We start from the raw sequence: 55,967 nt of genomic DNA, 5'->3' as shown, positions 1-55,967 counted from the left end.
GCAGGCTGGTAGCGGCAAAGACCGCGATCACCACGAACAAGGCGAACGGCAGCCCGAGCAAGTAGCCGCTACCCAGGAAGAAGAAGGGCTGGTAGTAGACGGTAACGATCTGGCCGTCGGTGAGCAGCTGAGCCAGGCCGCGCCCGGCCACCATCAGGATCAGGGTCGCGACGATCGGCTGCAGGCCCAGGCCCGCCACCAGGGCGCCGTTCCACAAGCCACACAGCACGGCGGCGCCCATGGCTGCCAGCAGGGCCAGTCCCATCGGCGTCTGCGCCACGTACTCGGGCACGCCGTTGTTGATCACCATGGTGCCGCCGATGAGCATCGAGGCCACGGTGCCGGACAGGGCCACCACCGCCCCCACCGAGATGTCGATGCCGCGCGTGGCGATCACCAGGGTCATGCCGATCGCGGCCAGCATCAAGGGAGCGGCGCGGTTGACGATGTCGACCAGGCTGCCGTACAGGTGGCCGTCCTTGATCTCGAGGTGGAAGAAGCCCGGAATCAGGAGGAAGTCGATCAGGAGCAGCAAGGCCAGCGCCGCCAGGGGGCGGAACAGCGCATGCTGGAACACCGAGGGTTTTACGGCCTGCGCGGGCGCCAGCACGGTTTCCTTGACAGCGACGTTCATGCGCTGCCCTCCCCGGCGATCACGTGCAGCACCGAACTGTCGTCCAGCTCACCGCGGCCGTACTCGCCGCAGGCCTTGCGGTCGCGCATGACGACGATGCGGTCGCTCACGCGCAGCACCTCGGGCAGCTCGGACGAAATGAACAGAATCGACATGCCCTTGCGGCACAGGGTGGTAACGTAATCCATGATTTCCTGCTTGGCGCGCACGTCGATGCCGCGCGTCGGTTCGTCGAGGATCATCAGCTTCGGCTCGGTGGCCAGCCAGCGGGCCAGCAGGACCTTCTGCTGGTTGCCGCCGGAGAGCGTGCCGATCGGCGTTTCGATGCTCGCCGTCTTGATCCCCAGTTGTTTCACATAGTGGGCCGCCAGTTCCTGCTGGCGGCGCATCGGAATCGCGCGCAGCAGTCCCTGGCGCGCCTGCAGCGCCAGGATCAGGTTCTCGCGCACCGACAGGGCCAGGATCGCGCCCTCGTGCTTGCGGTCTTCCGAGCAGAAGCCGATGCCCTGTTGAATGGCGTCGCGCGGCGTGGAGAACACGCGGCTGCGGCCATCGATCTCGATCGCGCCGCCGTCGGCCTTGTCGGCCCCGAACAGCAGGCGCGCGGTCTCGGTGCGGCCGGAACCGAGCAGGCCGGCCAGGCCGAGCAATTCTCCCTTGCGGATCTCGAGGTCGATCGGATTGAGCACGCCCTTGCGCGCCAGCGCCTTGGTGCGCAGGAAGGTCTCGGTGGCTTCGCCGGCTGCGGCGCACGCACTGCCGGTTTCTTCTTGCGCCTCGGCCGGTGCGCCGATCATCTTGTTGACCAGGGCCAGGCGCGACAGCTCGCTGCACAGGTACTCGCCTTCGCGCTCGCCGTTGCGCATCACGGTGATGCGGTCGGAGATCGCGTAGGTCTGGTCGAGGAAGTGGGTGACGAACAGGATCGCCATGCCCTGATCGCGCAAGCCGCGCAGCACCGAGAACAGCAGCTGGACTTCGTTCTCGTCCAGGCTGGAGGTGGGTTCATCGAGGATCAGGACCTTGCTCGAAATGTTCAGCGCCCGCGCGATCGCGACCATCTGCTGGATGGCGAGCGGATAGCTCGACAGGGGCTGGGAGACGTCGACATCGATCTGCAGGCGTTTTAATAGTTCGGCAGCCTGGCGGCGCATGCCGCGCCAATCGATCATGCCGAAGCGGCGCGGATAGCGTCCAATGAAGATGTTTTCCGCGACCGACAGGTTCGGGCACAGGTTCACTTCCTGGTAGACCGTGCTGATGCCGAGCTGCTGGGCGTCCTGAGTGGACGTCGGCGCGATCGTCAGGCCATCCAGTTGGATGCTGCCGCGCTCGGGCTGGTAGACGCCGGTGAGGACCTTGATGAGGGTCGACTTGCCGGCGCCGTTCTGGCCCATCAGCGTGTGGACTTCGCCGGGGAACAGGCGCAGGCCCGCGTCCGACAGCGCCTTCACGCCCGGGAATTGCTTGTGGATGCCGGTCACTTCCAGGACCGGCGCCACGGTGGTCGAGGCGAGCATGGCCGCCTCAGTATTTACGGTTCGGGAATTCCTTGGCCGCGACTTCAGCTGGGAACACACCCTCGTTCACGGTAATCCGCTTCGGCACCGGCTTGCCCGCCTTGACCATCTGGGCGGTCTGGATCAGCTGCGGGCCGAGCAGCGGGTTGCACTCGACGGTGACGTTGAGCTTACCCTGCAACATGGCTTCGAACGCGCCGCGCACGCCGTCGATCGACACCACCAGGATGTCCTTGCCCGGCTTCAGGCCCGCTTCCTCAATGGCCTGGATCGCGCCGATCGCCATGTCGTCGTTGTGCGCATAGAGCACGTTGATGTTCTTGCGGTCGGACTTGAGGAAGGCTTCCATCACTTCCTTGCCCTTGGCGCGGGTGAAGTCGCCGGTCTGCGAGCGGATGATCTTCAGCTTCGGATGGTCCTTGATGACTTCCGCGAAGCCGGCCTTGCGGTCGATCGCCGGCGCCGAGCCGACGGTGCCCTGCAGCTCGACGATGTTGTAGCTGCGGTTCGGGTTCTTCTTCTGGTGCTCGACCAGCCAGCGCGCGGCGCGGCGGCCCTCTTCCACGAAGTCGGAACCGATGAAGCTCACGTACAGCGAGGGATCGCTCACCTTGACGGCGCGGTCGGTGAGGATGACCGGGATCTTGGCGGCCTTGGCTTCGCGCAGCACGGTGTCCCAGCCGCTTTCCACGACCGGCGAGAAGGCGATCACGTCGACGCGCTGGGCGATGAAGGAGCGGATCGCCTTCACCTGGTTTTCCTGGCGCTGCTGGGCGTCGGCGAACTTGAGGTTGACGCCGGCCGCCTTGGCGGCGCTCTTGATCGAGGCGGTGTTGGCGGTGCGCCATTCGCTTTCGGCGCCGACCTGGGAGAAGCCGATGGTGAGGGGTTTGGCGGCGTAGGCCGGCATCGCGAGGGCGACAGCGCAGGCGGCGGCGCTACCCAGGAGGGTTCTGCGGGTGAGGGTCATTACCTTAGTCTCCGGTATTGTTGTTTCGCAATCGTAAGACAAAGTGTGATGCTGATCCAATCATATTTGTGCTTGAGTAGATACCGGATTCGATATCACTACCTTCGAACCATTCGTTCCTTGCATGCAAGATGCATCAAAACGGGGTTGAGACTGATTCAGCAGGGACAACTTCTGCATACTCGACTACTATTATTTCCATACGACAACATGGAATGGATATGGGTAGCCGCAGAAACAAGGGTTTGGTCAACGATCTGGTCGCGCTGCCCTGGCAGTTCAGCGCCGCGCTCGCAGTCAGCGCCTTCTTCGGCGTCCGCTGGATACTGCCGGGTTTTCTGCCCGAGCGCGGGCCGCTGTCGGCACTGAAACCGGATCTCGACGCGCTGTCCTGGATCGTTTTCGTCGCCCTGGCCTTCATGGCAGTGCTGGCGGCGCTGCGTACCGGGTTTCGAGGGTCAGACCATCGATCCGGATCCAGCCGGGAGCGTGCGCGCATGCGTGTCGTACCCGATGCGGTGCCAGCCCAGAAGCCGGGACCGACGCGCCTCCCCGCTGCACCAACGCTGTGGTCGAGCGAGGCGCTGCGCATGCTGGAATGGAAGCGCTTCGAGCTGCTCTGCGCCAGGTACTACGAAGCCGTCGGCTTTACCACGGCGACCCTGGCCGCGGGGCCGGACGGTGGCATCGACGTCAAGCTGTTCAAGGTCGATCCGGCGAAACCGCTGGCGATCGTTCAGTGCAAGGCCTGGAATACCCATCCGGTCGGGGTCAAGGAAGTTCGCGAGCTGCTCGGCGTGATGGTGCACGAAGGCGTCGGGAGAGGCATCTTCGTCACCACCGGGAGCTATACGCCGGACGCGCTGCAGTTCGGCGCGGCGAACCCGCTCCAGCTGCTCGACGGCGACGCGTTCGTCAAGAAAATCCTCGACCTCCCGCTCGACAAGCAGAAGGCGCTGCTCGACGTCGCCTTCGAAGGCGACTACCGCACACCGACCTGTGCCTCCTGCGGCACCAACATGGTCGCGCGCGACAGCAAGCGCGGCGCATTCTGGGGCTGCATCTACTACCCGCGCTGCAAGACGACGCTGGCGATGCGCGCCTGAAGCGCCGCTAGCGCAGCAGGCGCAGCCCGTACAGCCCGCCGGCCACCGATCCCGGCTTGGCCACGAAGCGCACCGACAACGCGTTCGGCTTGGCCTGCAGGATGGCCGCCGGCAGCGCGTAGTCGACGGTGTAGAACTCCTGGGCGGCATCCTTGGCAAGCGTCACTTCGGCCAGCAGCACGCCATTGACTTCGATATCGAAGCGCCGTCCCGCATCGGCCCGAGCAAAGCTCAGCCGCAGCAGCTTCGCCTCCCCTTTCGGATCCTTCAGCTCATAGCTGAACCACTTGCTTGCATGGCGCCAGTGGCGTCCGCCGTTCACGCCCGCATCGATGCCCTCGCCCTTGAAGAAATGGTCCGACTCCGGCTGCTGCTCGCCCGGCGCCACCTGGTCGATGGTACGGGCGTCCAGCGCCAGCCGGTCCGCTTCGCGCGCGGCATTCTCGGCCCGCATGCGCTCGAAATCAGCCGGCGTCGAATGCTGCCAGTACATCGTGTAGCGCGACTCGTGCAGGCGGAAGAAGGGAATGAATTCGGTCGCGCTGCCCGCGGCGCCCTGCACCAGCCCCGGGGCCGTGAAGGTCAACGGCTTGCCTTTCACTGGCTTGAAGCGGCGCAGGAACTCGAGCGAGTCGCTCACCAGCATCGGCGCCGCCTCCAGCGGACACACCGGCCCGCCCGCGATGTGGCCCATGCGCGACTCGTCGGCCAGGAAATTCAGCCCCTCGTCGCCGAACATGCGCGTCTTCGCGGCCAGCACGATCGGGCCGTGCAGCACGGCGTAGTAGTTCGACTTGTCCGGCATCTGCTCCAGGCGCGTGCTCATCGGCAGCTGCACGTCGACCCGGTCGCCCTTCTTCCACGCGCGCGCGACGCTCACGTAGCCGCCCGGCGCCGCATCGAGCTTCACCGCCTTGCCGTTCACCTTCACCACCAGCTTGCCGGCCGCGACCCAGCCCGGATAGCGGATCTTCATGGTGAAGCTGCCCGGCTCGTCCACCGTCAGCCGGGTGCTGCCCTCGTCCGGGAAGCGCGTCGACTGGGTAATGCGCACGCCCTTCTCGCGCCAGTGCAGCGTCGAGGGGATGAACAGGTTCACGAACAGCGCGTCGCCCTCGTGCGCGTAGATGAATTCGCCGTACTTGGCGTGGCTCTCGATGCCTGAGCCGACGCAGCACCACATGCCCTTGTCGACCTGCGAATACACACGGTAGTGATTCGGCCGCATCGGCGTGAAATAGACGAAGCCGCCCTCCGGGCGCTGCGAGGACAGGATGTGGTTGTACAGCGCGCGCTCGTAGTAGTCGCCATAGCTGCCCTTCTGCTCCGACTGAAACAGCATGCCCGTCAGCTTGAGCATGTTGTAGGTGTTGCAGGTCTCGGGCCCTTCGACCTCGCCAATCATGGAACCGAAGTCTCCAGTGTCGTGGAAGTGCTCCTTGACGCTGTTGCCGCCGATGGCCACCGAGCGGCGCTCGACCACCGTCTGCCAGAAGAATTGCGCGGCCCGGTCCAGGTCCTGGCGCCCAGTCATGTCGGCGATGCGCTTGAAGCCGATTACTTTCGGAATCTGGGTGTTGGCATGCAGGCCGGTCAGCTTGTCCTGCCCTTGCGCCAGCGGCTGCAACACAGCCTGGTGCGAAAAGCGCAGCGCCAGCGCAAGGTATTTATCGTCGCCGGTCATCTGCGCCACGTCGGCGAGAATCTCGTTCATGCCGCCATGCTCGGCGCGCAGCATCTGCTGCATCTGCTCTTCGCTCAAATGCGCGCTCAGACGCAGCGCCCAGTCAGACAGGGAGATCAGCATCGCGCGGGCATCCTCGTTGCCGGCGTAGCGGTGGGCATCGCGCAGGCCCGCGTAGACCTTGTGCAGGTTGTACCAGGGGACCCACTTGCCGTTGACCGAGAAGTTGCTGGCCTCCAGCTTGCCCGCCGCGATGTCGCGCCAGGCCTGGCGTCCGCCGGGAATGCCGCCGACATAGCCGTCGCCGTTCGCTCCCTGCGCGCGCTTGAGTTCCGCCACGAAGTAGTTCAGGCGGCGCAGCACCTCGGTGTCACCCGTCGCGGCATACATCAGCGCCAGCGCCGACAGGTAGTGGCCGCCCATGTGGCCGTCGAGCCCCGTCGATTCCCAGTTGCCGTAGCTCGGCTGGCGCGGGTTCAAGCCGGCCTCGCGCAGGAAGGGCGCCAGCAGGCGGTCCGGCTCCATCGCCATCATGTAGTTCAGGTCGGTGGCCTGGGCGTCGAGGAAGGGGCCGGGCTTCAGGCACACGTCGGCCAGGGGGAACAACTCGGCCGCCTGGGCCCAGGCGGTCGATACGAGCAAGGCAAGTGCGGCGAGACGGAGCTTCATGGCAGGCGGACGCTCTGGTAACGGTTGAGTTCAGACTGGTCGACGAGCGGCCAGCCGTCGCCGTCCCACTTCATCTCCAGCACTTTCAATTTTTGCTTGTAGCGGTCGGCGCTTTCATAGGCGTGCAGCACCATGACATCCTTGCCGTCGAAGGTATAGGCGCTGTTGTGGCCCAGCCCCTTCCAATCGCGGTCGCCCTGGATGACGAGCGTACCGCCGCCCTTGGCCATGTCCACGCCCTGGCGGTCGAGGTAGGGGCCGGTGATGGCTTTGGCGCGGCCGACCACGACCTTGTAGGTGCTGTCCTTGCCCTTGCAGCACAGGTCCCAGGAAGCGAACAGGTAGTACCAGCCGTTCTTCCTGAAGATGAAAGGCGCCTCGATCTGGGCCGGACCGGCCTCTTCGTCCGGTACGAAAGCCGGACGGTCGCGGCGGGCGATGGTGTGCCATTCCTGCGGTTCGGCCAGCTCCGTGCGGCTGGCGTCGAGCTTGACGAGCTTGAGGCCGGTCCAGAAGGAGCCGAAGGACATCCAGGGCGTGCCGTTCTCGTCGTCGATCACGTGCGAATCGATCGCGTTCCACAGGTCGCGGCCCGGGATGGACTGCAGCACCATGCCCTGGTCTTCCCACTTGTAGTTCGGCGAGCGCGGGTCGAGCGTGGTGTTGACCGTCACGCCGATGCCGGAGGTGTTCTTGCCGAAGCCCGACACCGAGTAGTACAGGTAGTAATTCCCGTTGTAGTGGTAGATGTCCGGTGCCCAGATGTGGTCGTTGAAGGTCGGCGCCGCCGTCCTGGCCCAGGTGGGCTGGCCGGCGAAGATGCGGCCTTCCGGCTTCCACGACTTCATGTCGGCCGAGCTGTAGAGGGTGATGCCGGGGCCGGTGCTGAAGAGGTAGTACTTGCCGCCCTCTTTCGCCATCACGGGGTCGTGGACTTCGAGTTGGGCGGCGGAGGCAGGGAGCGCGGTGGCGAGCGCCAGCACGCCCGCGCTGAGGCGTGAGAGTAAAGACATTGCAAACTCCTGAATTGTCGCGACCCGTAGGGTGGACGGGTCTTTGTGATCTGGTCCACTGGACCAGATCACTCCGCGCGTTCAACCACCCTATGCGGGACCAAACATGCGCGTGGCCCGCAACCGTGATTTGAACGCGCGGACGGCGGAGCCGTCCACCCTACGGAAAGCCTTACGCGTCTACCGACACGACCACCACCGACTTGGCCGGCACCTTCAGCGTCAGCTTGCCATTGACCGCCTTAGCGCTGTACGGGGCCGGCTTGATGGCCTGCGGCTTGTCGAAGGTGTTGTGCGCATCCATCGCCTCGGCAGTCAGCACCTGCCCCGTGGCGCCGGTCGCGGCCTGGCCCTTCAGGTCGATGTTCACGTCGCTGGCCTGGTTCGGATTGGTGTTCACCAGGGCCACGTAGACCTTGCCATCCTTGCCGCGCGCGCTCGATGCGCTGATGCCCGGGAGGCTCGCGTTGTCCACCGAGTAGGCCACGTCATTGTTCACGGCCGTCGGCAGCGAGGTCGCGTCCTGGAACGGGATGTACATCTTGTAGGCGTGGTAGGTCGGGGTCAGCAGCATCTTGTCCTTGTCGGTGATGATCATCGCCTGCAGCACGTTGACCATCTGCGCGATCATCGTCATGCGGACGCGCTCGGCGTGGGCATGGAAGATGTTGAAGTTCAGCGCCGCCACGACCGCATCGCGCAGGGTGTTGCGCTGGAACAGGAAGCCAGGGTTGGTGCCCGGCTCGACGTCGTACCAGGTGCCCCATTCGTCGACGTAGAAGCCGAGCTTCTTCTGCGGATCGTTCTTGTCGAGGACGGCGACGTTGCGGCGGATGAAGCCATCCATGCGCATGGTCTGCTGCAGGGTCTTGAACCATTCCGATTCGGTGAAGCCGGTCGCGGCGCCCTTCTTGTCCCACTCGCCGGTCGGCAGCGTGTAGAAGTGGAAGCTGATGCCGTCGGTGAACTTGGCGCTCTCGCGGCTGAGGACGTCGGTCCAGGTGGTGTCGTCGCTGTGGCCGCCGCTGGCGACCATCTTCGGACGCGCATTCGGCGGGGTCTTGAGGAAGGTGGCGTAGTGGTTGTACAGGTTCGCGTAGTATTCCGGCTTCATGTTGCCGCCGCAGCCCCAGGCTTCGTTGCCGACGCCGAAGAAGGCGACCTTGTACGGTTCCTTGCGGCCGTTCTTGCGGCGCTGCTCGGCCAGGGTCGACTTGCTGTCCGAGGTCATGTACTCGAGCCACTCGGCCATCTCCTGCGGGGTGCCGGAGCCGAGGTTGCCGTTGACGTAGGCTTCGGTGCCGAGGATGTCAACCAGGTCGAAGAACTCGTGAGTGCCGACCGCGTTGTCCTCGGCCACGCCGCCCCAGTGGGTGTTGACCTTCACCGGACGCTTGTTGCGCGGGCCGATGCCGTCGCGCCAGTGGTATTCGTCGGCGAAGCAGCCGCCCGGCCAGCGCACCAGCGGGACCTTCAGTTCCTTCAGGGCGCCGACCACGTCGTTGCGCCAGCCGCGGGTGTTCGGGATCTTCGAGTCCGGACCCACCCACAGGCCTTCATAGATGCCGGTGCCGAGGTGTTCGGCGAACTGGCCGTAGACGTTCTTGTTGATCACCGGGCCAGGCTTGGTGGCGTCGATGCTCACGTTCACCTGGGCGAAGGCCGAGGCCGATGCAAGGACGCTGAGCGCGAGGATGGTCGGTTTGAATACGTTCACTACTGTCTCCTGTTCTGTCGAACTCTTATTGGAATACGGCGACGAAGCCGCCGTGCGCTTTGATACTGATCTTGTGCTTGCCGCCCTTGCTGCCAGTGAAGCGCGACTGGCTGAAGGCGCGCTCGCCCTCGCCGTCGGTGATGAGGGTGCCGCCCGCTTTCCCGACGAAGGACAGGTCCAGCTCGAGCGATTTGTCGGCTGCGTCGGCATTCAGGCCGGCCACGTACCAGGTCTTCCCTGCCCTGCGTGCGATCACGACATGGCGCCCCGGGTAGCCATCGACGAAGCGGGTCTCGTCCCAGCTGCGCGGCAGGTCCTGCAGGAAGCCCTTCACGTAGGCCGGGGCGGTGGCCATGCCTTCCGGCGTGTCGGCGAAATGCTGGATCCCGGACAGGAACAGCACCGACTCGGCCAGCTCGAAGCCGTTGCGGGTCTTGCGCTGGATCTTCGGGATGTCGCCGAACACGGTGGGGGTGAAGTCCATCGGGTCGAACAGGTTGCGCGTGAACGGCAGCATCGCGGCATGGGGAGCAACCGCGTCCTGGTCGCTTTGTTCGAAAGTGGTGAATTCGAAGCCGCGCACCGCCTCCACGGTCATCAGGTTCGGGTAGGTGCGCGACCAGCCGCGCGGCAGCGTGGCGCCGTGGAAGTTCACCAGGAGGCCCGCCTTGGCGGCATCCTCCAGGATGTCGACGTAGTAGGCGATCATCGACCGGCCGTCGCCGGCGAAGAAATCGATCTTGACGCCCTTGACGCCCATCTCGACCAGCTTCGCGAATTCGCGGCTGCGCGCTTCGCGGGTGAGCAAGGCGCTTTTCGGGGTGAACGGGGTCTTGTTCCAGTCGCCCGACGAGTTGTACCAGACCAGGATGCCGATGTTCTTCCTGGCGCCGTACTGCACCAGCTCGCGCATCTTGGCGTCGCCGATACTGCGGTCCCAGCCGGCGTCCACCAGGGTGTACTCCCAGCGCATGTCTGCTGCGTAGTCGATGAACTTCTTCTGGACCTCGAAGACGGTGCCCTCATCCTTCAGCAGCGCCCAGCTCCACGAGGCATGGCCGGGCTGGACGCGCGCCTTGTCGAAAGCAATGGCTGGAGCGGCCAGGTCGGTGCCGAGCGTCGATTCGACCAGGGTCTTCATCGAACCGAGCGCGATCACCCGCCAGGGCGTCACCAGCTCGCCACGGCTTTCCGCGAGCAGCGCGCCGTTGGTGAACACTTCGGCGGCCATGGGAGGGGCTAACCGGTAGCGGCCTTCCGGCGATTCGGCGTCGAGGCGCGAGGCGTGGAAGCTGCCGTCCATGTTGGCCTCGGTCAGCGCCACCCAGGTGTCGCCGCTGCGGAACAGGGCCGGGAACACCCAGCCGGCGGGCATCGGGGACCGGGTGCCGACCGCGATCTCGCGCTGGTAGTGCTCTTCGTAGGACGGGTTGGTGTTCGACCAGCCGGTTTGCGCCACCGCCATTGGTTGCAGCCACGCCTTGGCGGACTTGTCGAAGCTGAAGCCGGTGGCCTCGGAGATGAACTTCTTGTGCGGCAGCGCCGGCTCGGCTACCCGATAGCGGAAGGCGACGCCGTCGTTCGAGACGCGGAAAGCCAGGTCCATGGCCTGACCCCGGGCGTTGCGCACGGTGTAGACCTGCTCGTTCGCGGCGTAGCTGATGTGGCGCTTCTTGCCGGTGGCAAGCTCATAGCTGTCGCGGACCGGCTTGATCGCGGAGGTGGCGGCGATCTTGAGCCCGGTCGCAAGGTCGGCGCCTTCCAGGCGCAAGCCGAGCGGCGACGGGAGGATGACGGGTTTGCCGTGGCGGGCGACGGCGTAGCTGAGCGTGCCGTTTGATGCGGCGCTGACGGTCACGGAAATGTGGCCGTCCGGGCTGGTCAGGGCGGCGGCGTGCGCCTGGGTGCTGAAGATGGCGACGAGCGCCAGGGTGGTGCGGGTCAGAGCGGTCATAGGCGTTCCTGGTACGTCGCTCCCGCGCAGGCGGGAGCCCAATTTCGTGGCGTGCAGAGAAACTTGGATTCCCGCCTTCGCGGGAAGTCATGGGCGCCAGTGGCGCGCATGACAGTTCGAAGTGAGAAGGTCGACGGAAGCGTAGCGGCACTCAGCCGCTACACATCACGTCCAGCCCGCGTCGACGACGAAATCCTGCGCCGTGCACATCTTGCTGTCGTCGGCGCCGAGGAACAGCACCATGGCGGCGATATCGTCCGGCATCAGCTTGCCCGGCAGGCACTGGGCCTTCTTGATCTCGAGTTCCGCCGCCTCGTCGACCCACAGGTCGATCTGGCGCTGGGTCATCACCCAGCCCGGCGTGACGGTGTTGACGCGCACGCCGAAGGGACCGAGGTCGCGCGCCAGGCTGCGGGTCAGGCCGATCACGGCCGCCTTGGTGGTGGCGTACACCGGATAGCCCGCGCCCTTGGCATGCCAGGACATGGAAGAGAAATTGATAATGGAGCCGCCGCCCATCTTCTTCATGCCCGGCAGGACTGCCTGCGCGGTGAAGAACATGGGGCGCTGGTTGATGGCGATGCGCTCGTTCCAGTAGTCGAGCGAGACCTTCTCGACGTCGTGGCGCTGGTCGTTGGCGGCGTTATTGACCAGCACCTCGAAGTCGCCCAGCTGTTCGGCCAGCTCGGCCATCGTGCGCTGCAGCGCGGGGATGTCGGTGATGTCGCAATGGCGGAACACCGGCGCGCGGTGGCCGGCATCGGCGAGCTTCGCGCACAGCGTTTCGCTCGCGTCTTTGGCAATGTCGACGAAGGCGACCACCGCGCCCTGCTCAACGAACGCCTTCACGATCGCTTCGCCGATGCCGGTGCCGCCTCCTGTCACGAATACCCGCCTGCCCTGCAGGCTGGGGTAGCTAGCCAACTTTGTCATGCATGTCTCCGTCCGTTCTTATTGTGAGGCGGCCTTGCTCTTCGGTCAATGTGCCGCCGATGCTTACAGTGGCTTCACCTTCGCGAAGCCGGTATCAACCACTGCCAGGCGGTTGCGCAGGGCCGGGCCGAACTGCGGCGACTCCACTTCGAAGGTCTCGCCGGCTTGTACCGAGATGTTGTCGGCGAAGCTCAGGGTGGCGGTGCCGAAGAAGTGGATGTGCACGTCGCCCGGACGCTTGAACAGGCCGTACTTGAAGTGGTGGTACTCGAGGTTCTCGATGGTGTGCGACATGTTCTGCTCGCCGCTGACAAAAGCCTTTTCCCAGCGCACCTGGCCGTCCTTGCCGAGGATGCGCGACGTGCCCGACACGTGGCCCGGCATCTCGCCCACCAGCAGCGCCGGTCCGACGCCGCAGTTGCGCAGTTTCGAGTGGGCCAGGTAGAGGTAGTTCTGGCGCTCGGTGACGTGGTCCGAGAACTCGTTGCCGATGGCGAAACCGAGGCGATAAGGCTGGCCATCGTCGCCGATCAGGTACAGGCCCGCGATCTCCGGCTCTTCGCCGCCGTCGAGCGCGAAGTCAGGCATCTCGATGTCCTGGCCGGTTGCACGCACGATCGAGCCGTCGCCCTTGTAGAACCATTCGGGCTGCACGCCCGGCGTGCCCGATGCCGGCTTGCCGCCTTCGACGCCCATGCGGAACATCTTCATCGAGTCGCTCAGGGACTCGACGTCGCCGCCGATCTTCTTGTGCATGGCGTCGCGGGTGTCGGCGCTGCCCAGGTGGGTCAGGCCGGTGCCGGTGACGTAGCAGTGGGCGGCGTCCGGGTGGTCGAGCGGCGCCAGGATACGTCCGGCCTGGGCGACGTCGTCGTAGTGATAGTGCTCGCTGGTGGCGGCGCTGTCGGCCAGCTGCGCCAGGCCGGCGCCGGCGGCGATGGCGGCGCGCGCGAGCTCGAGGGTCGTGGCATAGCCGCCGACGACGCGGATGGTGTTGTCGTGCAGGATGCCGATGCGGCGCTCCTGGGATTCGGTGATGAACTGTACGAGCAGCATGGCCCGGTCTCCGATGTCGTTATAAAAGAGAATGCGCGGCCGCCGCGGCGGCCGCGCTAGGCAGCGTCAGTGCGAGTGCTTCGGCACCGCCGACCCGCGACAACCGATCAGGAAGTCGAAGTCGCAGCCCTCGTCCGCCTGCAGCACGTGATCCAGGTAGAGCCGCTGGTAGCCGCTGTGCTGGACCGGCTTGTTCTGCTCGGCGCGCTCGGCCAGGCGGCTGCGGATCTCGTCGTCCGACAGCTCGATGTTCAGGCCGCCGCCGGCGCAATCCAGCTCGATCCAGTCGCCGTCGCGCACGATGCCGAGCGGGCCGCCGGCCATGGCTTCCGGCGCCACGTGCAGCACGACGGTGCCGTAGGCGGTGCCGCTCATGCGCGCATCCGAGATGCGCACCATATCGGTGATGCCCTGGGCCAGCAGCTTGGGCGGCAGGCCCATGTTGCCGACTTCCGCCATGCCCGGGTAGCCTTTCGGGCCGCAGTTCTTCATCACCAGGATCGAATTCGCGTCGACGTCCAGGTCGGGATCATTGATTCGCTGCTTGTAATGATCAAAATCCTCGAACACGACGGCGCGGCCGCGGTGCTGCATCAGGTGCGGCGAAGCAGCCGAGGGTTTCAGCACGGCGCCGCGTGGCGCCAGATTGCCGCGCAGGATGCGGATGCCGCCATCCTCGATCAGCGGGGTTTCCAGCTTGCGGATCACTTCATCGTTGTAGATCGGCGCGTCCTGGCAGTTCTCCCACAGGGTCTTGCCGTTGACGGTGAGCGCGTCCCGGTTCTTGAGCAGGCCGCCCTCGCCCAGGCGCCGGATCACGCCCGGCAGGCCGCCGGCGTAGTAGAACTCCTCCATCAGGTATTTACCCGACGGGAGCAGGTCGACGATGGTCGGGGTGCCCTTGCCGATCGCGGTCCAGTCTTCCAGTTCGAGCGGCACGCCGACGCGGCCGGCGATCGCCTTCAGGTGGATCACGGCGTTGGTCGAACCGCCGATCGCCGCGTTCACGCGGATCGCATTCTCGAAATTCTCGCGCTTGAGGATTTTCGACAGGCGCAGGTCTTCGTGCACCATCTCGACGATGCGGATGCCCGACATGTGGGCCAGCACGTAGCGGCGCGCGTCCACCGCCGGAATGGCGGCGTTGTGCGGCAGCGAGGTGCCGAGCGACTCGGCCATGCAGGCCATGGTCGAGGCGGTGCCCATGGTGTTGCAGGTGCCGGCCGAGCGCGAGTGGCCGGCTTCGGCGGACAGGAAGTCGTGCATGGTGATCTGGCCGGCCTTGGCCTGCTCGTGCAGCTGCCAGACGGCGGTGCCGGAACCGATGTCCTTGCCGTTGAGCTTACCGTTGAGCATGGGGCCGCCGGTCACGACGATGGTCGGCAGGTCGACGCTCGCCGCGCCCATCAAGAGCGCCGGGGTGGTCTTGTCGCAGCCCACCAGCAGCACCACGGCGTCCATCGGATTGCCGCGGATGGATTCCTCGACGTCCATGCTGGCCAGGTTACGGGTCAGCATGGCGGTGGGACGCAGGTTCGATTCGCCGTTCGAGAACACCGGGAACTCGACCGGGAAGCCGCCGGCTTCCAGGATGCCGCGCTTGACGTGTTCGGCCAGTTTGCGGAAGTGGGCGTTGCAGGGGGTGAGTTCGGACCAGGTGTTGCAGATGCCGATGATCGGCTTGCCCTGGAATTCATGGTCGGGGATGCCCTGGTTCTTCATCCAGCTCCGGTACATGAAGCCGTTCTTGTCCTGGGTCCCGAACCACGCCGCCGAGCGCAGCGTGGTCTTTTTCTTCGTCTCGGACATGCCTTCTCCTCGTTGTTTCCGCCACGGGAGGCTGGTTACCCCCTCTCATGTCGTGTTGTTCAGCAATGAGGCAAGTCTAAAAGCTGACCAGATAACTTTCCAATCAAATATTTCGCAATATTGATACTAAATTCGTTATCTGAAAGCGCCGAGAAAGCGCGATTCGGGAAGGCCTCGGACCTCCAGCGCGTGGTGGAACATAGCGCCCGACAGGGGCGCGGCGGCGCGGTCGCCCCCTGTCATGCCGAGCCAGGCGCTGGTGACATACAGGGTCGAGAAGTCCGGCCCGCCGAAGGCCGGGCAGCTCGGCTGCGGCGCGGCCAGCGTCAATACCCGGTCCAGCCGGCCGTCGGGGGCGAAGCGCATCACCTGCCCCGCTCCCCAGCGCGTGGTCCACAGGCAGCCTTCGGCATCGATGCAGGAGCCGTCCGGCTCCCCCGGCGCCGCGTCGGCCGGCACCAACACCTGCGTGGCGCCGATCGCGCCGCTGCCCGGGTCGTATTGACAATAGCGGATCTCGCGCGTGACGGAGTCGGCGTAGTACATACGCTGCCCGTCCGGGCTGAAGCAGATGCTGTTGGCAATGGCGGCATTCCCGAGCGGCAGGCGCTCGAGGCTCAGGTCCGTATTCAGGCGGTAGAAGCCGCCCAGCGCGCGCTTTGGACCGTCTTCCTGGTTGAACATGCCGAACACGAAGCGGCCCTGGCGGTCGCAACGCCCGTCGTTGATGCGGGTGGCCGGGATGTCGGCTTCGACATCCACGATGCGCACTACCTCGCCGGTCGAGAAGCGGAAAAAAGCCAGGCCGGAGGCCAGCGCCAGCAGCAGGCAATCGTCGCTGCCGGTCAGCGCGAAGGAACACAGGCGCTCCGGCATCGGCCACTTTACGCTCCTGCCGCTGGCCGGCGAATACGACCACAGGGTCGCCTGCGGAATATCGGTCCACAGCAGGCGCCCGGTGCGCTCGCACCACAGCACGCATTCGCCCAGCTCATGGCGATTGTCGAGGAAGTGCTCCATCATGCCTCGGCTCCCTGCACCGAGAAGCGGAAGCGCGACTCGGTCCGGTACACCTGGCCCGGGCGCAGGATCACGTTCGGGAAGCGCGGGCGGTTCGGCGAATCCGGAAAATGCTGGGGTTCCAGGCAGAAGCCGCTGCGGTGTCCGTAGCTGCGGCCCTTGCCGGATAGCGAGCCGTCCAGGAAGTTCCCGCTGTAGAACTGCACGCCCGGCTCCTCGGTGAACAGCTCCAGCACCCTGCCCGACACCGGTTCGAGCACGTGGGCGGCGCGCGTCATTTCGGGGCCGTTCGGCTTGTTGAGCACGAAGTTGTGGTCGTAGCCCTGGCCATGGCGCAGCTGCTTGTCCGGCTGGCCGACGCGCTCGCCGATCGGGCGCGGCGTGCGGAAATCGAAGGGCGTGCCGGTGACCGGCGACAAGGTCCCCAGGGGGATCGATGCGGCATCGATCCCTACGAAGGTATCGGCGTCGATGGTAAGCAGGTGCTCGAGGATGTCGCCTTCGCCGGCCAGGTTGAAGTAGCTGTGCTGGGTGAGGTTGACCGGCGTCGGCCGGTCGGTCGTGGCCTCGAAGCGCACCACCAGCTCGTTGTCGTCGTTCAGCTGGTAGTGGACGACGGTATCCAGGTTCCCGGGATAGCCCTGCTCGCCGTCGACGCTGCGGTAGGCCAGGCGCAGGCTGTCGCCCTCCACGCTGGCCTGCCACTTGACCTTGTGGAAGCCCTTGGGGCCGCCGTGCAGGTGGTTCTCGCCGTCGTTCGCCGGCAGCACGACGTCGCGGCCGTCGAGCGTGAAGCGGCCATGGGCGATGCGGTTGCCATAGCGTCCGATCAGGGCGCCGAAGTAGGGATTCTCGCCTTCATAATCGGCCAGCGTGTCGAGGCCCAGCACCACGTCGGCCAAGCGCCCCTCGCGGTCGGGCGCGTGCAGCGCGGTGATGATGCCGCCGAAATCGATGATCTTGGCCACCAGGCCGTTCGCGTTGGCCAGTGTGAATTCGGTGATGGCCTGGCCGTTTGCCAGCCGTCCATAGGGCGCCTGGGTGATGCCGCGGTTGCTCAGGTCTCGCAAGACGTTCTTCCTCGGTTGGTGGCTCAGTTGGTCGATGGCCGGCCGAATACCGGCATGCCGTCTGCGTCCCAGCGCAGGGCTTTCACGAAGGTGTGACGGTCCGGGTTCCACAGCGGATCGCCGACGATCTCGGTGTAGGTGCGGGCGTGGTAGACCAGCATCACGGTCTCGCCGTCTTCGGCATAGGTGAAGCTGTTGTGGCCCGGACCGTAGATGCCGTGCTCGTAGCAGGTGCGCAGCACCGGCTCGGGCGACTTGGTCCAGGAGCCGGGGTCGAGCAGGTCGGCGTCCTGGTCCGCCCACAGCAGGCCCATCGCGTAGTTCTCGTCGGTGGCGCTGGCCGAGTAGCTGATGAAGATCCTGCCGTAGCGGCGCACCACCGACGGGCCTTCGTTGACCCAGAAGCCGCGCGTCTCCCAGTCGAACTCGGGTTTGCTGAGCATGACCGGCTTGCCCTCGATCTGCCACGGCGTCTTCATCGGCGCGATGTAGAGGTTGGAGTTGCCCTCGATCTCATGGTCCTTCTGCGCCCACAGGTAGTACAACTGGCCCTTGTGGGTGAAGGTGGTGGCGTCCAGGCAGAAGCTGTCGATGCCGGTGTCGACCTGGCCCATGAACTCCCATTCGCCCTCGAGCGGATTGGCATTCTGGTTGCGGATCGCGTACATGCGGTGCTGGAACAGCTTGTGCTTGATCTCGCGGCTCGGGGCCGCGGCGAAATAGATGTACCAGGCCCCCTGGTTGAAATGGATCTCCGGCGCCCACACCAGTTCGCAGTACGGGCCGGTGTCGGGCTTGGTCCAGACGTCCACGGTCCGGGCCTGCGCCAGGCCGGCGATGGTGCCGGCGCTGCGCAGCTCGATGCGGTCGTATTGCGGCACCGAGGCGGTGAAGTAGTAGTAGCCGTCAGTGTGCTTGTAGATATAGGGGTCGGCGCGCTGTTCGATCAGGGGTTTCAGAATGGTTTCTTGCATCGTCAATCTCGTTTCAAAGTTTGTTTATCACCGCGTGGGGTAATTCGGGCCAGTGGCCCGAATTACGACCCGCCCACCCTACGGGTATACGCCGTTGTAGGGTGGGCGGCTTTGCCGCCCACGCGGTCGACATACGTCAGCCGGCGACGTACCCGGCCGTGCGCATGTCGGCCTTGACCGTGTCGTAATAGCTGTCGCTGATGCGGTACTTGAACATCAGCACGCCCATCAGGAAGTGGAAGAAGCCCGGGATCACCGACAGCATCAGGGCGATGCCCTGCAGCGCCAGCGCCGACTGCTCCTGGTTCGGCTGGTACTGGAAGTAATCCAGCAGGATGCCGACCATGCCGCCCGCGACCGCCATGCCCGCTTTCTGGCACACCGAGATGCCGCCGAAAGCAAAGCCCGACACACGCTTGCCGGTCTTGACCTGGCCGTAGTCGATGGTCTCGGCGATCGCCGACCAGAACACCGGGGCGTGCAGGTCCACCACCAGCGACAGGATGAAGTACAGGACGAAGGCCAGCACGATGTCGCCCGGCTTGACCAGGAAGTAGATCAGGAGGCTGATCACGGCGACCAGGATCTGCGTGTTGCGGAACAGCTTGACCTTGCAATAGAACTTGGTGGTCCAGGTGGACACCACCATGGCCAGGATCGCCGCCGCCACGCCCGTGGACAGGAAGGCCGAGACGGTAGCCGTGTCGCCGCCCAGGTAATACTTGGCGTAGTAGATCGCCACCGAGCCGCGGATCACGTAGCCGATGGTGCCGGTCACACACACCGCGCACAGGATCAGCCACTGGTCGTTCTGCATCAGCACGCGCACTTGGTCCATCAAGGGCTGCTTCTCGACCTTGTGGACGACGCGCTCGGTGGTGGTGAAGAAGCACAGCAGGAACAGCAGCACGCCCATTGCCGCCATCACCGCCATCGCGGCCTGGTAGCCGGCGGCCTGGTTGCCGGGGTCCCACCAGCTGGCCAGCATCGGCACGATGATGGTCACCATGAAGGCGCCGATCTTGGCGAAGAACAGGCGGTAGCCATTGGCCGACAGGCGTTCCTGCGGGTCCGAGGTAAGGCCGCTGATCAGCGAGATGTAGGGAATGCCGACGCCCGCCGTCATCAGGGTCATCAGGATGTAGGTCGAGTAGGCCCAGACCAGCTTGGCGTCATAGCCCCAGTCGGGCGTGGAGAACACCAGGAACACGCTCAGGCCGTAGGGCACGGCGAGCAGCAGCAACCAGGGCCGGTAGCGCCCCCAGCGCGTCAGCACCGAGTCGGTCACCTGCCCCATCGCCAGGTCGGCCACGGCGCCCACCACCTTGACGGCCACGAACAGGGCCGCCAGGTCGGCGGTGTGGATGCCGTAGATGTCGGTATAGAAGAAGGTAATGATCAGCATCATCGACGAGATCACCACGTTGAGCGCCATGTCGCCGGCGCCGAAACCCGCTTTTTCGAGGGTGGAGAGTTTTTGTGTGTGCATGTGCATTCCCTTCCGAACGACCCGGGGGCACTGCCGGATCCAATCCTGCAGTGCCCCTGCTTTTACTTCAGCGGCTGCGGCTTACATCTTCCAGCGCAAGGCGACCGAGACCGAACGTCCGACCTGGACCGTACCGAAATTGGTCAACTGCTCGTTACCCGCATTGCCGAAGTGGTAGTACTGCCGCTGCATTTCGTTGGTCAGGTTGATGGCGCCGACATCGACCGACATCCTGTCGTTGACCTTGTAGGAGACCTGCATGTCCACGCTCTTCTCGGGCTGGCGCCAGATGCCGATCGGGTTGGCAAACAGGGCGGCTTCGTTGGTGGCCAGGAAGGCGGAGCGCCAGACATAGGACAGGCGCGCGCTGACCGGGCCCTTTTCGTAAGCCAGGGTGGCGTTGTACGAGCGGTCGGACACCCCGAAGAACGGCGTCTCGAGCTGGGCGATGATTTCGCCGGCACTATTCGCCTCGGGAACGTTCTGCGAGGAGCTCAGCTTGGTAAAACTGCCCTGGAAGCCCAGGCCGTCCAGCGGGCTTGGCAGCCACTTCGGGAAGTAGATCAGGCCGAGTTCGACGCCCTTGATGGTGCCGTCGGAGGCGTTGACCGGGGAGTTGATGACGTAGTCATAGCCGTTGGTATGGTCGCCGCCCGAGGTCGAGTTGCGGAACGGGTCGTCCGCCGGGTCGACGTGGATCTTGCGGCGCAGGGGCACGACCAGGCCGTCGATCTTGCGCTTGAATACAGTGCCGTAGACTGCGCTGTCTTTCTGGAAGTACCACTCGCCGGTCAGGTCGAAGTTGGTCGAGAGCGTCGGTTTCAGGTCCGGATTGCCGCCGGTGCCCGAGCCATAACCCACCCGCGACACGTCGTCGGCCAGTTGCAGGACGGGATTCAGGTCGCCGAAGTTCGGGCGGCGCAGGGTCTTGCCGAAGTTGAAGCGCGTCACGACGTCCTTGGCCGGATCGTAGGTCAGGGTCAGGCTGGGCAGGAACCTGCTGGTCGACTTGTCGGCGCCGGACGGCGTGACCGCCTTTGTGGTGGCATCGACCTTATAGAAAGTCATGTCGGTATCGACCTTGGTGTAGCGCACGCCGACATTGGCGCGCAGGCGATTGCCGAACAGCTCGCTCTGGAAATTCCCCATCAGGTAGAGATTGCTCGTCTTTTCCTCGATCTCGAAGGTCTTCTGCAGGCGCAGCTGGTCGGTGGTCAGGAAGTTGCTGTTGACCGAGTGATACAGCTTGCGCCACTCGTCGATGTTGTCGCGGATGTAATAGGCATTCGGTTCCACCCACGAGCGCGGAACGTCCGAGATGTCGGCGCCGAAGTTGGAGTTGGTGATGGAATACTGCGGCCCCAGCGAGGCCAGGTTGCGGCCCAGGAAGGCCGATTGGGTCCGGTTCGCCTCCGAGGCCTTGCGCACGTCGTGGCGCGCGCCGAACTGGAGCGTCTGCAGCGCGCCCCAGTCGGCATCGAACACGCCCGCCAGCGTGGCCGTCGCGGCGCTGCCCTTGTTGCGGTTGGCGTTGTCGTAGAACTCCGCCACATTCCACTTGGTCGGGTCGGCCAGGTCGGCATTGTTATTGAAGCGGAAGGCCGTATCGCCGCCGGCATTGAAGTCGACGTCGATGGACGGTGCCACGCGATCGATCCGGGTGGCGGTGAATTGCGTGTCGAACTCGCTCGTCTGGAACGACAGATCACCGTCCAGCTTCAGGCGCTCGCCGACATTCCACTTGCCGTTCAGGGCATAGACGAAGGAATCGGTTTTCGACGTGGTGTAGTCGCCGCTGTTGAAGCCGTAGACGTTGTTGACCTTGCGGGTCTTGATGACGTTCGTTCCCGGGAAGGTCGTGATCGTCCCCGCCGGATTGCTGCCCAGATCGCCCCACCAGTCGACAAAGCTGAACAGCAGCTGATTGAAGGCCTTGTCGCGATAACCGTTGTACATCGATTCGAAGGTGTAGACCGCATCGGCGTTCGGCTTCCACTGGAGGGCGATATTCGCGGCAGGACGCTTGCGTTCACCCTGGACGTCGCTCTGGAAAACGGCGTCGCGCGCCAGGTAATAAGGATGCGCCTTGCCGTTGAAATCCAGCGTCGAACCCGCTGCCATCGGCAAGCCGGTACGGGTACCGGGCGCCCAGATATTGTTGTCGGTGATGCGCTGCAAAGGCGTATACCCTGCCGGCACTTCGGCCGCATTCGGGCTGGTAAACGGCACCATGGCGCCCGGCGTCACGCTTTCGTTGCGGTATCGCGTCTGGGTGGCCGCCAGGTTGACCAGGGCGCCGACCTCGCCGAAGCCGGTTTCCCAGCGGTTGCTGAACATGGCGCTGAGCTGCGGGTTCCATTTTTTAGCTGGATCCAGATAGGTCTCGCGCGCCGTAATCGACACTTGCGGTCCCTTGAAATCGAAGGGCCGCAGCGACTTGACGTCGATCTGGCCTGCGATCCCGGTTTCCAGCTGGCTGGCGTCGCGCGTCTTGTAGACGTCGATCTGGCGCACCAGGGTCGAGGGAATGTCCTGGAGCGCGACCTGCGTGCCCGAGGCGGTGAAGATATTGCGGCCATTCCAGGTAGTCTGGACGTCGGGCAGGCCACGGATCGACAAGGCGCCGACTTCACCGCCGGCGCGGTTGGTGACCTGGATCCCCGTCACGCGCTGCAGCGCTTCGACGACATTGTTATCGGGGAGCTTGCCGATGTCTTCGGCCACGACCGATTCCACGACCTGGTCGCTGATGCGCTTGATCGCCAGGCTCTTGATGAGCGATGCCCGGACGCCCGTGACGACCACGGTCTGCGTATCACTCGGCTCCGTCGTTCCGGCGGCCGCGGGGGAAATCTCCTGGGCGCCGACCGTGGCGGCGCTCATCAGGCCTGCTCCGGCGAGTGCGGCGACCGTGGCGCGAAGTGCGAAGGCGTGACCGGTACTGGCCGCGGCGCGGCCGAATGATGTGCGTTTCATACGTCTCCTGATGTCGTTGTCGTTATCGCCGCTGTGCCGCGGCTTTGCTGTTATTACATGCTCGACAGGAATGGTAGGCCTAGCATCGAGACCGTTCCAATCATATTTTTGGCCAATCCGATACCAAAACATGTATCGGCTCGGCGATCACGATCGTGATTGCTTGCATGGCCATGCGCACGAGACGCCATGACTGGCTACCATGCAAGCTGCTCATCCGAACAAGAAGGACATCATGCTGAAACCGATTGCCGGCGCCGTCACGCTCTTCCTCTCCACCCTCCCCGCGGCGCATGCCGAGGCGCCCAGGCCGGTCAAGGTGTTGATCGTCAGCGGCGGCTGCTGCCACGACTACCCGCGCCAGCGCGAGGTGCTGGAACGGGCGCTGAAGGAGCGCATGCCGGCCGAAGTCAGCCACGTCTACCACGACCCCAGACCTGGAGAAAAGGCGACGCGCCCGGCGCTGCCAATCTATGGCAATCCGCGTTATGCGGATGGCTATGACGTGGTGATCCACAATGAGTGTGCGGCGGACGAGGACAGCGCGCAGGCGCTCGACGCCGTGCTGGCGCCGCACCGCAAGGGCATCCCGGCCGTGAACCTGCACTGTGCGATGCATTCCTACCGTTCCGGCGATTGGCGCCAGCCAGTGAAGGCCGGCGACGCCAACGCGCGCTGGTTCGAATTCACCGGCATCCAGTCCAGCGGCCACGGGCCGCAGTCGCCGATCCGCCTCAGCCAGGCAGGCAAGGAGCATCCGATCGTGAAGGGATTCGTGCCCTACACGACCGGCAAGGACGAGCTGTACAACAACCTGAGCAGCTTCGGCGTGACGCCGGTGCTGACCGGGACGCAGCCGGAATCGAGCATCGAAGCGGACCGCGCCAAGGTCTATACGGTGGCCTGGACCCACCTGTACGGCCCGCAGCGCACGCGCGTGTTCAGCACCACGCTGGCCCACAACGCGGCCGAGATGGAAGACCCGCGCTACCTCGACCTGGTCGCGCGCGGCGTGCTGTGGGCGGCCGGTAGGCTGTAACTCAGTCCCGGACCAGGCTGACGTCGTCGAGCATCAGCCACTGGCCGTCCTTGCCCTCGGTGTAGACCCCGACCTGCACGCTGCCATTGCGCACCGCGATGCCGGGCAGCGTCACCTGCGTCCAGTCACCGATCGCACCGGTGAACACATGCGCGGCTTCCGGGCCGCCGTGGCCGCTGGCGAACAGGCGCGCCACGCCTTGGGCGCCGCTGCTCCTGACCCAGGCCCGCAGGGTGTAACTGCCGTTCGGCAGCTTGATGTCCTGGATCGCGCTGCCCATGCTCGGATCAAGATGCCTCAGCACCAGCGCCCAGCGGCTGTTGCGGCCTTCCAGGGTATTCACGATGGGCGCCGCGCCTTTGAGGCTGGTCCAGCTGGTGCGCCAGCCGGCCACGCCCGTTTGCGTCACGCGGTCGGCCTCGAAACCGGGATTGAGCACGTAGTTGTTGCCCTTGCCGACCGACCAGCTGCCCTTGGCGGCATCGAGCCTGAATTCGCTGAGCGAGTTGAACACCGGCTTGGCGCCCTCGAAGGAGAGCGGCGTCCAGATGTTGTAGCCGATGCCGTTGGCGGCATAGTTGCTCCAGCGGTCGCCCGCGTACAGCACTGTCGTGGCTTCGCTGCCCTGCACGGGAACGAAGAAGCCGTTCTGCGACACGTGCGAAAAGTCGGCCTCGGTCCCCTCGATCAGCTTCTCCGGCGTGTAGGGGCCGGTGATGCTGCTCGCGGTCATGTAAAAGCTGCGCGAGGCGTTCCAGCCGTGCAGGTCCGACGAGCAGAAGTAGTACAGGCCCTTGTGCTTGAACATGGCGTTGCCTTCGCGTCCGCCGGCTGGCGCCGCGTGCACCAGGGCCGCGGGTTCCACGGCCAGGAAGTCCGCCGCGCGCAGCGGCGCCACGTACAGCTTGCGCCGGTCGCCGCCGCTGCTGAAGATGAGGTAGGCCTGGCCGTCGTCGTCGACGAACACGGTCTGGTCGCCGGAGGTAGGCGTGGCAACCCGGTCGATATGGGTCTGCAGCCGCTGGTAGACGAAGGGGCCGGTGGGCGAATCGCTGGTGGCGAACAGCACGCCGCTGCCGTTCTCCCGGCTGCTGTACTGGGTCAGCAGCACGTATTTGCCGCTGCGCTTGTTGTGGACCACGCCCAGCCGCCCGACCCAGCCCGGCTGGTCGAACATCTTGCCGGCGGCGCCCGCCTTGAGCACCTCGCCTTCGAACTTCCAGTTGACCAGGTCGGTCGACGAGTAGGCCGTTACCGCGCTGAACGTCGGGTTGGCGCTGTTCGGCTTCGGAACCGGCTCCCTGGCGTAGCTGACCGCCTCGGCATACTTCGCGCCATACCAATAATAGATGTCGCCGACCTTCAGGATGCCGCCGCCCTGCGAGTAGATCGGCGTGCCAGACGTGTCCTTCCAGAAGACGCCGTTGCGGATGGTCGATTCGGCGGCGCAGGCGATCGGCGGCAGGCCGCCGAGCACTGCACATATGAGCAGGATTTGTAAATCGCGGCGTTGATTCATGAACATCATTGATGAGTCGCGACCCGCTTGCCGTTGACGATCACGTTCTCCAGGCGCAGATTGGCGACATCCGCCGTATCGAGCTTGTCGCCCTCCAGCTGCACATCGAAGTCCTTCAGCAGGACGTCGCTGATCGATGTCTGCCCCGGATTCGGCTTGATCGTCCCGAAGGCCTTGAGGCGTCCGCGGATGCCCACCAGGCTGATGTTGCGCACGATCGACTTCGGCGGCGGCGCACCCTTCAGGTCGAAATACTGGGTCCAGGGCTGGATCGTGACGATCTGGCCGCCGGAATTGTCTACCGTGATGTTCCTGAAATGGATGTTCTCGTAGTGCTGCGGCGTGTCCGGGCGCAGCTTGAAGACGGCCAGGCTGTCCACCTTGCCCGTGACCCGGCAATCCTCGATGAGGACGTCGCGCACCAGGGTCGCCTCGCTGCCGAGGGCCAGCATGTGGTGGCCGCGCCGGAACTCGCAGTTGCGTACCCGGATGCCGATCACCGGCGGACTGTCCTTGTCCTCCATCGCGAACGGCCCCTTCGAGCCCTTGGCGGCGATGCAGTCGTCGGTCACCGAGAAGTAGCAGCCCTCGACCAGCACGTGCTGGCAGCTGTCCAGGTCGATGCCGTCGGAGCTGGGCGCCTGGTGGTAGTCCTCGGGCACCACGAAGCGGGCATTGCGCACCGTGACCTGCTGGCAGCGGTACAGGTGCAGGTTCCAGAACTGGGAGTCCTTGAAGGTGACGCCCTCGATGCTGACGTCCTTCGAGCGCTCGATCAGGGCCAGGCGCGCGCGCGGGATGCCGATGTTCTTGAAATTGTGCGGATCGGGCGCGGCATTGCGCAGCTTCCAGAACAGGTCCCAGATCGGGCGGCCGGCGCCATCCAACGTGCCGGCCCCGCTGATCCGCAAGCCGTCGCAGCCGTTCGCATTGATCAGCGCCGGATTGAAGTTGGGCGCGAAATGCCCTTCGATGCGGGTGCGGCCGGCCGGGAAGTGGCGCAAGTCGGTCGAGCAGCGCAGGACCGCGCCCTCGTCCAGGTGCAGGTTGACCTTCGGCTTGAGGAACAGCGCGCCGCTGACGAACACGCCGCTCGGGACCACCACGGTGCCCCCGCCCTGCGCCGCGACGTGGTCGATGGTCTTCTGGATGGCCGTGGTGTTGACCGTGGCGGCATCGGCGACGGCGCCGAACTCCGTGATCGAAGTTCGCCGCGCCGGCGCGGGCGTGGATGGCGAAGCGCAGCCCCACAGGGGAGCCGAGAGTAAGGACAGCGTCAAGGCGCGGCGGGTGGACAGACGGTTTGGCATGCTGGTTTCCTGGTCTCCTGTTTCGTGGGCCGCCGATGCGGCCCACAAGGTATAGACGAAAACCGGGATTCAGTCTCTAGCCAGCCCCAGGAAAATCACGTAGTTGATTGCTTCTCCCCGGCCGCAGGCGCAAGCGCGTCCTCGTCCGCGGCCTCGATCGGCGCCGGCAGGATGTCCTCGACCTCCGCGTCCGGCGCGACGTCGAGCGTGCGCAGCGCATCCTGGACCACGCTGGCGAACACCGGCGCCGCCACCCGCCCGCCGAAGTAGCCGCCCTCGGTCGGCTCGTCGATCATCACGGCGACGATGATGCGCGGCCGCGACACCGGCGCGAAACCGACGAAGCCGGCGATGTAGCGGTTGGTGTAGCGTCCCCCCACCGGCTTGTGCGCGGTGCTGGTCTTGCCCGCCACCCGGTAGCCGGGCACCCGCGCGCGCGGCGCGGTGCCGCCCGGCCAGGTGGCGCGCTCCATCATGGCGCGCACCGCGGCGGCGCTGGCGCTGGACAGCACCGGGCGCGCGACCGGCGGCTCGTCCACCTTCAACAGGCTGAGCGGTATCATGTCGCCGTCGCGGGCGAACACCAGGTAGGACTGCGCCATCTGCATCAAGGAGGTCGCCATGCCGTGTCCATAGCTGATGGTGGCCTGCTCGATCGGTTTCCAGGAACGGTGGGGCCGCAGGCTGCCGGCGGCCGTGCCGGGAAAGCCCAGCTGCGGCGGCTGGCCGAAGCCCACCTGGGTCAGCATCGACCACATGTCCTGCGCCGGCATCTGCAGCGCCAGCTTGACGGTGCCGACGTTGGAGGACTTCTGCAGCACCTCGGCGACCGTCAGGGTGTCGTGCCGGCTGGCGTCGCGGATCGTGGCGCGGCCGATGGTGAGGCGCCCGGGGGCGGTCTCCACCAGGGTGTCGGGCGTGGCCAGGCCTTTCTCCAGGGCCAGCGCGATGGTGAAGGGCTTGATCACCGAACCCGGTTCATAGATGTCGGTCAGGGCCCGGTTGCGCAGCTGGGCTCCGGTAAGACCCTTGCGCTCGTTCGGGTCGTAGTCCGGCAGGTTGGCCAGCGCCAGCACCTCGCCGCTGCCCACGTCGAGCACCACGATGGCGCCGGCGGCAGCCTGGTGGCGTTCGACCGCCGCCTTCAGATGGCTGCGCGCCGCATGCTGGATGCGGCCGTCGATCGCCAGCGCCAGGTCGCGGCCGTCGCGCGCGGGCAGGCGCCCGCCCGCGTCTTCCGCGATGCGCCCGAGACGGTCGCGGATCACGCGGCGGCTGCCGGCCGTGCCGCCCAGGCTGGCCTGGTGCGCCAGCTCGATGCCTTCCTGCCCCTGGTCCTCGACGTCGTTGAAGCCCACCACGTGCGCCGTCAAGGCCCCATGCGGATAGTGGCGGCGGCTTTCCTTGCGGGTGTGGATGCCGGCGATGCCGAGCGCCTGGACGCGCCCGGCGGTGGCCAGGTCGACCTGGCGCTTCAGGTAGACGAAGCCGCGCCGCGAGTCGAGCCGGGCGTCGAGTTCCGCCCGGCCCAGCCCGAGCTGGCGCGCCAGTTCGTCCAGCTGCGCCGGCGCGGCGCCGCGCGCCTCGGCGGGAATCGCCCACACCGCGCGCGCCGGCAGCGACAGTGCCAGCACCTCGCCGTTGCGGTCGAGGATGCGCCCGCGGGTGGCCGGCAGCTCCAGCGTGCGGGCATAGCGCGCCGCGCCCTGCTTCTGCAGGAATTCGTCGGACCACAGCTGCAGCCAGACCGCGCGCCCGGCCAGGGTCGCGAAGGCGGCGAACAGCACCAGCAGCAGCAGGCGCGAGCGCCAGGCCGGCAGGCGGCTCTCCAGCACCGGGCTGGCGCTGAAGGCATGGCCCTTTCCGGCGGCGACGCGCCCGGTTTCGCTCATCTAGCCGTGCTCCCGCGGCTCGTCGAAGCTGCTGGTGTCGGCTTCCAGCACCGGCAGGGCCAGGCCGAAGCGCAGCGCCAGCAGGCGCAGGGCGAAGCCTGCCGCGATCGCGGTGGTGGTGGCGATACCGGCGGCCACGCCGAGCTCCAGCAAGCCCAGGTAGAGCACCCCGGTGGCCAGGGACACCGTGGCGTACAGGTCGCGCTGCAGCACCAGCGGCACCTGGTTGCACAGGACGTCGCGCAGCAGGCCGCCGAACACGCCGGTGGCCATCCCCATCAGGATCACGACCACCCAATGCGCGCCGGTGGACGCGGCGACGTCGCAGCCGATCACGGTGAAGGCCACCAGGCCGAGCGCGTCCAGCCACAGGAAAGCAGTCTTGAGGCGATGCATGCGGCGCGCCAGCAGGGCCGCCGCGATCGCGGCGCCGACGGTGAAGGCCAGGTATTCCGGGTGCGCGACCCAGCCGAGCGGGTAGTGGCCGATGAGCAGGTCGCGGATGGTGCCCCCGCCCAGCGCGGTGACGGTGCCGACCACGCACAGGCCGAACAGGTCCATGCGACGCCGCATGCCCATCAGGGCGCCGGACGCGGCTTCGGCCGCGATGGCGACCAGGTAGATCGTGTGGAGCAGGCTCATTCTCAGGGGGGAGGCAGGATGGCGGAATTCGGTGCGGGGCATGGTACGATGGGGCCAGCGATGTGTCCAATGCATTATTATTGCCATATCGATGCATATTCCGCATAGGACTGAGACGTGAACATCAAACAGCTGGAGCACCTGATCGCTGTCGCCGAAGCGCGCTCCTTCAGCCGCGCGGCCGAGCGCCTGTTCATCACCCAGCCGGCGCTGAGCCGCAGCATCCAGGCGCTCGAGGAAGACCTGGGGGCGCCGCTGTTCGACCGCATCGGCAAGCGCATCGAGCTCACGCCGCTGGGCAGCCACGTATTGGCGCGCGCCGCCCGCCTGGTGCGCGATGCGGGCGAGCTGGCGCGCAGCGCAGACATCTTCCGCCACGGTGCGGGCGGCGCGCTGCGCGTCGGCATGGGATCGGGTCCGGCCGCCATGCTGATGGCGCCGCTGCTGTGCCACATGGCCGAACGGCACCCTGGGGTCAGGCTCGACATCACGCGCGGCCCGCTGGCGCAGCAGCTGGTGCAGCTGCGCGCCGGCCAGCTCGACGCCCTGGTCGCGGACGCGCGCAGCATCGCGCCGGCGGAGGACCTGGTGGCCGGGCCGCTCGGCGAGCTGCGCACCTGCTTCGCCTGCCGCCCGGGCCACCCCCTGCTGGCGCACGACACGCTCACGCTGGAGCAGCTGCTGGCCTTTCCGGTCGCCTCCACGCCACTGTCGGACGAAGTGGCGCGCCTGTTAGTGACCGCCTACGGGCCGGCGGCCCTGCCGGAACAGATGGTCACCCTCCAGTGCGAAGACGTGGCCAGCCTGGTAGATGCGGTCGGCCGCTCGCAGGCCCTGTTCCTGGGACTGGCGGCGGCCGCGCGCGCCGGTGGCCTGGCCGAACTGCCGCTCCATCCGCGCCTGGACGCCAAGGCCCGCTTCGCCTGCGTGACCCTGGCGGGCCGCACCGAAGCGCCCTTGCTGCCAGCCTTCCGGGCCTTCGCGGCAGGGCTGTTGCAGGACTGAAGCTGAAATGTAGGAGAGCATGAAAATGGAAACCCAACAACTGTGGGTCGAGCCGGTCGGCGACATCATCATCGCGCGCATCCGCGGCGCCTGCACCGCAGCGCTGCTCGAGGAATGCCAGCGGCGCGTCATCGCGCTGGTGCAGGATACCCGCCAGGTGAAGGTCCTGTACGACTCGCTCGAAATGGATGTCCCGTCGGTCGACATCGCCCTGGTGCAGCAGGATCTGGAGTCGCGCGCCTGGGAGCGCTACGGCCCCCTGCCCTTGCGCCGGGCGATCCTGGTCGCCAATACCCGCATCGCCTACCGGGCCCGGATCGCCTTCGGCGAACTGGGCGAAGGCAGCTACCGGGTGTTCTACAACGACCTCGCGGCCGCGCTGCGCTGGCTCGACGAGCCGCCGGAAATCCCCGCCTGAGTTCACCGCTCGCGCGCGCCGGCCGGCGCCAGGCGGCGCAACCAGGCGCCGGCGGCGGCGCGACATCGTGGGTTGTGCAGGCACCAGCCGCCGGCCAGGCCGATCGCGCATCCGAGCAGGGTGTCGACGAAGCGCGCCTGCACCAGCGCCCCTGGGGCCGCCTGGCCCAGGGTCGCCGCTTCGGCCAGCAGGATCGTGAGCGGGGTGATGAGCGCCGTGGCCAGCGCGTAGTGGCGCACCACCAGCATCTCGATCAGGAAGGTCAGCAGCATCACCATCGCCGCCACCGACCAGCCGCCCAGCGGCAGCGACAGCAGGCCCCAGGCCAGGGCCACGCCGGCGCCGGTGCCGAGCACGCGCTGCAGCTGCTTGTTCCAGATTGCGCGCAGCGAGACGCCCTGGATCACCGCCAGGCAGCTGACCGGCACCCAGTAGGGCTTGGGGAGCGCCAGCAGCTGCGCGGCCAGCAGCGACAGGCCGACCGCGGCGCCGATCACGACCGCGTCCAGCACCACGTAGCCGAAATCGAAGGCAGGCAGGGGCGGCTGCGATGGCGGCGCGCGGCCGCGCAGCGTGAAGACGCTGTAGCAGAAGCCGACCGCGCAGGCCAGCAGGCCGCCGAAGCCGAACAGGCCGGCCATGCGCGGCAGCTCGGCCGCCGTCACCGGGCTGTAGGCGCCGATCGCGGCGGCCATCACGAAGAACAGGCTGCCCGGCGGCCCGAGCGCGTAGATGCGGCAGGTCATCGTCACCAGGATCGTGATCGCGACCAGGGCGGGAATGATCGCCGGCGGCCACTGGCCGCTGGCCGCACCCAGCGTATAGCAGGCCAGCATGCCGAAGGCGCAGGCCAGCAGCGCCACCATGCGCTGCGCCAGCGAGGTGGCGGGCAGGTACAGGAACACCAGGCCGCCGAGCGAGGCCACCAGGCCGTCGCCGATGCGCCCGAGCGCGGCGCCGGCCAGCAGCGGCAGCCCGGAGGACAGCGCCGCGGCCAGCGGCATTGGCCAGGCGCGGTCGCTGGCCTGGACGGTGGTCAGCTGGCGCAGTTCCTCGGACAGGACGGCCCGCAACCGCTGCCGGCGCGGAAGGCGCATGGTCCGCTCAGTTGAAGCGACCGGCCGTGCCGCCCAGGCTGTAGCGGCCGGCACCGAGCAGCGCGACCGCCAGCGCCGCGGCCAGGAACATGCCCTGCAGCTCGAGCGCCCAGCCGCCGGTGTCGTTGAGCGTGAAGAACTGCGCGGTATGGGCCAGCAGCACCGCCACGATCATGTTGATCACCACCACCAGCGCCGCGGCGCGGGTGAACAGCCCGACCAGCATCAGGAGCGGCGCCACCACTTCGCCGACATACACGCCGTAGGCGAACACCCCCGGCAGGCCGGCGCCTTCGACCATGCCGGTGATCGGGCCGATGCCGCCGGCAAGCTTGGAGAAGCCATGGAACAGCAGGATGATCGCCAGCGCCGCGCGCAGCAGCAGCTTGCCTTCGTCGTCCATGCTGCGCGGCGCAAGGTTTGTGGTTTGCATGATCACTCCTTCCGGATGAGTTGTACTGACATCATCGCCCTTCGACCGATTCGCGGGCGCACCGTTCGCTTCAGTCGAACGCATAGGCGTCCATCGCCAGCACCCCGTGTTCCACGCTCGCGTGCAGGCGGGTGGCGCGCGCTTGCGGCCCGCCCGCGCCCATGGCGACGAACAGGGGCAGCAGGTGCTCGTCGGTCGGGTGGTTGCGTACCGCGTTCGGGGCGCGGCGGCGGTAGTCCAGCAACTCGGCCTGGTCGCCGTTCTCGAGGGAGGCCTGCATCCAGCGGGCGAAGTCGTCCACCCACGCGGGTGCCGGCGCCTCGACCGCCTGGCCCCGGTATTCGTGCAGGTTGTGGGTCAACGAACCGGAGGCCAGCACCAGCACGCCTTCGTCGCGCAGCGCGCCCAGGGCCTGGCCGATGCGCAGGTGGGCGGCGGGATCGCCGTCGCGCAGGATCGAGAGCTGGGTGACCGGCACGTCGGCATCGGGATACATCAGGCGCAGGGGCACCCAGGCGCCGTGGTCGAGCCCGCGCCCGGCGCTGCGTCCGGCCTGGATGCCGGCCTGCTCCAGCAGGGTGAGGGCGCGTTCGGCGAGTCCGGGCGCTCCCGGCGCCGGATACTGGATCTCGAACAGGGCGCGCGGAAAGCCGCCGAAGTCGTGGATGGTGGCGGGTTGCTGCGCCAGGCTCACGGCCGGGGCGCCGATGGTCTCCCAGTGCGCCGACACGGCCAGCACCGCGCGCGGACGCGGCAGCGTCGCGCCGAGCTGTTCGAGGAAGCGGCGCGCCGGGCTGTCCTGCAGCGCCAGCATGGGCGAGCCGTGGGAGATGAACAGGGCGGGAAGGCGGATCATGGTGTCTCTCCTCGTGAAAGACCCCATCTTATTGTCTTATGCAGCGTCGATAAATAGTCTAGAGCGGATATGACTGTTTCACTTTATGGAACAATCCCGTCAATCGCGCCAGGGCGGATCCGCAAATGCCTCGACCAGGAAATCGATGATCGCCCGCACCTTCGGCGCCAGGAATTTACGCGAAGGATAGACCGCATAGATGCCCAGCGTGATCGCGCGCCAGCCCGGCATCAGCTCCACCAGTTTGCCCTCGGCCAGGTCGGCGCCGACCATGAAGCTGGGCTGGAGGATGATGCCCTGCCCTGCCAGCGCGGCGGCGCGGCAGGTGTCGCCATTGTTGGTGCGCATGCGCGGCTGCACCTTGACGGTTTCCTCGCCGGCGGGGCCGGAAAAGCTCCAGGTGTCGCCGGACGCGAACAGGCTGTAGCCGATGACGGCATGGCGCGCCAGCTCGCCCGGCCGGGCCGGCGCGCCATGCGCGGCCAGGTAGGCCGGCGCGGCGCAGGCCACCAGCCGGGTCGAGGCAAGCCGCCGGCTCACCAGCGAGGACGCGGGCAGCTGGCCGATCCGCACGGCGAGGTCATAGCCCTCGTCCACCAGGTCGACCACCCGGTCCGACAGGCTGACGTCGAGTTCCAGTCCGGGATGGCGCTCCAGCAGCCGCGGCCACAGCGGCGCCAGGTGCATCAGGCCGAAACTGAGCGGCACATTGGCCCTGGCCACGCCCTGGGCCGTGGTACTGCCCGATCCGAGCTCGGCTTCCGCTTCCTCGAGCCGGTCCAGCAGTTCGCGGCAGCGCGCGTGGAACAGCTCGCCTTCCGCGGTGGTCGAGAGCCGGCGCGTGGTCCGGTGCAGCAGGCGCACGCCGAGGCGCTCCTCGAGCTCGGCCACATGGCGCGACACCGCCGCCTTCGACATCCCGAGCCGCCCCGCGGCGGCCGTGAAGCCGCCCGCCTCGACCACGGCCGCGAACACGCGCATTTCCTCGAACCGGTCCGTCATCCATCTGTCCTGGTTTGCAATGATGAGGGCGATTCTACCCGCACATCTCGCCTGAACCCGCCGGTTCTGCCACAATGTGGCCGTACACCGGAGCCGCACGATATGTATCACGAACCGAACCGCCAATCGATCAGCATGCTGGTCAGGGATTTTTATGCCGATATCCGGCGCGACGAGCTGTTGCAGCCGGTATTCGACGGCGCCATCGGCGCCAACTGGGAAGCCCACCTCGAGCGCATGGTGGACTTCTGGTGTTCGGTCATGCTGTCGAGTAGCGAGTTCAAGGGCAATGTCTACGGCAAGCACATGGGCTTGCAGGGCATCGGGGCGGAGCATTTCCGGCGCTGGCTCGGCCTGTTCGAGGCGCATGCGCGGCGGCTGTTCGCGCCGGAAACCGCCGACGCCTTCCTGGCGGCGGCCCGGCGCATCGCCGCCAGCCTGCAATACGGTTATTTCGGCCGCGTCGAAGTGGCTTGAGGGGAGCAACATGAAACACCTGCCCGCCGGGCTGGATCACTACAAGAGCACGCCGATCTTCGACCAGGACACGGTGCCGGCGGGATTGCGGCGCGCGCACAGCACCGCGGCCGGCGTCTGGGGCCGCATTGTCGTCCACGAGGGCAGCCTGCGTTATGTGATCGAGGCGCCGGAGACCGAAGAACACCTGCTCGCGCCCGGGACGCCGGGCATCGTCGAACCGGGCGTGCCGCACCATGTCGACATCGCGGGGCCGGTGCGCTTCTGCGTGGAGTTCCACCGCTAAGCGCCGGTTCGCCTGCGCCGCAGCGCGCGGCCCGGCGGCAGCGCCGCGGCCAGGCCCAGCCCCGCCAGCAGCATCGCCAGCGTTGACGGTTCCGGCACCGCCGGCACCGGGTCGAGCAGCACCGAGCCGTAGCAGAACACGCCGGTGCGGTCGCAGCGGTGCGCCAGGATCTGGCTGCGGTCGTTGATCTCGTCGGCCGCGATCAGCAACAGGTCGGCGTCGCGGTCGATGCGGGTGTTCAGGTCGATCAGCCGGCCGTCGGCATACAGGACGGCGCGGCCGTCCGCGACGCCGACCACCTGGCCGAGATTGTTGATATCGTAGGCGAAGCCGTTGCGGGCCCGGGGCGTCAGGTTGAAGTAGGTGTCGCCGTCCCAGAGGAAGGCGTGGTTGCGGCCGTCGGCCTGGGTGAAGTAGCCGGTCACCCAGCCGGCGTCGTTGATGGCCTGGCCGGACACCGGGCTGCCGCCGAAGCGTGGCAGCTCGGTCAGCATCCCTTGGCTGTACACGGCGGTGCGGGATCCGAATCCGTTGTCGTAGGCGTCGTAGCTGACCAGCACCTCTCCGCGCTCGTTGATGTCGCCCGGGCCGCTGTACTCGGGGCCGACGATGTCGACCACGCCGTCCCTGAGCACTGCGGCGCGGAAATCCGGACTGCGGGCGGCGATCTCGCCGCGGTTGTTGATGTCGCGCGCATCCTGGATGCCGTAGCGGGCCGTCAGGTCCTGTATCTGCCCTTCCGAATACAGGAAGGCGTGGTCCTCGCCCGTGGCCGTGGTCGACAGGCCCACTGCCTGGTCGAGGTCGTTGAGCGCGCGGACCTGGGTGATGTAGCCGCCCAGGCCGCCGACCGATTCCGCGAAGGGCTGGCGGATGATCGCGGCGCCCTGGTAAGGCGTTTCCGGTCCGAAGCTGTTGACCGCATAATGCCCCTGATTGTTCAGTGCGAGCGCGCGGGCGTACTTGCTGCCCGCTCCCGTCCAGGAGAAATAATCGGGCGCCGCGGCGGCCAGCTGGGGCAGCATGCCCAGCAGGGCGGTGGCGCAGGCGCGTCGCCAGGTCATGTTCGTCATATCAGCCTCCCGTGCAGCGCTTGCCTGCGCCGCCCTGCATATTTCATTTGCACCACAACCCAGGTTTCGAGTATTTTCGATCCTGTCCGCACACACGACGAAAGGACCACACCATGTTCCTCGAACGCGTCTGTATCGCCACCGACGGCTCCGACCTGGCCGTCCGCGCCGCCCAGATGGGCGCCCTGCTCGCCCGCTCGGGCGCCGGACGCGTCGTCGCGGTCTCGGTGGCGCAACCGCAGTTCCACCGGCCGGAAAACGGCAACGCCACACCGGACAACGAATGCGCCCAGGCCGAATTCGCACGCGCCCGCCGGGCCGCGCAGGCGCACGTCGAGACGGTGCTGGACATCGCCCGCCAGGCCGGCGTCAGCTGCGATGCCGAGACGCCGCTGGCCTCGGCGCCTGGCCCCGACATCATCCGGGTCGCGGAAGAACATGGCTGCGACCTGATCGTGATGGGCACGCACGGGCCGAACGACGCGAACCGTCTGTTCGTCGGCAGCGTGGCGCAGTACGTGCTGGCCAATTCCAGCATTCCGGTGCTCCTCCTGCGCGACCCGCGCGACGCGTCGCAGCCCGACTTCATCGAGGGCGTCGCGTCCTGAACCGCCGCTCGCCGCATCAGGGAACGATCGCCACTTTCAGCACCCCGTCGCGCTGGTTGGCGAACAGGTCGTAGGCTTCCTCGATCCGCTCGAGCGGGAAGCGGTGGGTCACCAGCGGCCGCAGGTCGACCCGGCCTTGGGCGACGATGTCCATCAGCCGCCGCATCCGGTGCTTGCCGCCGGGGCAAAGCGTCGTGACCAGCTTGTGGTCGCCCAGGCCGGCGGCGAAGGCGTCCACCGGCAGGTCCAGCTTGCCCGAATACACGCCCAGGCTCGACAGCGTGCCGCCCGGCTTCAGGGCGCGCAGGCAGCTTTCGAAGGTCTGCTGGGTGCCCAGGGCCTCGATCGTGACGTCGGCGCCCCGCCCGTCGGTGAGTGCAAGGATGGCCTCGACCGGATCGGCCTGCCGGAAGTCGATCACGTGGTCCGCCCCCAGCCGCCTGGCCATCTCCAGCCGCGCCGGCACCGTGTCGACCGCGATGATGCGGCTGGCGCCGCGCAGGCGCGCTCCGGCGGTAGCGCACAGGCCGATCGGCCCCTGGGCAAAGACCGCCACGGTGTCGCCGATGCGGATCGCGCCGTTCTCGGCGCCGCCGAAGCCGGTGCTCATGATGTCGGGGCACATCAGCACCTGCTCGTCGCTCAATCCGTCTGGTATCGGGGACAGGTTCGCCATCGCGAACGGCACCCGGACGTACTCGGCCTGGCAGCCGTCGATCGTGTTGCCGAAGCGCCAGCCGCCGAGCGCATGTCCGCCGCACTGGGACTGGTGGCCCTCGAGGCAGGGATGGCACTGGCCGCAAGGCGTGATCGCCCCCACCACCACCCGCTGGCCGAGCGCGTAGCCCTCCACCCCCGGGCCGAGTTCGGCGATCACGCCGACCGGCTCGTGGCCGATGGTCAGGCCCGGCGCGACCGGATACTCGCCTTTCAGGATATGGACGTCGGTGCCGCAGATGGTCGTCATCGTCACCTTGACCACCGCTTCGCCGGGCCCCGCCCGGGGCACTGGCTTGCGCTCCAGCGCGATCCGGCCGGGGCCGAGAAAGACTGCCGCTTTCATCATTTCCATGGAATCCTCCTGCCGTTGGTTCAGTGCGCCATCAGGACGGGCAAGCGCGCGTTCTGCAGCACGTAGCGCGTGACACCCCCGAGGAACAGCTCGCGGAACTGCGAATGGCCGTAGCAGCCCATGACCAGCAGGTCGCAGCCCTCCTGCGCCGCCAGCCCGAGCAGCGCCTGCCCGCCGTCGAGGCGGCGCTCGATCGCCATGATCCCGGCCCGGACCTGGTGGCGCGCGAGGAAGGCGCCGAGGTCGGCCTGGTGCTGCGGCTCGCCCAGCTCGGTGTCGCCGGGCGGACGGAAGGCGACGACGGTCACGCGCGCGGCGCGCCGCAGCAGCGGCAGCGCGGCGTGCAGCGCCGCCGCCGCCTGCTTGCTGCCGTTCCAGGCGGCGAGCACATGGCGCAAGGGACCGGGCAGGACCGGGGCGCAGGGCACGACCAGCACCGGGCGGGCGCAAGTGAAAGCCACGTACTCGGGGATGCGCACGACGGTCTCGCTCAAGGCTTCATCCGGGTCGTCCTGGCTGACCACGACCAGGTCGGCGAAGCGTCCCAGCCGCGCCAGGGCTTCGCTCGGGAGGTCGCACACCAGCCGTTTCTCGGACGCGACACCGGCTTCGCCCGCCAGCGCCTCGAACTGCGCGAGCGCGCGCCCTGCCGCGTCGTGCAGGGGAGCGAAATAGCTGGCCTCGAGGCTGCCCGGCACCGCCTTGTATCCATGGGGGAAGACCTCGCGTGAGACGCCGATGGCGGCGACACCTACCAGGTGCGCCCCATGCTCCCCGGCCAGCCAGGCCGCGATGCGCAGTCGTTGCGGCGCGTGACGTGATTCGTCGGCATGCACGACGATGGTCCGGTAGCTCATCGATCACCTCCCATGTTTTGCTGGCTGTTGCAGTCTCGCCATCTACGCTGCGCATGTCTTTGACCTACATCAAATGCGCCAGGTTCGCCGGTGCCCGAGAACGCCCGATGGCCAGGCCCATCCTGATGATCCCGGGCCATCCGGTGCGTCGTCGACGGGCAAGCTAGCGCGACTGCGGCCGCCGCCCCGCCGACCACTTGCGCAACTCCAGTCCGGCCAGCGCCAGCAGCGCCATGCCGACGGCGGCGGCCAGCGCGGCGGGCGGCGGCGGGGCCAGGTCGAGGAGCCCTGCCAGCGCCGGCACGAACAGCGCCAGCGCGAGCAGCAGCAGCGCCGCGCCGGCGATCGCCCAGAACACCGGGTTGGCGACCCGCAGCGTGCTACCGACACCGTCGCGCTGGCGATTCGACAGCAGCAGTGCGAGGTTGCACAGCACCAGCGCGGCAAAGGCGGCGCCGCGCGCCTCCGGTTCCGGCAGCCATGAGAGCGCCCAGCCATACAGTGCCACGAGCAAGGCCAGCACCCAGGCGCCCTGGACCAGCGCGCTGCCGACGGCCGCGCGCCCGAACAGGGCTTCGCCGGGGGCGCGCGGCGGGCGCCGCATCAGGTCCGCCTCGGCCGGTTCGTTCTCGAAGGCCAGCGAACAGGCGGGGTCGATCACCAGTTCCAGGAACACGATATGGAGCGGGTACAGCATGACCGGCCAGCCCAGCAGCACGGGCAGCAGCGCCATGCCGGCGATCGGCACGTGCATCGCCATCACGTAGCACATCGACTTGCGCATGTTGCCGAAGATCCGCCGGCCCGTCGCGATGGCCTCGACCAGCGAAGCGAAGCGGTCGTCCAGCAGGGTCAGCTCGGCGGCTTCGCGCGCGACGTCGGTGCCGCGCCGGCCCATGGCGACGCCCACATCCGCCGCGCGTAGCGCCGGCGCGTCGTTGACCCCGTCGCCGGTCATCGCGACCACCGCGCCGCCCTGCTGGAGCGCCTGCACGATGCGCAGCTTTTGCTGCGGGGCGACGCGGGCGCAGACGTCGGTGTCGGCCAGGCGGCGCGCCAGCCCGGCGTCGTCGAGCGCGGCGATCGCGACGCCGGTCAGCACCGCGTCGGGCGCTCCGGCGTCGAGCCCGGCCTGGCGCGCGATCGCGCGCGCGGTTTCGGGATGGTCGCCGGTGATCATCACGACCCGCATGCCGGCGCCGCGGCAGGCCGCCACGGCGGCGGGAATGTCGGGGCGCAACGGATCCGCCAGCGCGGTGAGGCCGAGCAGCCCGAGGCCGAAGGCGGCGGGCTCGACCGGCATGGCCCGGCCCCCGGCCGCAGCCCAGCCGCGCGCCACCGCCAGCACCCGCAGGCCGTCCGCCGCCATCCGCGCGGCCGCCTCGAGCAGCGCGGCGCCCGCGGGCGCAGGCACGCCGCACATCGCCACGATCGCCTCGGGCGCCCCCTTGGCGGCGACCAGCAGGCGGCCGTCGCCGCAATCCCACACCTGCACCAGGGCCGGCCGCTGCGGCGTCAGGCCGTACTCGTGCACCAGGGTCCAGCCGGGCGGCGGCGCGCCGCCATCGGGCAGCGCGTCGGCGGCCAGGCGCCAGAACGCGGCCTCCATCGGGTCGCTGCCGAGCGCCCGGCTGGCGCGCAGCGCGCAGGCCAGCAGTTCCTGGTACGGCGCCGCCATCGCGGCCGCAGCGGCGCCCTCATGGATGCCGCCGTCGCGCCACAGCTGCGCGACCGCCATCCGGTTCTCGGTCAGGGTGCCGGTCTTGTCGACGCACAGCACCGAGGTCGAGCCCAGGATCTCGATCGCAGCCAGGCGCCGGGTCAGCACCTGGCTGCGCGCCAGGCGCCAGGCGCCGATCGCGGGGAATACGGTGAGGATGACAGGAAACTCCTCCGGCAACATGGACATCGACAGCGCAATGCCGGCCAGCAGCGCCTGCAAGGGATCCTGGCCACGCAGCACCAGCAGCAGGACCAGCGCGGCGCTGACGGCGCCACCCAGGATCGCGAAGCGGCGCGCCAGGGCCCTGGTCTCGCGCTGCAGGCGCCCGGGCGGCGGCGCGATGCCGCCCAGCGCCGCCCCGATGCGGCCGATCTCGCTGCGCACGCCGGTGGCGCTGACCCGCGCCAGGCCGTGCCCCTGCACCACCAGCGTGCCGGAATACACCCACGGCAGGTCGGCGCCGCCCGGTGCCTGCGCTTGGACCGCCCCCTCACCGTCCTGCGGCGCAGCCAGCTTTCCGACCGGGACCGATTCGCCGGTCAGCAGCGACTCGTCCACCTGCAGGCCCGCCGCCGCCAGCAGCAGGCCGTCGGCCGGCACCCGGTCGCCCTCGCCCAGCTCGACCAGGTCTCCCTCCACCAGTTCGCCGGCCGGCAGTTGCCGCGCGCTGCCGTCGCGCCACACCAGGGCGGTCGGTGCGCGCAGCTCGCGCAGCGCCTGCAGGGCGCGCTCGGTGCGGCCCTCCTGGTACAGCGTCATGCACAGCATCAGGACCACCATCCCGAACAGGAAGGCCCCTTCGAACGGTTCGCCCAGCACCAGGTACAGGACCGCGGCGCCGACCAGCAGCAGGTACATCGGCTCGCGCGCGGCATCGAGCGCGATGCGGCGCCAGCGCCGCTTGCCGGAGTCGGGCAGCCGGTTGGGACCGTCGCGCGCCAGGCGACGGGCGGCTTCTTCGCTGTCCAGTCCCGCGGGGGCGGCGGCGCCGGTCTCGACCTTCATGGCTTACCCGGTTCGGAGGCCGGCATGGTCTCGCGCGCCAGCTCGACGCGGTCGCGGCCGTTCGACTTGGCCCGGTACAGCGCCGCGTCGGCATCGGCCAGCAGATCCTCGATACCGGCATGCCCGGGGGTCAGGCCGGCAACCCCGATGCTGATCGTGCAGCGCACTTCGCCCCGAGGGATCGCGAGGCGGATCGCGCCGACGGCCATTCGCATGCGCTCGGCGCAGGTGAGGGCTTCCTCGACCGTTGTTTCGGGCATGACGCACACGAACTCCTCACCCCCGACCCGGCCGAAGTAATCGCTGGCCCGCAGCAGGTCCGCGCATGCCTGGCTGACCGCACGCAGGAGCGCGTCGCCGACCGGATGGCCCCAGGTATCGTTGACGCGCTTGAAAAAATCGATGTCGAGCATGGCGATCACCAGCGGATGGGCGTAGCGCCGCGCCAGCGTGATATCGTGGCTGGCAAGTTCGAGCAGGTAGCCTCGCGCCAGCACCCCGCACAGGCTGTCGTGGCGGGCGGCATGGCGCAGGGCGCGCTCGGCCAGGAAGTTCCTGCGCACCAGCCGTCCCTGGAAGCGCGCCACCCCCGCCACCAGGCCGAGCATCACGAGGTAGGCCAGCACGCTGCTGGCGAAGGCCGGCTCCGGCAACTGCGCTGCCGCCAGTCCAAGGAATAGCAGGCTCGGCGCCAGGACCAGCGCAGACAAGCGAAGCAGGCGCGGTTCGACCAAGGCCAGCGGAAACATCACCCCCGTGATCGCCGGCAGCGCCAGCAACAGGCCATCGGGCAGCAGGGCGGCGCTGAGGATCATCGCGCCGGCATGGGTGACGTAAACCAGGGCGCAACGCCAGGCGAGCGGGATGCGCCCGTCCCAGTCCCGATAGCCGATGGCGCCAAGCAGGACCAGGCCCAGCCGGATTAGCGCAGTGGTGGGGGCCTGCTGGGGAGCGATCCAGTAGTCCCATGCGCTGAACAGCAGCACGCCGAGGCCGAACAAGCCTCCGAGCGCCGGCAGCATGCCGGACAGGCTGCGGTCGAGCGCCAGGCCGAATTCGCGTTCGTCGTCGGGCGCGAGCTCACCGGTCAGGCGCGCGGCCCGGAATGGAGATGAGGCCGGACGCTGTTTCCCCATCTGCACGACGCCGCCCTCAGCCGGCGCCGGCGGCCGGCCGCAAGACCATGACCGGCACCGGCGCGCCTGCGAGCACGGCCTGGGTCACGCTGCCGGCCAGCAGACGGCTCAGGCCGCGCCGGCCGTGCGAACCCATGACGATCAGGTCGCATTGCTGTTCGCGGACGGTATCGGCGATCGCCTCGGCGGGGTCGAGCGCGCTGCAGGTAAGCGCCGTGCAGGCCAAGCCCGCCTTTGCGCAGCGCGCGGCGACGGCATCGACATAGCGCTGGGCATGCTCCAGCAGCACGTCCATCTGCAGGCCCGGATCGTAGGCCATGGCGCCTTCGAGCGACTGGAAGGTGGGTTCGGGAACTGCGACGGACAGCGCCACGATCTCGCTGTCCTCGCGGCCGTGGACGAACTCGATGGCGGCATCGACCGCCGCTTCGGAAACGGGCGACCCGTCGGTCGGGACCAGGATACGTCGGTACATGGCAATCTCCAGACAGGGGTGGAGGAACGGTCGAGGACTAGTCTGTCCTCGCGAATGCTAAAAATCTTTGATTTAAATCAAAATCGAACCGAAGTCTTGATGCTTTGGCAAGCCTAGCAAACTGTCCGGTCGCCAAAGCAGATGCCGAGCTCGCGCGCCGTGCGCACCATGTCGCCGTCGACCGGCACCCGCTTGCTGCGGCCCGCCACATCGCCCAGGGGCACGGTGCCGATCTCCTGGCCGCCCAGCGCCACCATCACGCCGGACTCGCCGCGCGCCAGCGCGCGCACCGCGCAAGCGCCGAAGCGCGCCGCCACCACGCGGTCGAAAGCCGACGGGCTGCCGCCGCGCAGCAGGTGGCCCAGCACCACGCTGCGGCATTCCTTGCCGGTGCGCCGCGCCAGCTGCGCTTCGACCCAGGCCCCGATGCCGCCCAGGCGCTCGGCATGCCCGCCGCCCGCGGGCGCCAGCCGGGCGCGCTCGCCGCCGAGCGGCTGCGCGCCCTCGGCGGCCACCACGATCGCATGGCGCCGGCCGGCGGCGTCGCGCCGCCCGATGGCCTCGGCCACCACGTCGAGGTCGAAGGGGATCTCGGGGAGCAGGATCACATGGGCGCCCCCGGCCATGCCGGCCTGGAGCGCGATCCAGCCGGCGTAGCGTCCCATGACCTCGACCACCATCACGCGGTGCTGGCTGTCGGCGGTGGTGTGCAGACGGTCGATGCATTCGGTGGCGAAGCCGGCCGCCGTATCGAAGCCGAAGGTCTGGTTGGTAGCGTCGAGGTCGTTGTCGATGGTCTTGGGCACGCCGACCACCGGCAAGCCCTGGCGCTGCAGGCAGGCGGCGATTTCCATCGAACTGTCGCCGCCGACCATCACCAGCGCGTCGAAGCCGCGCGCCCGGCACAGGCCGACCAGCTCGGCGCTGCGGTCGTGTTCCTCCAGGCCGGCCGCGCCCTGAACCGGGTAGCGCAGCGGGTTGCCGCGGTTGGTGCTGCCGAGGATGGTGCCGCCGAGGTGCGCGATGCCGTGCACGGCGTCGGGCGACAGGCGCATGACCGGCTCGCCCAGGCAGCCGGCGGGCGCGAGCAGGCCGTTGAAGCCGTCGCGGATGCCCCAGCATTCCCAGCCGTGCCGGCTGGATGCGAGCACCACCGCCCGGATCACGGCGTTCAGGCCCGGGGCGTCGCCGCCCCCGGTGACGACGGCAATGCGCTGGATGCGGGTTTCCATGGGCGCCTCCTGTGGGTGCTGCCGACTATAGCATGCGCGCCGGCGCGAACGGTGCGCCGTTCGTGGCGGATTCGCACAGCCGTGGTGGGCAGGTCACCGCGGCAGAGGTACAATGCCGCCCACGCCATCCAAACACATACGACATGCTGACTACCCTGCTCGACTGGTTCCTCCACCTTGACCGCCATCTCGCCGTGCTCGCGGCCGAATACCAGATGCTCGTCTATGTGCTGCTGTTCGCGGTCATCTTCGTCGAGACGGGCGTGGTCGTGATGCCCTTCCTGCCGGGCGACTCGCTCCTGTTCGTGACCGGCGCGCTGGCCGCGAAAGGCATGCTCTCGCTGCCGGTGCTGATCCCGCTCTTGATCGTCGCGGCGGTGCTCGGCGACATCGTCAACTTCGCGATCGGCACCGTGTTCCGCGATCGCGTGAGGAACGGCTACCGGCTGCGCTTCATCAAGCCCGAACACATCGCCCATACCGAGCGCTTCTTCGAGCGCCACGGCCCGAAGACCATCGTGCTGGCGCGCTACGTCCCGATCGTGCGCACCCTGGCGCCCTTCGTCGCTGCGCTGGGCAGCATGCGCTACCGGACCTTCCTGGCCTACAACGTGTCGGGCGGCACCCTGTGGGTCGTGTCGCTGACCGTGGCCGGTTATGCCTTCGGCAACATCAAATGGGTCAACGACAACCTGACCGCGGTCATCATGGGCATCATCGTGCTGTCGCTGGTGCCGGGCATCCTGGCCTGGATGCAGGAGCGCTATCGCAGCAAGCGCGCGGTCGGCCCTCAGGGCTGACAGAGCGCCTCCCGGCGCCGCATATCTCCACCGCCCCATGCCCGGCCACCTGCCGGCCATGGGGTGGTTTTTTTTAGCCGTGAAATTCTGACGGTGATCTCCCCCTCTCGCTGATTGCCTGGCTGATGCAGTGTTAATCTCGCCGTAGTTGTTGGCGCCGAAGGAATGTTGTTCGCGCGATGTATTCGTGGGTTAGTTACATTTTACGGATCGCGATGTGCATATCAGGATTGCAGGAATGGCGATTGCTCCGTCCATACCGGCACTCTACATTGGCCGTTCCGCTTCACAACGATAACACCAATGGAGACAAGATGATCGATGCCGAAAAAGGCCCGTGGAAATACCTGGTGATGTGGCTGCGCTTCTACTACGCGATCCACTTCCTCAAATCCGGAATCAACTACGCCGTGTTCGGCGTCATCCCCGATTTCAGCAAGGCTGGCGCGGTCGGCCCCTACCTCGCCGCGATGAACGACATCGGCTTCTACCCCTTCATCAAATACCTGGAGATCGTGCTGGGGTCGATGTTGCTGTTTAATGTCCTGACGCCGCTGGCGCTGGCGGTCATGGCCGGCATCGCCTTCCAGATCGCCTACCTGAACCTGTTCGTCTCGCCCCACCCGCGCCAGCTGTTCACGGGCACGCAGGAACTCCTGCTGTGCGGCCTGCTCATTCTGGCCTACGGCAGAAGCTACGCCGAACTGTTCCGCGTGAAGGCGAAGCCGGCCTTCCCCTGGTCGAAACAAGTAAAACCCAACCTGTAAAGGACCGACTCATGCACCAAGCCGCAAGACTCAAGGATGCCCTCGTCGTGATCGCCACGGCATCGATCTGGACCCTGGTCGTCATGGCCTTCTCCACCACCATGGGCTCGCGCCCGCTGCGCATCTACGACTGGGGCCCGCCGGTGTTCGCCTGCCTGCTGACCCTGCTGGTCATGCTCAAGGACCGGTTCACGGGAGGCAAGCCGCGCTAGCCGCGCGCCGGCTGCTGCGCCCTGGCGAACAGCATGCCGGCGGCGAGCGCGGCGCCCAGCACCCAGAACACCACCTGGGTGCCGCCCGCGGAACCGAGCGCCCCGACGCTCACCGGCAGGATGGTCTGGCTGGCATTGGCCAGCATCGAGCGGATCCCGATCGCCTCGCCGCCGCGTCCCGGCGGCGCAGCCTGGCCGATGGCGCTCATGATCATCGGCAGCGCGCAGCCCAGCGCCAGGCCCAGCACGAAGGCGCATGCCAGCAGCCACGGCAAGCCGCGTCCCAGCGGCAAGGCCAGGTAGGCCGCAGCCGCCAGGCCCAGCGCGCCGCCCAGCACCTGCCACGCCGACCAGCGGCGCGCCAGCAGCGGCACGAAGATGCGCACCACGAAGGTGCCGGCGCCGAAGGCCCCCATCACCAGTCCGATGCGCGAGGCGGACAGGCCGAGCGCACTGCCGTGCAGCGGCATCATGAAGCTGAACAGGTCCCAGCCCATCGACAGCAGCGCGCTCACCACCAGCACAGCGCGCAGCGGCGCATGGCGCAGCAAGTCCATGACCGATGCCCTGCCCTGCCGCGGGTCCGGCCCGGGCACGCCGCCCGTGCCGGCGCCCATCCTGGACAGTGCCAGCAGGGCCAGCAAGGGCAAGGCGGCCAGCGCGACGAAGGTCCAGGCGCCGCCCGCCAGGTCGAGCAGGAAGCCGGCCATGACCGGGCCGGCGATGCTCGAAACGGAGTTGCCGAGCGCCAGCATCGAGTAGGCGCGCGTATGCTGTTCCGGCGGCCCACCCGCCAGGATCGCATGGTGCAGCGCCACGTGCACCAGCATGAATCCGCTGCCGAGCAGGACCGCGCTGGCGCCCAGGCCGCCGAGCGAAGGCAGCAGCGCCAGCAGCAGGCCGGCTTCCAGCAGCAGCAATGCGAGCAGCGTCGGCTTGACGCTGCCGCGCCGGTCGGTCCAGCGTCCCGCATGCACCGACAGCAGCATCGGCACCAGCGCCAGCAGGCCGATCACCAGGCCCACTTCCAGCGGCGTGGCGCCGAGCCGGATCGCCGAGAGGCTCAGCGCGACCCGCCCGCCGGCGAAGGCGGTATGCGCCAGCACCATCAGCGCGACCACGGCGGGCAGCGTCATGCCGGGGCTCAGCCTGGCATCGCGGCGGCGCATTCGACCGGCGCGGCCTGGAAGCGCATCGAGAAGTCGATCGCGCGGATGTCCTTGATCAGGGCGCCGACCGAGATCCGGTCGACCCCGGTCTCGGCCAGCTCGCGCAGGCGCTCGAGGGTGACGCCGCCGGACACCTCCAGGCTGCAGCGCCCGGCCGCCAGCGCCACCGCACGCCGGATCTGCGCGGTCGACATATTATCGAGCAGGACCATGCTCACGCCGGCCTGCAGGGCTTCCTCGAGCTGGTCCAGGGTTTCGACTTCGACCTGGATGAACCTTGCCCCCGCTCCCAGCCGCTGGGCGGCAGCGAAGGCCGCGCCCAGTCCGCCGGCGGCCGCGATGTGGTTTTCCTTGATCAGGATGGCGTCGTACAGGCCCATGCGGTGATTGCGCCCGCCGCCGCAGCGCACCGCGTACTTCTGGGCCACGCGCAGGCCGGGTATGGTCTTGCGCGTGTCCAGGATCGCCGCCCCGGTGCCGGCCACGGCCTCCACGTGCTGGGCGGTCCTGGTCGCCACCGCGCTCAGGGTCTGCAGGAAGTTCAGGCAGGTGCGTTCGGCGGTCAACAGGCCGCGCGCCGCTCCCGCGATCTCGACGATGGCCTGGCCGCGCGCGCAGCGTCCGCCGTCGGCCACGTGCCAGGTGGCGACCGCGGACGGCGCCGCCTGGCGCAGGGTTTCCATCACCCAGGGCTGGCCGCAGATCACCGCCGCCTCGCGGCAGACGATGGTCGCGCGCGCCGCGCCGTCCGGCACCAGGGCCGCGCTCAGGTCGCCGTCGCCGACGTCTTCCGCGAGGGCGCGGGCTACGTCCGCCTCGACCTGCCGCAGGAGCTCCCGGTCGATGCCGGCGTCCGGAGCCGTCGGCATCAGATGACGACGCCGCGCGGCACCGGAATGCCGTACAGCGAGCCGGCATAGGCCGCGTACACCGGATCGTCGACGTTGCAGGCATGGCCCATGGCCACCGACAGGTCGCGCCAGGTGCGCTGGATCGGGTTGGTGACGCGGCTGGCGTTGCCGCCGGCGTGCTTGAACACCTCGGCGGCCGCCTCGGCCGCGCGGCGCACGGCGCGCACCTGGTTCACGCGCGCCTTGTACTTCATCTCGCGGGTCACCTTGCCGCCGGCCTGCACCAGCTTGTAGATCTCGCCGATCTCGTTGACCACGTGCTGGCACGAGGCGTCGATGTCGGCCAGGGCCGCGCCCAGCGAGGCCATGTGGTACGGGTTCTGGGTCTGCTTCACGCCCATGCGGCTGACCCGGCTACCGGTGTAGTCGGCGAAGTGCTTGACCACGCCGGCCGCGATGCCCAGCGTCGCCGCCGAGATCGCGCCCGGGAAGAACAGGTCGAACGGAATCCGGTACAGCACGCTGTCCGGACGATGGCGCGCCGCGTATTCGCAGTCGTTCAGGGCCTGCACGTCATAGGTGCGGTAGTCCGGCACGAACACGTCCTTGACCAGCACGTCCTTGCTGCCGGTGCCCTGCAGGCCCATCACGTTCCAGGAATCCTGCAGGATCTCGTAGTCGGCGCGCGGCAGCACGAAGTGCATCAGGCGGGTGTATTCGCCCGCCGGGCCGCCGTCCTGCTCGGCCAGCACGCCCAGCACGGCCCAGGTGCAGTGGTCGGTGCCGGACGAGAACGGCCACTGGCCGTTCAGGATGTAGCCGCCCTCGACGCGGCGCGCGCGGCCGATCGGCGCGTACGGCGACGCGGTCCAGGTGTCGTGGTCTTCGCCCCAGACTTCTTCCTGCATGCGCGGGTCGCCCTGGCCGAACTGGAACGGGTGCACGCCGACCACCGAGCCGACCCAGCCCAGCGACGAGGCCCGCGAGGCCAGGTCGATCACGGTCTGGTAGAACTCGCGCGGGTCGGCCTCGAAGCCGCCGTACTGCTTGGGTTGCAGCATGCGCACCAGGCCGCTATCGCGGATCAGGCGCGCGCCTTCGTCCGTCACGCGGCCCAGTTCGATGCTGGGGACTTCCTGCTCGACGAAGCTGTCGATGTTGCCAATGATGGTTTCTCGTACCGGATGCATGTTGCGCTCCTTGAATTCTAGGTCTTGCGATAGGTGTGATGGGCGGGTCGGGCGCTCATGCCTCGTCCAGCTTCAGGGCGGTCAGTTCCGCGTGCTGGCGGCGGTGGCCCCAGCTGCTCGGCTTGTCGTAGGTGCGCGGCGTCCACAGGTCCGGGTCCACGTCCAGTCCGCCCCAGCCATACTCGAGGCGGAAGCACGACGGCGTGTACATGTAGAACGAGAACATCTGGTCGTTGCTGTGCTTGCCCAGGGTGGTCGTGATCGGGATCTCGCGCTGCAGGCAGATGTCGTGCGCGGTGCCGACGTCGTCGATCGAATTCACCTCGATCATCAGGTGCAGGAAAGCCACCTCGCGGGTCGGCAGCGCGGCGATCGCCAGCGAGTGGTGGCGCCCGTTCAGGTGATAGAAGTGCGCCACCAGCGGACCGTCGCGCACCGTGTCCGACGGGTGGAAGCCCATCACGTCGCGGTAGAAGCGGTCGCCCTCGTCCAGGTCCCTCACTGCCAGCACCACGTGGCCCAGGCCCTGGTCGGCGGTGCGAAAGCCCGAGATCGCGCGGCCCGGACGGAAGGCGGCCACGGTATGGTGCAGGCCCCAGCTCAGTTCATGGCGAAAGCCGGACGGATCCTTGAACCAGTAGAAGCCCTCGACCTTGCGCTCCGCGCATTCTTCCGGCGTGGCGCGGGATGCCTCGATGCCGTGGGCGTTCACGCGCGCGGTCACCTCCCTGGCCGCGGCCTCGTCCTGCACGCTCCAGCCGATGTAGGCGACCGCATTGCGCTCGCCCGGGTGGATGACGATGCGATGGGCGACTTCGTCCAGGCGCAGGCGCACCGCGCCGTCCGCGCCGTGTCCGGCCACCTGCAGGCCCAGCACTTCGGGGCCGAAGCGCTCCCATTCCCGGTAGTCGGGCGAACGCACGCCCAGATAGGCAAGCGATTTGATCATTCGCTGTCTCCTCGTTTTGTTGATTTCAGGTTCTGGAATACTCATTCAGGCCGGACGCAGCAGCGCCCGGCCCTGCCGGCATGCTCAGGCGGCCTGGCGCACCGCGACCGGGTTGCCTTCGATGAAGGACTCGATCACGCGGTTGAACTCGTCGGTGTGCTCGAGCTGGACCCAGTGGCCGCAGCGGTTGACCAGGTAGACGCGCGAATTCGAGATCATGCGCGCCAGCACCAGGGCCGAACTGAAATGCACGGTGCGGTCGTCGCGGCCGTGCATCAACAGGGTCGGGGCCGAAATGGTGGGCACGCGCTGCGTGTCCAGTTTGACCATCGGCTTGCCGTGGCCGCTCTTCCAGCCTTCGATGTGGTCGGGGCGCGCCAGGGCCGCCTTGACGCGTTCGGCCAGCAGTTCGTCGGTCACGTGGCGGGTATCGAAGGCCATGCCTTCGACGAACTTGCGCATGGTCTCGATCGACGGGTTGAAATAGGCCGCTTCCAGGGCCTTCACGCCTTCGCTCAGGCCGGCCGGATCGAAGATGCCCGGCACGCCGGCAGAGGAACCCATGGTAATCAGGTGCGACACCAGTTCCGGGCGCTCGTAGGCCAGGCGGATGCAGGACGAGCCGCCCATCGAGTTGCCCACGAAGGCGGCCTGGGTGATGCCCAGCGCTTCGAGGAACTCGGCCAGGGCGCCGCTGTTGTCGCGCTTGTCGTAGGTAACGGCCTGCGACTTGCCCCAGCCGGGCAGGTCGACCGCCAGCACGCGGTACTTGCGCGCCAGGGTGGCGATGTTCGGGTTGTAGTTGCTCCAGGCCGAAGCGCCGGGGCCGCCGCCGTGCACCAGCACCAGCGGATGTCCCTGCCCTGCCTCGTGATAGTGGATGTCCCAGTTTTTGGTCTTGATGCGCTTGCTAGTGTTTTCTTCGGTCACGATCGCCACGTCTTCCTCCATTGAGCTTCAGGTTCGGTTGCCTTCCGCGCGCCGGACAAAGTGCCGGCTGCGCAGTGGTCGAGACATATTAGCTGAATCTCCGTTCTAGAATCAACATTTTATTTTCGCAAAAGAAAAGGCCGGCGATCGCCGGCCCGGAAGGAGTCTGGCTTGCGCCCACAGGCGCCGCATTCAGGCCTTGGCTTCGGCCGGTTCCGGTTTGCGCCGCTTGCGCGCCATGCTGGACTGGGACGCTAACTGCGCCTGGGCCTGTTCGACCAGGTGCGCCAGGCTGGACGCCAGCATCGGCCGGAAGGCCTTGATCGTCTCGCCCGAGGCGCCGGCGATCGCGTTCCCGTCCTGCAGCGCCAGGGTGAAGCCGCTCAGGCGTTCCGGCAGGCCCGGGTCGTGGGCCAGCAGCGCTTCCGGCAGGGTCTTGCGCCACCACGACGCGAATTCGACGCGCTGCAATTGGCGGATGTGCAGGAAGCGCTCGCGCGCCACCTGCTCGCGCACCGACTTTTCGACGCTCAGGATCACGCCAAGGCGCCAGAAGTCGGCGGCATCGTACTGGCGCTCGGCGTCGACGGCGCCGAACAGGCGCTCGATGTGCTCACCGAAGCTTTCCCCCGCCTGCGGCTGCAGGGTGCTGGCCACCTGGCTGTGCCAGCGCGCATAGCTGGTGTCGATCAGCGCCGCCAGCAGCAGGTCCTTGTTCTCGAAGTGCCAGTACACGCTTCCCACCGGCAGCTCGGCCTTCTTGGCCACCTTGGCCATGGTCGCGCCGCTGTAGCCCTCGTCCCGGATCACCTCGAATGCAGCATCGAGGATGCGTTCGCGCGATGCGGCGCTGGTGCGGTGTTCTCCGGAACGGCGGGGGCGGTCGATCATGGACATGGGCAGTGGGGTTCGGCTGACAGGAAAGAAAAAATGGTAACACGGGAGATTGCAACATTACCACTGCAAAGGACGCTTCGGTCGCCGGGCGCGCCTACTTGAAGCCACAAGCTATGCGGCTTTGCGCATGCTCGCACCGAGCCATGCGGGGAACGCATAGCTGAAATGACCGTTCCCGCGTTGTTCGCTTCCCCTCGATCACAAAAAATAGCGTCATCCGGCGGCGCCTGCGCGTCCCACGTCCCACCCGTCAAGGAAACACATGAACAAACTGCAGCTCTCCGTGGCCATCGGCAATTACGACCGTTGCCGCCCCCTGATCGATGGCGCCGTCCAGATCGACGGCGTCGATCCCGTCTTCATGACGCTGTCGCCGGAAGAGATCTTCTTCCGCGCCTTCCGCGCCGAGGAATTCGACATCTGCGAGCTGTCGCTCTCCAGTTCCACCGTCAAGGCCGCCGCCGGCACCCTGCCCTACGTCGGCGTGCCGGTGTTCCTGTCGCGCGCCTTCCGCCACACCGCGATCTACGTGCGCACCGACCGCATCAAGCGCCCCGAGGACCTGCGCGGCTGCCGCATCGGCCTGCCCGAGTACCAGCTCACCGCCAACGTCTGGGTGCGCTCGATCCTGGAGGACGACTACGGCATCCTGCCGTCCGACGTGACCTGGGTGCGCGGCGGCATCTCGCATGCCGGCCGCCCGGAGAAGATCAAGCTGGCGCTGCCGCCGGACGTGCGCCTCGAAGACGCACCCGAGGGCGAGACCATCTCCAGCCTGCTGGCCAAGGGCGAGATCGATGCCTACGTGGCGCCGCGCGCGCCCGACGTGGAGCCCGGCACGCCGAACATCGGCTGGCTGTTCCCGGACCCGGTGGTCGCGGCCAAGGATTACTACCGCCGTACCCGCATCTTCCCGATCATGCACATCCTGGGCGTGCGCCGCTCGCTGGCCGAGCAGCATCCGTGGCTGCCGGGCGCCGTGTTCAAGGCCTTCAACCAGTCCAAGCACCTGGCGCTGGAACACCTGGGCGAAACCTCGGCCACCAAGATCACCCTGCCCTTCGCCGAGGAGCGCCTGAAGGAGGCGCGCGAGCTGATGGGCGAGGACTTCTGGTCCTATGGCATCGACGAGAACCGCCACGTGCTGGACAAGTTCTTCGACCACCACCATCGCCAGGGCCTGTCCTCGCGCCGCGTGACGCCGGAGGACCTGTTCCATCCGGGTACCTTCGAATCCTTCAAGCTGTAAGGAGCAAAGCATGACCGAGTCCGTCCGCGACCCCTACCCGATCTGGCATGCGGCCCACCTGGCGCCGCTGTGGGACAGCCCGAACGCGCACAAGCCGCCGCCGCCGCCGGCCAACGCCCACATCTGGCGCTGGATTGAAACCCGTCCTCTGGTCGACCTGGCCTTCCAGGAGACCTCGCCGGCGGCGGTGCAGCGGCGCGTGCTGCAGATGCTCAGCCCGCACGCCGCCTCGCTGGCCGACGAATTCACCTGTGGCAGCGTGCTGGCCGCGCTGCAGTGCCTGCTGCCGGGGGAAACCGCCCGTCCGCACCGCCACACCATGAACGCGCTGCGCTTCCTGCTCGAAGGCGCCGGGGCCGTCACCCTGGTCGACGGCAAGGAGTGCCCGATGGCCTTCGGCGACCTGGTGCTCACGCCCGGCATGTGCTGGCACGAGCACCGCCACGACGGCGACGCGCCGGTGGTCTGGCTCGACGTGCTCGACGTGCCGCTGCACCAGCACCTGGGCACCGTGGTGTTCCAGCCCGGCCCGATCGGCGAGGCGCCGATCACCATGTTTGACGCCGCCTTCGCCGCGCCCGGCATCGTCCCGGAGCAAATCCAGGGACGGCGCGACCACTCGCCGCTGTTCCGCTATCCGTATGCCGACGCGGTGCGCGCCCTGCAGCATGCGCCGCGCTCGCCCAACGGCGCGCGCCGGGTGCGCTACGTGAACCCGCTGGACGGCCAGGGGGCCATGCCGATGCTCGATACCGCCATGCTGCAGCTCGACGCCGGCGTGCCGACCCTGCCGGCACGCAGCAACGCCAACCTGGTGTGCACCGTGGTCGAAGGCCATGGCGAGACCCGGATCGGCGAACAGCGCATCGCCTGGGGCCCGCGCGACACCTTCACCCTGCCCCAGCACAACTGGGCGTCGCACCACAGCGAGGGTGGAGCGCGACTGTTCGTCGTCTCCGACGCCGACGTGCTGCGCCGCCTCGGCCTGCTGAAGGAAGAAATCCAGGCAGCCGCCTGACACGTTTCACTGAAAAGAGATCACCATGAAAATCTGCTGGTACACACAAGAACAACGCGCACAAGCGCAGCTGGGCGCCGTCGTCGACGGCCGTGTCTACGACGTCAGCGCGGCCCTGCAGGCCCTGCCGCCGGCGCGCTACCCGGCCCTGCCTGGCGACCTGCTGCTGGCCAACCTCGACCTGGTGCGCGTCGCCATCAACCAGCTGCTCCCTGGCGCCGCCTCGATCCCGGCCGAGCGCGCGCGTTTCCTGAGCCCGGTGGCCAACCCGGGCAAGATCATCGGCGTGCCGGTCAATTATGCCGACCACGTGGCCGAGGCGAACGCCGACCAGGCCACCTTCACCGACCGCTACAAGGGCGAGGTTCGCGAACAGGGCCTGTTCCTGAAGGCGGCCAGCAGCCTGGTCGGCCCCAGCGAGGGCGTGGCCCTGCGCTTCCCGCAGCGCCTGTCGCACCACGAGATGGAGCTCGGGGTCGTGATCGGCAAGACCGCCGCCAAGGTCTCCGTCGACGAGGCCCTGGATTACGTGGCCGGCTATGCGATCGCGCTCGACATGACGGTACGCGGCCCGGAAGACCGCTCGCTGCGCAAGTCGGTCGACAGCTACGCGGTGCTCGGTCCCTGGCTGGTGACGGCCGACGCGGTGGGCGACGCCCAGAAGCTCGACATTCGCCTGGCGGTCAACGGCGAAGTGCGCCAGCAGGCCAACACCGCCGAGATGATCATCGGGATCGCCGAGCAGATCGCCTGGGCGTCCAGCTACTACACCCTGTACCCGGGCGACATCATCATGAGCGGCACCTGCGCCGGCGTCGGCCAGGTCCTGCCGGGCGACGTGATGGAGTGCGAGATCGCCGGCATCGGTGCGATGCGGGTCGACGTACGCGCCGCCCAGGACTGAGCCGTGAACGCGCCCCTTCCTTCTTCCGCCGCCCAAGGCGCCCGGCTGCAGGTGCGCCTGCAGTCGGTCAGCTACGTCACGCGCGACATCCAGGTGTTCGAGTTCGTATCGACAAGCGGCGCCAAGCTGCCGGCAGCGACGCCGGGCGCCCACGTCGACGTCCACCTGGGCAACGGCATCACCCGCTCCTACTCGCTGCTGCAAGCCCAGGAGTCTCCCGAGCGCTACCTGGTCGGCGTCAAGCGCGACCCCAACAGCCGCGGCGGCTCGCGCTACATGCACGAGCAGCTGCGCGTCGGCGCCCTGCTGGAACTGTCCGGGCCGCGCAACCACTTCCCGCTGGTCGAAGATGCCGCGCACACGGTGCTGATCGCCGGCGGCATTGGCATCACCCCGATCCTGTGCATGGCCGAGCGCCTGGAAGCACTGGGCGCCTCGTTCGAACTGTGGTACGCCAGCCGCTCGCGCGCCGACCTGGGCTTCCTGCCGGCGCTGGCGCGCTTCGGCGAGCGCGTGCGCCTGCACGTGGACGAGGAAGCGGGCACGGTGCTCGGCCTGGGCGCCGTCGTCGCAGCCGCCCCCAGCGGCAGCCACTTCTACTGCTGCGGCCCGGCGCCGATGCTGACCGCCTATGAAGCCGCCACCGCGGAACGTGCGCCGGAAACCGTGCACCTGGAGCGCTTCGGCGCCAGCCAGCCGGTCGCCACTGGCGGCGACGGCTTCGTGGTGCAGCTGGCCAGGAGCGGCGTCGAGCTGCGCGTGCCGGCCGGCGCCACCATCCTGCAGGTGCTGCAGGAGAACGGCGTCGCGGTCGATTCGTCCTGCGAGGCCGGCATCTGCGGCTGCTGCGAGGTCGCCGTGCTGGAAGGCGAAGTGGACCACCGTGACGAAGTCCTGACCGCCTCCCAGCGCGCCTCCAACACCTCGATGATGGTGTGCTGCTCGCGCGCCAAGTGCGAGCGCCTGGTGCTCGACCTGTAGATCTCCCCCGGCCGCATGCGCGGCCACGAAACTTGCAATTCCTCCTTTACGCCGGGTTCGCCCGGCGTTTTTTTGGCGTACGCTTCACTTCGCGGCCAGCTGGCGCCCGCGCCGCCCGCGCGTTCAACCAGTCCACGCTCAGACGCGCCGTCTTTTCGCACGGGTTTGAACGCGTGGGCGGCATCCACTTTGCCACGAAGCCACATGCCTGGTGCAGCCGCCCACCCTTGTATTATCCAACCTGAGCTTATTACTCACCCGAGGGGCACTTCGGGTCCGAGCAGTTGGATGCCGCGCCC

Annotated in this window: 50 protein-coding genes (1 of these 50 running past the window's edge); 14 read left to right on the top strand and 36 right to left on the bottom strand. The window is 67.7% G+C overall.

The window, feature by feature from the left end:
* The 3 genes in view from YWC_RS0123680 to YWC_RS0123670 are tightly spaced (at most 7 nt apart) and all read right to left on the bottom strand, a layout consistent with a single transcriptional unit that may run on beyond the window.
* A protein-coding gene (locus YWC_RS0123680; RefSeq protein ID WP_051306703.1) for an ABC transporter permease crosses the window boundary here: on the bottom strand, window positions 1–634 show its 5' portion. The gene continues 431 nt to the left of window position 1, outside the view; only the first 634 of its 1,065 coding nucleotides appear in the window; the start codon lies at window positions 632–634; its stop codon lies beyond the left edge, outside the window.
* Window positions 631–2,154: a sugar ABC transporter ATP-binding protein gene (locus YWC_RS0123675; protein ID WP_027867605.1), complete on the bottom strand. Its 1,524-nt coding sequence runs from the start codon at window positions 2,152–2,154 to the stop codon at window positions 631–633. Before YWC_RS0123675 ends, YWC_RS0123680 begins: the two co-directional genes overlap by 4 nt.
* Window positions 2,155–2,161: 7 nt before the next feature.
* Window positions 2,162–3,124, bottom strand: a complete 963-nt coding sequence (locus YWC_RS0123670; RefSeq protein ID WP_027867604.1) for an ABC transporter substrate-binding protein — start codon at window positions 3,122–3,124, stop codon at window positions 2,162–2,164.
* Window positions 3,125–3,345: 221 nt separating this feature from the next.
* Between YWC_RS0123670 and YWC_RS0123665 the strand changes: the two genes are divergently transcribed.
* Window positions 3,346–4,230, top strand: a complete 885-nt coding sequence (locus YWC_RS0123665; protein ID WP_027867603.1) for a restriction endonuclease — start codon at window positions 3,346–3,348, stop codon at window positions 4,228–4,230.
* 7 nt (window positions 4,231–4,237) lie between these two features.
* Here the strand turns inward: YWC_RS0123665 and YWC_RS0123660 are convergent, their stop codons facing one another.
* The 12 genes from YWC_RS0123660 to YWC_RS30605 all read right to left on the bottom strand — a co-directional run bounded on the left by YWC_RS0123660 (window position 4,238) and on the right by YWC_RS30605 (window position 22,594).
* Window positions 4,238–6,583, bottom strand: coding sequence for a glycoside hydrolase family 127 protein (locus YWC_RS0123660; protein WP_027867602.1), 2,346 nt, complete (start codon window positions 6,581–6,583; stop codon window positions 4,238–4,240).
* Complete coding sequence (locus tag YWC_RS0123655; protein ID WP_036215701.1) at window positions 6,580–7,596, bottom strand: arabinan endo-1,5-alpha-L-arabinosidase; 1,017 nt, start codon at window positions 7,594–7,596, stop codon at window positions 6,580–6,582. The genes YWC_RS0123660 and YWC_RS0123655 overlap by 4 nt, the downstream gene beginning before the upstream one ends.
* A 172-nt stretch (window positions 7,597–7,768) precedes the next feature.
* Window positions 7,769–9,313 carry an alpha-N-arabinofuranosidase gene (locus YWC_RS0123650; protein ID WP_027867600.1) on the bottom strand — a complete coding sequence of 515 codons (1,545 nt, stop codon included), beginning with the start codon at window positions 9,311–9,313 and terminating at the stop codon, window positions 7,769–7,771.
* Window positions 9,314–9,338: 25 nt separating this feature from the next.
* Window positions 9,339–11,267 carry a glycoside hydrolase family 97 protein gene (locus YWC_RS0123645; protein WP_027867599.1) on the bottom strand — a complete coding sequence of 643 codons (1,929 nt, stop codon included), beginning with the start codon at window positions 11,265–11,267 and terminating at the stop codon, window positions 9,339–9,341.
* A 165-nt stretch (window positions 11,268–11,432) separates the two neighbouring features.
* A complete protein-coding gene (locus tag YWC_RS0123640; RefSeq protein ID WP_027867598.1) occupies window positions 11,433–12,200 on the bottom strand; it encodes an SDR family NAD(P)-dependent oxidoreductase in 768 nt (255 codons plus the stop codon).
* A 63-nt stretch (window positions 12,201–12,263) separates the two neighbouring features.
* Entirely contained in the window at window positions 12,264–13,256 is a 993-nt protein-coding gene (gene araD1, locus YWC_RS0123635; RefSeq protein ID WP_027867597.1) for an AraD1 family protein, read from the bottom strand.
* Between the two features lie 66 nt (window positions 13,257–13,322).
* Complete coding sequence (locus YWC_RS0123630; protein ID WP_027867596.1) at window positions 13,323–15,065, bottom strand: IlvD/Edd family dehydratase; 1,743 nt, start codon at window positions 15,063–15,065, stop codon at window positions 13,323–13,325.
* Between the two features lie 135 nt (window positions 15,066–15,200).
* Window positions 15,201–16,088, bottom strand: a complete 888-nt coding sequence (locus YWC_RS0123625) for an SMP-30/gluconolactonase/LRE family protein (RefSeq protein ID WP_027867595.1) — start codon at window positions 16,086–16,088, stop codon at window positions 15,201–15,203.
* The gene (locus YWC_RS0123620; protein WP_027867594.1) at window positions 16,085–17,155 is read right to left on the bottom strand and encodes an aldose epimerase family protein; all 1,071 of its coding nucleotides are present in this window, start codon (window positions 17,153–17,155) and stop codon (window positions 16,085–16,087) included. The genes YWC_RS0123625 and YWC_RS0123620 overlap by 4 nt, the downstream gene beginning before the upstream one ends.
* 23 nt (window positions 17,156–17,178) lie before the next feature.
* Entirely contained in the window at window positions 17,179–18,129 is a 951-nt protein-coding gene (locus tag YWC_RS0123615; protein WP_027867593.1) for a glycoside hydrolase family 43 protein, read from the bottom strand.
* Window positions 18,130–18,265: 136 nt separating this feature from the next.
* The gene (locus YWC_RS0123610; protein WP_027867592.1) at window positions 18,266–19,618 is read right to left on the bottom strand and encodes an MFS transporter; all 1,353 of its coding nucleotides are present in this window, start codon (window positions 19,616–19,618) and stop codon (window positions 18,266–18,268) included.
* An 81-nt stretch (window positions 19,619–19,699) separates the two neighbouring features.
* Window positions 19,700–22,594: a TonB-dependent receptor gene (locus tag YWC_RS30605; protein ID WP_051306702.1), complete on the bottom strand. Its 2,895-nt coding sequence runs from the start codon at window positions 22,592–22,594 to the stop codon at window positions 19,700–19,702.
* 235 nt (window positions 22,595–22,829) lie between these two features.
* Between YWC_RS30605 and YWC_RS0123600 the strand changes: the two genes are divergently transcribed.
* On the top strand, window positions 22,830–23,633 hold the full coding sequence (locus YWC_RS0123600) for a ThuA domain-containing protein (protein WP_027867591.1): 804 nt from the start codon (window positions 22,830–22,832) through the stop codon (window positions 23,631–23,633).
* A gap of 1 nt (window position 23,634) precedes the next feature.
* On the opposite strand, the gene YWC_RS0123595 is transcribed toward YWC_RS0123600, so the two are convergent.
* From YWC_RS0123595 to YWC_RS0123580, 4 genes are all read right to left on the bottom strand, one after another.
* Window positions 23,635–25,152, bottom strand: a complete 1,518-nt coding sequence (locus tag YWC_RS0123595) for a family 43 glycosylhydrolase (RefSeq protein WP_156923861.1) — start codon at window positions 25,150–25,152, stop codon at window positions 23,635–23,637.
* A gap of 5 nt (window positions 25,153–25,157) precedes the next feature.
* Window positions 25,158–26,462: a glycoside hydrolase family 28 protein gene (locus YWC_RS30600; RefSeq protein WP_156923860.1), complete on the bottom strand. Its 1,305-nt coding sequence runs from the start codon at window positions 26,460–26,462 to the stop codon at window positions 25,158–25,160.
* 95 nt (window positions 26,463–26,557) lie between these two features.
* Window positions 26,558–28,354, bottom strand: coding sequence for a peptidoglycan D,D-transpeptidase FtsI family protein (locus tag YWC_RS30595; protein WP_051306700.1), 1,797 nt, complete (start codon window positions 28,352–28,354; stop codon window positions 26,558–26,560).
* Complete coding sequence (locus tag YWC_RS0123580) at window positions 28,355–29,038, bottom strand: trimeric intracellular cation channel family protein (RefSeq protein WP_229413178.1); 684 nt, start codon at window positions 29,036–29,038, stop codon at window positions 28,355–28,357.
* Between the two features lie 75 nt (window positions 29,039–29,113).
* On the opposite strand from YWC_RS0123580, the gene YWC_RS0123575 reads away from it, so the two are divergent.
* Window positions 29,114–30,001, top strand: coding sequence for a LysR family transcriptional regulator (locus YWC_RS0123575; RefSeq protein ID WP_027867588.1), 888 nt, complete (start codon window positions 29,114–29,116; stop codon window positions 29,999–30,001).
* 25 nt (window positions 30,002–30,026) lie between these two features.
* A complete protein-coding gene (locus YWC_RS30590; RefSeq protein WP_036215695.1) occupies window positions 30,027–30,419 on the top strand; it encodes a hypothetical protein in 393 nt (130 codons plus the stop codon).
* Window positions 30,420–30,421: 2 nt separating this feature from the next.
* Here the strand turns inward: YWC_RS30590 and YWC_RS0123565 are convergent, their stop codons facing one another.
* From YWC_RS0123565 to YWC_RS0123550, 4 genes are all read right to left on the bottom strand, one after another.
* Window positions 30,422–31,516, bottom strand: coding sequence for an FUSC family protein (locus YWC_RS0123565; protein WP_027867587.1), 1,095 nt, complete (start codon window positions 31,514–31,516; stop codon window positions 30,422–30,424).
* A gap of 7 nt (window positions 31,517–31,523) precedes the next feature.
* Window positions 31,524–31,949, bottom strand: coding sequence for a DoxX family protein (locus tag YWC_RS0123560; RefSeq protein WP_027867586.1), 426 nt, complete (start codon window positions 31,947–31,949; stop codon window positions 31,524–31,526).
* A 70-nt stretch (window positions 31,950–32,019) separates the two neighbouring features.
* Window positions 32,020–32,805: a dioxygenase family protein gene (locus tag YWC_RS0123555; protein WP_211238997.1), complete on the bottom strand. Its 786-nt coding sequence runs from the start codon at window positions 32,803–32,805 to the stop codon at window positions 32,020–32,022.
* Window positions 32,806–32,904: 99 nt separating this feature from the next.
* Complete coding sequence (locus YWC_RS0123550) at window positions 32,905–33,807, bottom strand: LysR family transcriptional regulator (protein ID WP_036215692.1); 903 nt, start codon at window positions 33,805–33,807, stop codon at window positions 32,905–32,907.
* Window positions 33,808–33,909: 102 nt separating this feature from the next.
* Here YWC_RS0123550 and YWC_RS0123545 point away from each other — a divergent pair, with 102 nt between their 5' ends.
* Together YWC_RS0123545 and YWC_RS0123540 are read left to right on the top strand one after the other, a co-directional pair.
* A complete protein-coding gene (locus YWC_RS0123545) occupies window positions 33,910–34,284 on the top strand; it encodes a group III truncated hemoglobin (RefSeq protein WP_027867583.1) in 375 nt (124 codons plus the stop codon).
* 10 nt (window positions 34,285–34,294) lie between these two features.
* On the top strand, window positions 34,295–34,570 hold the full coding sequence (locus tag YWC_RS0123540; RefSeq protein WP_027867582.1) for a TehB family protein: 276 nt from the start codon (window positions 34,295–34,297) through the stop codon (window positions 34,568–34,570).
* Here YWC_RS0123540 and YWC_RS0123535 read toward each other — a convergent pair.
* The gene (locus YWC_RS0123535; protein ID WP_027867581.1) at window positions 34,567–35,643 is read right to left on the bottom strand and encodes an HAF repeat-containing PEP-CTERM protein; all 1,077 of its coding nucleotides are present in this window, start codon (window positions 35,641–35,643) and stop codon (window positions 34,567–34,569) included. The two genes, YWC_RS0123540 and YWC_RS0123535, sit on opposite strands and share 4 nt — an antisense overlap.
* A gap of 113 nt (window positions 35,644–35,756) precedes the next feature.
* Between YWC_RS0123535 and YWC_RS0123530 the strand changes: the two genes are divergently transcribed.
* The gene (locus tag YWC_RS0123530; RefSeq protein WP_027867580.1) at window positions 35,757–36,251 is read left to right on the top strand and encodes a universal stress protein; all 495 of its coding nucleotides are present in this window, start codon (window positions 35,757–35,759) and stop codon (window positions 36,249–36,251) included.
* Window positions 36,252–36,267: 16 nt separating this feature from the next.
* Here YWC_RS0123530 and YWC_RS0123525 read toward each other — a convergent pair whose 3' ends face one another.
* From YWC_RS0123525 to YWC_RS0123500, 6 genes are all read right to left on the bottom strand, one after another.
* The gene (locus YWC_RS0123525; protein WP_027867579.1) at window positions 36,268–37,323 is read right to left on the bottom strand and encodes an NAD(P)-dependent alcohol dehydrogenase; all 1,056 of its coding nucleotides are present in this window, start codon (window positions 37,321–37,323) and stop codon (window positions 36,268–36,270) included.
* A gap of 20 nt (window positions 37,324–37,343) precedes the next feature.
* A complete protein-coding gene (locus tag YWC_RS30585) occupies window positions 37,344–38,180 on the bottom strand; it encodes a universal stress protein (RefSeq protein WP_036215687.1) in 837 nt (278 codons plus the stop codon).
* A gap of 163 nt (window positions 38,181–38,343) precedes the next feature.
* Window positions 38,344–40,908 carry a cation-translocating P-type ATPase gene (locus YWC_RS30580; protein ID WP_036215684.1) on the bottom strand — a complete coding sequence of 855 codons (2,565 nt, stop codon included), beginning with the start codon at window positions 40,906–40,908 and terminating at the stop codon, window positions 38,344–38,346.
* Window positions 40,905–42,044 (bottom strand): GGDEF domain-containing protein, encoded by a 1,140-nt coding sequence (locus YWC_RS31790; RefSeq protein ID WP_084416557.1) that lies wholly within the window; start codon window positions 42,042–42,044, stop codon window positions 40,905–40,907. The genes YWC_RS30580 and YWC_RS31790 overlap by 4 nt, the downstream gene beginning before the upstream one ends.
* A gap of 16 nt (window positions 42,045–42,060) precedes the next feature.
* Complete coding sequence (locus YWC_RS0123505) at window positions 42,061–42,519, bottom strand: universal stress protein (RefSeq protein WP_036215681.1); 459 nt, start codon at window positions 42,517–42,519, stop codon at window positions 42,061–42,063.
* A gap of 113 nt (window positions 42,520–42,632) precedes the next feature.
* Entirely contained in the window at window positions 42,633–43,751 is a 1,119-nt protein-coding gene (locus tag YWC_RS0123500; RefSeq protein WP_027867577.1) for a 6-phosphofructokinase, read from the bottom strand.
* 143 nt (window positions 43,752–43,894) lie between these two features.
* Between YWC_RS0123500 and YWC_RS0123495 the strand changes: the two genes are divergently transcribed.
* The 3 genes from YWC_RS0123495 (at window position 43,895) to YWC_RS33070 (ending at window position 45,530) form a co-directional block, all read left to right on the top strand.
* Entirely contained in the window at window positions 43,895–44,551 is a 657-nt protein-coding gene (locus YWC_RS0123495) for a VTT domain-containing protein (protein WP_027867576.1), read from the top strand.
* A gap of 314 nt (window positions 44,552–44,865) precedes the next feature.
* Window positions 44,866–45,318, top strand: a complete 453-nt coding sequence (locus YWC_RS0123490; RefSeq protein WP_027867575.1) for a hypothetical protein — start codon at window positions 44,866–44,868, stop codon at window positions 45,316–45,318.
* A gap of 11 nt (window positions 45,319–45,329) precedes the next feature.
* Window positions 45,330–45,530, top strand: a complete 201-nt coding sequence (locus YWC_RS33070) for a hypothetical protein (RefSeq protein WP_027867574.1) — start codon at window positions 45,330–45,332, stop codon at window positions 45,528–45,530.
* Here the strand turns inward: YWC_RS33070 and YWC_RS0123480 are convergent.
* The 6 genes from YWC_RS0123480 to YWC_RS30560 form a co-directional block, all read right to left on the bottom strand.
* Window positions 45,527–46,666 (bottom strand): MFS transporter, encoded by a 1,140-nt coding sequence (locus YWC_RS0123480; protein ID WP_036215724.1) that lies wholly within the window; start codon window positions 46,664–46,666, stop codon window positions 45,527–45,529. The genes YWC_RS33070 and YWC_RS0123480 overlap by 4 nt on opposite strands.
* 8 nt (window positions 46,667–46,674) lie before the next feature.
* Window positions 46,675–47,568 (bottom strand): carboxylating nicotinate-nucleotide diphosphorylase, encoded by an 894-nt coding sequence (gene nadC / locus YWC_RS30570; RefSeq protein ID WP_051306698.1) that lies wholly within the window; start codon window positions 47,566–47,568, stop codon window positions 46,675–46,677.
* Entirely contained in the window at window positions 47,568–48,740 is a 1,173-nt protein-coding gene (locus YWC_RS0123470) for an acyl-CoA dehydrogenase family protein (protein WP_027867572.1), read from the bottom strand. Before YWC_RS0123470 ends, nadC begins: the two co-directional genes overlap by 1 nt.
* A gap of 55 nt (window positions 48,741–48,795) precedes the next feature.
* Entirely contained in the window at window positions 48,796–49,689 is an 894-nt protein-coding gene (locus YWC_RS0123465; protein WP_027867571.1) for a VOC family protein, read from the bottom strand.
* An 84-nt stretch (window positions 49,690–49,773) separates the two neighbouring features.
* Window positions 49,774–50,628 carry an alpha/beta fold hydrolase gene (locus YWC_RS30565; protein ID WP_156923859.1) on the bottom strand — a complete coding sequence of 285 codons (855 nt, stop codon included), beginning with the start codon at window positions 50,626–50,628 and terminating at the stop codon, window positions 49,774–49,776.
* Between the two features lie 183 nt (window positions 50,629–50,811).
* Window positions 50,812–51,510, bottom strand: coding sequence for a TetR/AcrR family transcriptional regulator (locus tag YWC_RS30560; RefSeq protein ID WP_036215719.1), 699 nt, complete (start codon window positions 51,508–51,510; stop codon window positions 50,812–50,814).
* A gap of 268 nt (window positions 51,511–51,778) precedes the next feature.
* Between YWC_RS30560 and YWC_RS0123450 the strand changes: the two genes are divergently transcribed.
* Genes YWC_RS0123450 through YWC_RS0123435 form a run of 4 tightly spaced genes read left to right on the top strand, consistent with a single transcriptional unit; the run spans window position 51,779 to window position 55,668 of the window.
* A complete protein-coding gene (locus YWC_RS0123450) occupies window positions 51,779–52,765 on the top strand; it encodes a substrate-binding domain-containing protein (RefSeq protein WP_027867570.1) in 987 nt (328 codons plus the stop codon).
* Window positions 52,766–52,775: 10 nt separating this feature from the next.
* Window positions 52,776–53,783: a cupin domain-containing protein gene (locus YWC_RS30555; protein ID WP_051306697.1), complete on the top strand. Its 1,008-nt coding sequence runs from the start codon at window positions 52,776–52,778 to the stop codon at window positions 53,781–53,783.
* 25 nt (window positions 53,784–53,808) lie between these two features.
* The gene (locus YWC_RS0123440) at window positions 53,809–54,687 is read left to right on the top strand and encodes a fumarylacetoacetate hydrolase family protein (protein ID WP_027867569.1); all 879 of its coding nucleotides are present in this window, start codon (window positions 53,809–53,811) and stop codon (window positions 54,685–54,687) included.
* Window positions 54,688–54,690: 3 nt separating this feature from the next.
* On the top strand, window positions 54,691–55,668 hold the full coding sequence (locus YWC_RS0123435) for a PDR/VanB family oxidoreductase (RefSeq protein ID WP_051306696.1): 978 nt from the start codon (window positions 54,691–54,693) through the stop codon (window positions 55,666–55,668).
* Window positions 55,669–55,967 lie beyond the last annotated feature (299 nt).

It is taken from the genome of Massilia alkalitolerans DSM 17462 (assembly GCF_000427785.1).
Taxonomy (GTDB): domain Bacteria; phylum Pseudomonadota; class Gammaproteobacteria; order Burkholderiales; family Burkholderiaceae_D; genus Telluria; species Telluria alkalitolerans.
Note: the sequence above shows the minus strand (reverse complement) of the source record. Positions and strands in the feature narration are given on the sequence as shown.

What these genes read in the sequence shown, in the direction of transcription:
- YWC_RS0123675 (WP_027867605.1), bottom strand. Translation starts at nt 2,154, where the DNA reads ATGCTCGCCTCGACCACCGTGGCGCCGGTCCTGGAAGTGACCGGCATC.
- YWC_RS0123670 (WP_027867604.1), bottom strand. Translation starts at nt 3,124, where the DNA reads ATGACCCTCACCCGCAGAACCCTCCTGGGTAGCGCCGCCGCCTGCGCT.
- YWC_RS0123665 (WP_027867603.1), top strand. Translation starts at nt 3,346, where the DNA reads ATGGGTAGCCGCAGAAACAAGGGTTTGGTCAACGATCTGGTCGCGCTG.
- YWC_RS0123660 (WP_027867602.1), bottom strand. Translation starts at nt 6,583, where the DNA reads ATGAAGCTCCGTCTCGCCGCACTTGCCTTGCTCGTATCGACCGCCTGG.
- YWC_RS0123655 (WP_036215701.1), bottom strand. Translation starts at nt 7,596, where the DNA reads ATGTCTTTACTCTCACGCCTCAGCGCGGGCGTGCTGGCGCTCGCCACC.
- YWC_RS0123645 (WP_027867599.1), bottom strand. Translation starts at nt 11,267, where the DNA reads ATGACCGCTCTGACCCGCACCACCCTGGCGCTCGTCGCCATCTTCAGC.
- YWC_RS0123640 (WP_027867598.1), bottom strand. Translation starts at nt 12,200, where the DNA reads ATGACAAAGTTGGCTAGCTACCCCAGCCTGCAGGGCAGGCGGGTATTC.
- araD1 (WP_027867597.1), bottom strand. Translation starts at nt 13,256, where the DNA reads ATGCTGCTCGTACAGTTCATCACCGAATCCCAGGAGCGCCGCATCGGC.
- YWC_RS0123630 (WP_027867596.1), bottom strand. Translation starts at nt 15,065, where the DNA reads ATGTCCGAGACGAAGAAAAAGACCACGCTGCGCTCGGCGGCGTGGTTC.
- YWC_RS0123625 (WP_027867595.1), bottom strand. Translation starts at nt 16,088, where the DNA reads ATGATGGAGCACTTCCTCGACAATCGCCATGAGCTGGGCGAATGCGTG.
- YWC_RS0123615 (WP_027867593.1), bottom strand. Translation starts at nt 18,129, where the DNA reads ATGCAAGAAACCATTCTGAAACCCCTGATCGAACAGCGCGCCGACCCC.
- YWC_RS0123610 (WP_027867592.1), bottom strand. Translation starts at nt 19,618, where the DNA reads ATGCACACACAAAAACTCTCCACCCTCGAAAAAGCGGGTTTCGGCGCC.
- YWC_RS30605 (WP_051306702.1), bottom strand. Translation starts at nt 22,594, where the DNA reads ATGAAACGCACATCATTCGGCCGCGCCGCGGCCAGTACCGGTCACGCC.
- YWC_RS0123600 (WP_027867591.1), top strand. Translation starts at nt 22,830, where the DNA reads ATGCTGAAACCGATTGCCGGCGCCGTCACGCTCTTCCTCTCCACCCTC.
- YWC_RS0123595 (WP_156923861.1), bottom strand. Translation starts at nt 25,152, where the DNA reads ATGAATCAACGCCGCGATTTACAAATCCTGCTCATATGTGCAGTGCTC.
- YWC_RS30600 (WP_156923860.1), bottom strand. Translation starts at nt 26,462, where the DNA reads ATGCCAAACCGTCTGTCCACCCGCCGCGCCTTGACGCTGTCCTTACTC.
- YWC_RS30595 (WP_051306700.1), bottom strand. Translation starts at nt 28,354, where the DNA reads ATGAGCGAAACCGGGCGCGTCGCCGCCGGAAAGGGCCATGCCTTCAGC.
- YWC_RS0123580 (WP_229413178.1), bottom strand. Translation starts at nt 29,038, where the DNA reads ATGCCCCGCACCGAATTCCGCCATCCTGCCTCCCCCCTGAGAATGAGC.
- YWC_RS30590 (WP_036215695.1), top strand. Translation starts at nt 30,027, where the DNA reads ATGGAAACCCAACAACTGTGGGTCGAGCCGGTCGGCGACATCATCATC.
- YWC_RS0123565 (WP_027867587.1), bottom strand. Translation starts at nt 31,516, where the DNA reads ATGCGCCTTCCGCGCCGGCAGCGGTTGCGGGCCGTCCTGTCCGAGGAA.
- YWC_RS0123560 (WP_027867586.1), bottom strand. Translation starts at nt 31,949, where the DNA reads ATGCAAACCACAAACCTTGCGCCGCGCAGCATGGACGACGAAGGCAAG.
- YWC_RS0123555 (WP_211238997.1), bottom strand. Translation starts at nt 32,805, where the DNA reads ATGATCCGCCTTCCCGCCCTGTTCATCTCCCACGGCTCGCCCATGCTG.
- YWC_RS0123550 (WP_036215692.1), bottom strand. Translation starts at nt 33,807, where the DNA reads ATGACGGACCGGTTCGAGGAAATGCGCGTGTTCGCGGCCGTGGTCGAG.
- YWC_RS0123545 (WP_027867583.1), top strand. Translation starts at nt 33,910, where the DNA reads ATGTATCACGAACCGAACCGCCAATCGATCAGCATGCTGGTCAGGGAT.
- YWC_RS0123540 (WP_027867582.1), top strand. Translation starts at nt 34,295, where the DNA reads ATGAAACACCTGCCCGCCGGGCTGGATCACTACAAGAGCACGCCGATC.
- YWC_RS0123535 (WP_027867581.1), bottom strand. Translation starts at nt 35,643, where the DNA reads ATGACGAACATGACCTGGCGACGCGCCTGCGCCACCGCCCTGCTGGGC.
- YWC_RS0123530 (WP_027867580.1), top strand. Translation starts at nt 35,757, where the DNA reads ATGTTCCTCGAACGCGTCTGTATCGCCACCGACGGCTCCGACCTGGCC.
- YWC_RS0123525 (WP_027867579.1), bottom strand. Translation starts at nt 37,323, where the DNA reads ATGGAAATGATGAAAGCGGCAGTCTTTCTCGGCCCCGGCCGGATCGCG.
- YWC_RS30585 (WP_036215687.1), bottom strand. Translation starts at nt 38,180, where the DNA reads ATGAGCTACCGGACCATCGTCGTGCATGCCGACGAATCACGTCACGCG.
- YWC_RS30580 (WP_036215684.1), bottom strand. Translation starts at nt 40,908, where the DNA reads ATGAAGGTCGAGACCGGCGCCGCCGCCCCCGCGGGACTGGACAGCGAA.
- YWC_RS31790 (WP_084416557.1), bottom strand. Translation starts at nt 42,044, where the DNA reads ATGGGGAAACAGCGTCCGGCCTCATCTCCATTCCGGGCCGCGCGCCTG.
- YWC_RS0123505 (WP_036215681.1), bottom strand. Translation starts at nt 42,519, where the DNA reads ATGTACCGACGTATCCTGGTCCCGACCGACGGGTCGCCCGTTTCCGAA.
- YWC_RS0123500 (WP_027867577.1), bottom strand. Translation starts at nt 43,751, where the DNA reads ATGGAAACCCGCATCCAGCGCATTGCCGTCGTCACCGGGGGCGGCGAC.
- YWC_RS0123495 (WP_027867576.1), top strand. Translation starts at nt 43,895, where the DNA reads ATGCTGACTACCCTGCTCGACTGGTTCCTCCACCTTGACCGCCATCTC.
- YWC_RS0123490 (WP_027867575.1), top strand. Translation starts at nt 44,866, where the DNA reads ATGATCGATGCCGAAAAAGGCCCGTGGAAATACCTGGTGATGTGGCTG.
- YWC_RS33070 (WP_027867574.1), top strand. Translation starts at nt 45,330, where the DNA reads ATGCACCAAGCCGCAAGACTCAAGGATGCCCTCGTCGTGATCGCCACG.
- YWC_RS0123480 (WP_036215724.1), bottom strand. Translation starts at nt 46,666, where the DNA reads ATGACGCTGCCCGCCGTGGTCGCGCTGATGGTGCTGGCGCATACCGCC.
- nadC (WP_051306698.1), bottom strand. Translation starts at nt 47,568, where the DNA reads ATGCCGACGGCTCCGGACGCCGGCATCGACCGGGAGCTCCTGCGGCAG.
- YWC_RS0123470 (WP_027867572.1), bottom strand. Translation starts at nt 48,740, where the DNA reads ATGCATCCGGTACGAGAAACCATCATTGGCAACATCGACAGCTTCGTC.
- YWC_RS0123465 (WP_027867571.1), bottom strand. Translation starts at nt 49,689, where the DNA reads ATGATCAAATCGCTTGCCTATCTGGGCGTGCGTTCGCCCGACTACCGG.
- YWC_RS30560 (WP_036215719.1), bottom strand. Translation starts at nt 51,510, where the DNA reads ATGATCGACCGCCCCCGCCGTTCCGGAGAACACCGCACCAGCGCCGCA.
- YWC_RS0123450 (WP_027867570.1), top strand. Translation starts at nt 51,779, where the DNA reads ATGAACAAACTGCAGCTCTCCGTGGCCATCGGCAATTACGACCGTTGC.
- YWC_RS30555 (WP_051306697.1), top strand. Translation starts at nt 52,776, where the DNA reads ATGACCGAGTCCGTCCGCGACCCCTACCCGATCTGGCATGCGGCCCAC.
- YWC_RS0123440 (WP_027867569.1), top strand. Translation starts at nt 53,809, where the DNA reads ATGAAAATCTGCTGGTACACACAAGAACAACGCGCACAAGCGCAGCTG.